This is a genomic window from Leptospira semungkisensis (assembly GCF_004770055.1).
Taxonomy (GTDB): domain Bacteria; phylum Spirochaetota; class Leptospiria; order Leptospirales; family Leptospiraceae; genus Leptospira_B; species Leptospira_B semungkisensis.
This window is the reverse complement of record NZ_RQEP01000018.1, coordinates 172,234-229,904: the sequence shown is the minus strand read 5'-3', so window position 1 is coordinate 229,904 and position 57,671 is coordinate 172,234. Positions and strand designations below refer to the sequence as shown.

The following is a 57,671-nucleotide window of genomic DNA, read 5'->3' as shown; positions in this document are numbered from 1 at the left end:
AGAGTTTCATTCAGAATTCAAACAGAAATATGTAATGGAACCAAAGCCTGTAAAGATTCGTCTTCAATCTTTCGAAAGCGAGTCGGGTAGAATGGTGCTCGGCAAGGTCTCCGAGATCTCGGAGGATATTCTGTCTCGCTTTCTGGTTTCAGAAAGTATGCATTTTACTGTGAACAATTATCTTAGGAATGCTGATATCTTGAGTAGGCAATTGACTTCTAATTTGAGTCAATTTACCGGCTCCGAAGTAATCACTGCGATTCGGACTTGTGTAAGAGAGGTCCTGATCAATGCGATTGAACATGGAAATCTAGGAATCAGCTTCGATGAGAAGACAGAGTCCATGAAGACCGGCAATTATATGGAGTTCATTCAGAAAAGACAGAGAGAAGCTTTTTACGGAGCTCGCAGTATGACTGTGGCGTATTCTTTGAACGCAAAGAGGATCGGTTTTGAGATAGAGGACCAGGGAGACGGTTTCGATTTTAAGAAGGTACTGAACCTGGACGGAGACAAGCTGAACGAGGAAAGTTATACTCACGGTCGTGGGATTATGATGACCCGCAAAGTCTTTGATGTTGTGAAATTCAATGATAAGGGAAATAAGGTACTTCTGATTAAATACTTACAGAAGCCTCTGAAATACAAGAGAGAGCCAAATTTCTTAGATATAGATTGAACGAACGTTTAAATAAGCCTTTCTTAGAATGATCTTTATTGATCAAATCCTTCTCCTTTCTTCTTCTTTTCTGGTTGATTTCAAATTTTTAGAAAATAAAAAATTGGCATGTTAAAGCTCGCGTATGTGAGTAAAAGATAGGATGGTACTTATGAAAAGAGGAGTGTGCGTATTGTTGGCGCTTCTTCTTCTCCCAGCTAAGATGTTTGCATGGGATCTGGAGAAGGACAAAAACGGCATCACGGTTCATACTAGATCGGTCGAGGGCTCGGAGCTAAAGGAGTTTCGAGGTAAGACGAAACTGAAAACGAATCTGAACACCATAGTCGCTTTGATGGAAGATAATCCAAATTACACTACTTGGTTGAAAGATTGCAAAAAATCGGAAGCGGTTCGGGTCTTAAATTCCAAAGAGAAATACATTTATATCTTAAACGGCGTTCCTTGGCCTTTGGATGATCGTGATTTTGTAATACATTCCACTCTAATACAAGACAAGAATACCGGTGCAGTTACTTATCAGATGAAGCCTGTGGCGAATATAGTACCGGATAAGAAAGGATTGGTTCGAGGAACGATCAAAGGATATTGGAAATTTGTTCCCGTAAGCGATGGAGTAGAAGTCACCTATCAGGTTCACAGTGAACCGGGTGGTAGCATTCCTACGTCGATAGCGAATATTGTAGTGGTGGATATTCCTTATGAAACATTAAAGAAAATGAAAGAGAAGGTCGAGGATCCAAAATATAAAAATGCACCCAAGCATCCTGACCTGATCGATGCGCCAGCCTCAAAGTAAATTATATTTATAATTTATAATTTACTCCGAAAAACAGTCCGCCATAGGCGGACTGCATATCTAATTTTCGAGAGTATTGGTTTGTAAGAAGAATATTGCTCTGGTTATTCGAATCGGTGAGTGGAGTGACTCTTCCGTCTTGTCTCACATAAAAACTAGAAGTGGATCCGTTAAATGACCCATCGAAGGAAGTAATATTGATCCAGGATAAAAATGCTCCGAAGCTTAAGGTCACATTCTCATTGACTTGAGTATTGAGGGCTCCTTCTAAACGGAATTCCAATCCGTTCCCTCTCATGTCTCCGTTTTGCTGGTAATAGCTTTTGCCGTCGGTAGCATACCCACTCGTCAACCAGGCCGCTCTTGCGTAACCTAGTCCGAGTCCTGTTTCCCACCGGAAGTATCGATTTAATCTTCCTTCCTGCCAAACCATTCCTAAAAAATAAACACTATCCATCTGGAAATTCAGTTTCGTATAGAATGGTTCCGAGGTGATATTCGTGATGCCAAAATTATCGAATGTCCTTGTGCCCGCGATGAATCCTACTTTGAATCCTTCTCCGAATCTGGTTCTAGCGATGAATTCGCCTTGGGTCATACCTCGAGTATTGTGGACCTTTGTTTGGCTCGGGATCCTCGGATCTAGATTGGAAGTAAATCCATCCAAGTTCTGATCGAATCGATTGGGGCCTCGAAAACCGAAACCGAATCTCGCTCCGAATTCCCATCTATCAGAATTCTCTTGGACTTTGCTTTGTGGGAGTTCCTTCAATTTAGGATGGGTCGTCTTTTCTTCTTCTGCTCTTAAAGAAGACGAACAAATTATAAGGCTGAGGAACGCTAAAAAACCTAGGTAAAAACGATGGCTTTTACGAGAGTAGCTGATTTTAAAAATGAGTGGTTTTGGGATTCGATGCATGAAAACTGTGTAGGAACCCGGCAAGCTTAGGTTTTTCGGGGCATTAAATTCTAAAAGCCTTATTTGTAAGGACATATTGACCAGAGATGCTAACTACTAAACTTTTTCCGTTCTTGGATCTGGATCTTCTTAAACCCTATTTCTATTTCCTACTCTTCATTGGGTTGTACCTCACATTTCGTTTAAAGTTCCCTCAAGTAAGGTTTTTATTTTTAGCAATAAAGATTTTTTCGGGAAACATGGACTACAAGGGTTCCCGAGGACGTTTAGTACATTCTCAAGCCTTCTATGCAGGGACAGCTTCCTCCTTATTGCCTGGTGCGGTGCTTGGTTCCGCATTGGCCTTGGTCCTTGCCGGACCCGGAGTGCTTCTTTGGATATGGCTTTCCAGTTTTCTAATCATGCCTCTTCGCTTCGTTTCTTCTACTCTTGCCATTCGTTTTAGGATCAAGTTGGAGAGCGGACGTTATCTTTCCGGACCTATGTATTTCATTGAGAAGGCGTTGAGAGCAAGATGGTTGGCTATCGCTTTCTCATTGGCATGTCTTCTTACTGTTCTTTCTATGGGCGGATCTATTCCAATCCTCGGGGCAACTTTCCTGGCTCATAACGGCTTGGACATCCAAGGCATGACTGTGCCTGTCCTAGTTTCTATCGTTGTTGTCTTTGTGGTCTTAGGCGGGATCAGAAGGATAGGAAAGGTCGCTTCTTATTTGGCTCCTATCGGGTTAATTCTGTTTTTCTTAAGTTACGTACTTCTCTTCAGAGATCATCTTACGAATTTCTATTCTTTCTTAGAGGTAGTTTTCAAGGAAGCAGGGCAGCCTCTTTCTCTTTTGTTCGGAGGAGGATTTTCTTTAGCTAGAATATTCAGCACAGGAACAGGGATGTTCTTTCTTTCTACAGAAACCGGGATCGGAAAAAGCGCGGGAGTAGCAGGAGTAGTCCGTACGGATTCGGCTGCAAAGCAAGGGATCGTGAGTATGCTTGCAACCTTCTTCGAAGGATTTGTGATCTCTACCTTAGTGATCTATGCGTTATTCTCCTTTGGTGTGAAGGACTTGGAGACTGTTCGTAATTTTTTAAGAATTCTGATCCAAGGTCCTACAGATCCGGCTAGACTTGGCTTTATCGCCTCGTTCTTAGTCTTCGCAATTGTGGGGATTGGCGGTTGGTTTTATACAGGCGAACAAAACGCGAGATACATTTTCGGAGAAAAGTTTGCGAACGCGTATAGAATTCTATTCATCGCTTCCTTACTAGGATCTGCATACGCTTATGTAAAATATGGAGAAGAAGTATTACTTCAGATCTTCGGAGTGGGCTATAGCCTGGCCTTGATCACTGCGGTTCCTGTGTTGATTAGCTTGGTCCTATTGGTAAAAGTGGCCCAAGCAGAATTGCGCAAGTTCTTAGAAGGTGGAGCGCATTACGAAATCTTTAAGGACTTCTATCTTCTTCTTCTTTCGATCCTGCCAAAGAACCTGGTTTCTTTGCTTTTCGGGATCCTGGCTTCTTTACGTCTTCCCCGCTTTATCATGATCCCGATCTTGAAGGCTTTCGCAAAGGCATACAAGATCAATGTGAATGAAGCAGCCTTAGAGATCCAGGAATACAATTCTTTGAATCAATTCTTCACAAGAGCATTGAAGGCGGGAGCTCGAATCATAGACTCCGGAGAGAATGCTGCCGTATCTCCTGTAGATGCGAAGATTACCGGTTATGGAGATATTAACGATCAAGTAATCTTGCAGGCAAAAGGCGTGGATTATAATCTGAAGGAACTTTTGGGTGGGGAAAAATATCTCTCCAAATTCCAAAACGGAAAGTACATCACTTTCTATCTTTCTCCTCAGGATTATCATAGGATTCATTCTCCTGCTTATGGAAGAATATTAGGATATTATTATGAACCTGGAAAATTGTTCCCCGTGAACGAACTTGCTGTGTTCGGGATCAGAGGACTATTTCCTAAGAACGAAAGGTTGATCACATTCCTTCAGACCGAATATGGCCTCGTAGCCGTAATTAAAGTCGGAGCTTCAAATGTGGGAAGGATCAGGGTCACTTACGACAAAAAGATCATCACCAACACTTTGATCCGAACGACTAAGGAAGAAGATTATAAGGATGTTTCCATCATGATCGAGAAGGGAGCCGAACTCGGAAGATTCGAAATGGGCTCCACTGTGATCTTGATCTTGGAAAGAGATACATTCGATTTTGCTGATCTGCACTTGAATGAAAAGATCACGTACGGAACTCCTATTGGAACCTTCCGCAAGCAGATCCTGAAGCTGCCTAGATAAGTATGACTCTGAGTTTAAAAGCAACTACTCCGGAAGTAATCAGTTTCGACGAAGAAACTTTGAAAATAGAGTGGAAGGACGGAGTGATTTCCGAATTTGCTCTTTCAGAATTGAGAAGAAGATGCCCTTGTGTCGTCTGCAGAGGAGGGCATGGTGGAAAGGTGGGAGCGACTACCGGGAATATCAAGGATGCCAAACTCCTCTCTTTTTCTAAGGTGGGAAGATACGCAGTCAATCTAGTCTGGGGTGACTATCATAATACTGGAATATACAGCTTTGATTCTCTTAGGCTATACGCTCAAGGAGAAGAAGGAGATCTGGGAATTCCTTAATTTAGTATTTTAGAATTCTTTAAATTTACTATGAAGAAACTCGGCCCGAAAGGATCTAAACTTTTAAAATCGATCCATATTATTTTTGTAAGTATTTGGGTAGGAGGGGTAGCTAGTTGGCTACCTCTTTTATTCGGTTCTCATGTTACCGAAATGGGATCAACCTACTTAACCTATCTCAGCATGAGGGCGATCGCTTGGAATGTGATCGGATGGGGAGGAATGGGCAGCCTTTTCACAGGGATCTTGAACGGGATATTTACTCCTTGGGAAATCTGGAAATATAAATGGGTTACCGTAAAGTTTCTGATTGTTTCCCTTCAAATCTTATTCGGGATATTCTTTATCGAAAAGAGACTCTTGGAAAATATTTCGATTATAGAAACCGAAGCTAGCTCGGCAGTTTCCAATCCAGTTTTCTTAGAAAACCATTTTTGGATGCAATGGGGGATAGCTGCACAATGCTGCGTATTCTCCCTTGTGATCTTTATTTCCGTTTGGAAGCCATGGGGAAAGAATTCTAAACTAGATCCAAAGTCGGCTTAGTTCTTTACAAAAAAAGAAATCCTGAATATGTATCGTCCGTGATGCGGAATACATCCGGTCTTTGAATAAGGTAAAGGCATTAGCTTCTTGTATAGGAAAATCTCATATCTTCTAATTGTATTCTTATCCGTTTCCATCTCTGCGGAAGAAAATAAAAAACATTACTCAGCACTTAATTTGATTATTCCATTCGATTGGTTTCAAATAGAACCTTTTGCGGGAGGAATATTCGCTGCGAAAGATTTTAACGATTCTGCAACCGTGCTTGTGATCCGAAAAGAATTGAATGAGACCATTGACCAGGGAGCGGCCAACAAAGAGTTTCAGGCTGGAATGATCGAAGCAGTTCGAGGCAGGAACGGAAGAGTCATAGAGGCCGAAAATTATGTTTTGGCAAATCATCCTGCATTTCGCCTTTATTACAAAGATAAAGGGAGTAATCTCCACACTCTTTATGTGACCGTTTTTAAGGAAAACGTAATGTATGGTCTGATGTTCGTCTGCTTAGGAGAAGATCCAGGCAAACGAGTCGATATTCAGAAAATGCTAAAAAGAGCCTATTTCCGTCTGGATATTTGAATTGGCTCGCTCTAAAAACCGTGTAGGAACATCCGATAGGCAGGATTATCGGTCTCCACTTCGTATGGATATCCTAAGGATGCAAGTCGCTGGTTGAATCGATTCGTATCTGAAGAAGGAACCTGCAACCCAACGAGTACTCTTCCATAATCGGCACCATGATTCCTATAATGGAATAATGTAATATTCCATTCGGAGCCAACTCCTTCTAAGAATTTCAAGAGGGCTCCCGGTCTCTCCGGGAATTCGAATCTTAGAATAATCTCATCTTGCAAGTCGGATGTTCTTCCCCCAACCATATAGCGAATATGAAGTTTGGCAGTCTCATCGGCGCTGATATCAATTACTTCGTAACCGATACCTTTTAGTTGAGTTATCACTTCTTCTTTTTCTCGATGAGCATCTGTCAGTTTTAAGCCCACAAATACATGCGCCTGTTTATCGGAAGAATATCTATAGTTGAATTCTGTAATGTTTCGATTTCCAAGTACCTGGATAAAGCGAAGATAGCTTCCTTGCTTTTCGGGAATGGTAACTCCAAGTAGAATCTCTCTGGATTCGCCTAGCTCGGCTCTTTCTGCCACATGGCGAAGTCGATCGAAATTCATATTGGCACCCGAATTGATTGCGATCAAAGCGCCTTTTCGATTTGGATTACGCATCGCATACGATTTCAGTCCGGCTAAAGAAAGAGCTCCTGCAGGTTCAGCGATCACTCTCATGTCTTCGAAAATGTCTTTTACCGCGGCGCAAATTTCGTCCGTATCGGAGACCAGGACATCGTCCAAAAGTTCTTTACAAATTTGGAATGTTTCTGCGCCTGCTTGCCTCACCGCAACCCCATCCGCAAATAATCCGACCCTGTCTAGGATGACTCTTTCGCCTGTTTCGATCGCTGCTTTCATGGAAGCGGCATCTACTGGTTCCACTCCGATCAGTTTTGTTTCGGGTCTGAGAAATTTGATATAAGACGCAACACCGGCAGCAAGACCACCACCGCCGATGGGCACAAAGATTGCTTCGATAGCTCCTGGATATTGCTGCAGGATCTCTATACCAATCGTTCCTTGCCCAGCGATCACATCAGGATCGTCATAAGGATGAATGAATACAAGACCTTCCTTCTTTTCCAAATTTCTCGCGTAGGAATAGGCTTCATCGAATGTGTCTCCGTGAAGTATGATCTCCGCTCCCCAATATTTTACTGCATCTACTTTGATGCTTGGAGTGGTGATCGGCATGACAATGACTGCGCGGATCCCGAGCTTATTAGAAGAAATCGAAACACCTTGCGCATGATTTCCTGCAGAAGCGCAGATAACGCCTTTTTTCTTTTCCGCATCTGTAAGGCGGGAGAGCCGATTGTAGGCGCCTCGGATCTTAAAGGAGAAGATGGGTTGAAGATCTTCTCTTTTAAGAAGAACAGAAGAGCCCAATCTTTGGGAAAGTCGAGTCATAGGATCGAGGGGAGTGTGGATCGCCACATCATACACCCTCGCATCTAAGATCTTACGGATATAATCGATCACTCTTTACCTACGGAAGATGATATAGGACCATCTTTCCTCAGGCTGGGAGTGGGCGATAATACAAAAGGACATTCCCTGATTTAAAAATTTTAGTCTCGAGCAATTGTAGTTTTCTAGTGCCTGCTCCGTTAAAAAGAATCAGGCCCTTGCCAAGAAGAACTGGAGCGATGATTGATCGGACTTCGTCTATAAGATTATCTTTCAATAAGCTTGCGACTAGGTCTGAACTCCCAAAGATGATCAGATCCTTTCCGGGAGAAGATTTCAATTTGCTGATCTCTTCCGGAATATTGTCCTTGATCAATCTAGTATTATTCCAGTCCGCTTTTTGCATAGACTTGGAAAATACTATTTTCGGCATGCTGTTCATCTTTTCGGCCACAGTCGGATCGTCTTGCAATGCCAATTCTGTAGGCCAATAGCTTGCCATCAGCTCGTAGGTCTTTCTGCCGAAAGCGATAGTATCTATTGAGTCGATCTGGTTGATTGCGAATTCGTTAAAATCCGCATCTACATTATGCCAATCCAACTCTCCGTTGGGACCAGCATGGTATCCATCCAGAGATTGCATCATAAAGACGATGAGTTTTCGAGCGCTCATTTAATTTCCCTCTTTCTTAATAAAAGGAAATATAATGATCCAGAAAGATCTTATATCCAATTTTCTATTGTTCATATCGTATTTCCTTACCTAAACAAATATTATCTTTTTGCTAATTGTTCTTCGAGTCGATCCAGTGTTCCTTTTAGGCCTTCGATCGCTCCGAATTTTTCTACTTTGATCTTGAATTCTTCTGCAGTGCGGAATATGGAGTGCATCGTGAGTTTCGTTTTGGAACCTTCTTCTTCGAAAGTTACAGAGACTTCGAATTGTCTTGGATCATCATTGGAACCATGAGAGTAGACTAACTTCTCGGGCCTTACTACTTCTTTGTATTCTATCAGGTTTTGATAATCTACACCGTCGGGCCCGTGCATGATAAACTTCCAAACTCCTCCGGGGCGCACGTCCATTTCATGTATCGTATTCGTAAATCCTCTCGGACCCCACCAATGGACGACTTGTTCTGGATTGGTCCACGCTTCGAATACTTTCTCACGAGGCGCGTCGAAAATCCTTGTGGTTACTAATTCTCTGTCCGCGGTGTTACTGCTTACGTTCATTTTGTCTCTACCTTGATTCTTTCTTTAAAAATTTATGATACTGCGTCTAATGCTTGATCTTCGGTTTTTTCCGAATTACTTTTTGTGTTCCTAAGCATGGCATAGACTATCACCGCCAAAAGGATGGCTATGCCTGCTGAAATTGCGGAGACCAATTGGAATGAGTCCGTGAATGCTTGTTTCGCAGGTTCCAAGATGGAGGCTCCAATATCGGCCGGCAGTTCTTTAGAGAGTGCAACTGCCGCTCCCAAGGTGCTCTTCGCTTCTTCTGCCTTTTGCGCGGAAATTCCAGTGGAGACGATATTACTCATTCTGCTGCGATAGATTGCAGTACCTAAGCTTCCTAATACTGCAATGCCTAAGACTCCTCCAAATTCAGCAGCGGTTTCCGAGATGGAAGCAGCGGCTCCCGCTTTTTCAGGAGGCGCTGAGCTCATGATGATGTCTGTTCCGAGTATTACTACCGCACAGATCCCCAAAGAGAATATTAAGGAACCTGCAACTATATATGCTAGTCCGGAATTTCCTTCTACTTGCGCATACAGTGCTAAGCCTATTCCCCCTAAGATAAATCCTCCGATCATTAAGCGGATTGGCTTTACCTTACGTACGAGAATTGGCACAGTAAGAGATCCTACAATATTTCCTGCCGCTGAAGGAAGAGTCCAGAGTCCTGCTTCCAAAGGAGAAAGACCTAATACTAACTGTAGATATTGAGCAACAAAAAGGAATGTGCCTAAAGCAACAAAGACTAACAGAGTATTTGCAATCACTGCGGCACTGAATGTAGGAAGCTTAAATAACTGCAAATCGATCAAAGGATCTGCTAAGGTCTTCTGTCTTCTGATAAAAATATATCCGACTGCAAGACCGATCAGAATCGAAAGATTTGCTACCAAGTTCCATCCACTTTCCGCTACTTGCTTCAGTCCATATATAATGGAAAGAACGGATGCAAGAGAAAGGAACGCACTGAAAAGATCTAATTTTCCTGCATTCGGGTCTTTGAATTCGGGTAATAGTTTTGGTCCTACTATGAGAAGAAGGATCATTACTGGAACGCTCATTAAGAAAACGGATCCCCACCAGAAATGCTGAAGAAGTAACCCTCCTGCCAACGGTCCGATTGCTCCTCCCAAGGAGAAACTGGTTCCCCAAACGCCGATCGCAAAGGTTCTCTCATCCGAATCTAGAAACATATTACGGATCAATGATAGAGTAGAAGGAGCCAAGGTGGCAGCTGTCACTCCTAACAATGCTCTTGTGGCGATCAGCATTTCTGCTGTCGTGGAAAATGCAGCAAATACGGATGCGATTCCGAAAGCGGTCGCTCCCATCAGAAGGAGCTTTCTGCGTCCTATCCGATCCCCTAAGGTTCCCATGGTTACCAAGAATCCGGCAACTAAGAACCCGTAGATATCCACGATCCAAAGCAATTGAGAACCACTGGGTTTTAATTCTTCCGTCAATTGAGGGACCGCCAAATATAGCACCGTCAAATCCATCGCGTAAAGAAGGCAGGGGAGCGCGATGACCGCGAGTCCGATCCATTCCTTCATCGTCGCCTTGGGCGCGGTTCCCTGAGTTACATTAGACATTTATAATGTTCCTTTATTTTTTTGTTCTGTTTCTTGTGCCTGAACTTGCTTCAGATACTCATCCAAACGATCGAAGCTTTGTTCCCAAAAATGGCGGTATCGATCCAACCATCCAGAAGCCTCTTTGAGAGGATCCGCCTTGATCTTGCAGGGTCTCCACTGGGCCTCTCTGCCTCTTTCGATCAACCCCGCCTTTTCCAAGACCTTAAGGTGTTTGGAAATTCCCGGCAGACTCATATTGAAAGGTTCAGCCAATTCTTTGACTGTGGCTTCTCCCGAAATGAGATATAGAAGGATCTCTCGTCTCGTTGGGTCGGCTAATGCGGCGAAAGTATTACTCAGGCGATCCGGTTCAATAGCATATTTAACCATTTAGTTAATTTACCTTTCGGTAAAATATGAGCTCTTGGATCGCTCGTCAAGCTGGATCTAGAAGGGTTTTGCCAAAATTAGGAAAAAATTGGAAGAAGGAGAACTCGGTAAAGCAGGTTCTGCGAAAGAGTTCCCACAGAAGAATGTGCGAAAACGGCCCCCACCCGAGTTTGGGTGGTGGAGGAGGGCCCGTGGGAAAGCGCCCCTCCCTAATATCACATTTCCCGCAAAAGGGCGAGATCTTCCTTGCTCGAACTGGGCGCCTTATCTCCTGAAATTTGGATTATTTCGCTTGTCTTTCTCTGGAGCGGGACATTATAATTTAGTAAATCCCCGGCCTCTTTTCGTCCTTTTTCGAAGCAAGAAAAAAAAGGGTCGACAAATTTCTTTTTATTATGTCTCCTAATCCAAAACTAAGAGAGAGTGCCCCAGATGGGTGAAGGATCCCTTTCCCAGGAAGAAATAGACGCCCTTTTAGCGGGTGCCAATGAAACATTCGATCCGAGCAGTGTTGCTGCCGGAGGCGGGTCCAAGGAAGCTGCCGGTTTATCGCCGATAGATAGGGACCTCTTGTCTGATTTTCTTTCCCACTGTTTTATGACTGCGGGAAATACCTTAGCAGCCATTCTCTCCAAGACTTCCAACTTCATGAATCCGACTACGGAGGCAAAATCCCGTAAGGACATCGAAGCAGAACTCAAATCAAATACTTTGATCTTATACTCTACCTATTCCGGCAATTTGAACGGAAGAGCCGTGCTTGCTATGGGCGCAGATAACGCAGCTCGTATCGCGAATATGATGATGGGTGGATTTGATTCGGGCGGCTTGGACGAAGGGCAGCTCCAAACTCTTCGAGATAGTTTAACTCCTATCATGGGAGCGTTGCAATCCCAGATCGCGGCAAAGACCGGTGGAGGAGTCAGTGGTTCTCCTGCGGAGACTAGACATGTTACTTCTCCCGCTGCGCTGGTTTTGCCCGAAGGCGATCCTCTAATTCGTACTTTTTTCAATTTAGCGATTGAAGGTCTTCCTTCTATCCGAGTGCAGTTCCTTCTTTCCTTGTCCATGGCAAACGATATCTTATCTCTTTCCAAGCGCTCCGGAGGCGGTGGTGGAGATTATGGCGGAGGCGGCTACCAAGGAGGAATGGGTGGCGGAGGCGGAATTTCTCAAGTAGGAATGAAAGGCGTTTCCTTTCCGAACCTTGCTACTGCCAGCGGTGCCCAAGGAACTCCTAACTTAAACCTTCTCATGGACGTGCAAATGTCCGTCACTGTGGAGCTCGGAAGAACTAAGATGTATATTAAAGATATCTTAGGCTTGGGAGAAGGTTCCATCATCGAGTTGGACAAATTGGCCGGTGAGCCGGTAGATCTTCTCGTTAACGGAAAATTAATTGCGAAGGGTGAGGTCGTGGTCATCGATGAAAACTTCGGTGTGCGCGTGACCGATATCGTAAGTCCTGCAGACCGGATCAAGCCGGAGTCGGGAGGCGGATGAACCGGAAGATTTTTTCGATTCCATCCTTCTCTTCTCGATTCGGCTCCCTCGCTTTGGCGATCGGAGTCTTTTGTATTTTATCGGGTTCTTTGGGGAGCTTATATTCCCAAACTGCTTCCGAAAGAGAGCAGATGGATGAGCTCTTAAAGAAAGAATTAGGAGACTCGGGAAAGAAGGCAGAGTCTCAGACTAACACGCCAGCCAAGCCTGCGGAGAAGTCTGACTCGAATTCTACGGCTCCTTCTTCTAACCCTGTAGAAGAAAGGTATAAGCCTATCTCTGAGGGCCCAAGTCTTGCCGGGATTCTTTTCCGGATCGTAATTATATTAGGAATTCTTTGTGGAGCCGCGTATTGGATCCTTAGGACTTTAGCAAAGTCGAGAGATTCTTCTCTTCCTGTGAGAGGGGAGATGAGTCTTCTCGGAAGCTTAAACCTTGGGACGAATAAGCAGCTTCAGATTGTGGAAGTCACTGGCCAAATTTTCGTCTTGGGTGTTGCAGATAATGGTATCAACTTGATCTCTGAGATCACTGATACGGAAACCAAGGCGAGACTGAAGCAAATGAAAGACGAGTTTCAACCTCCGGAAGGCGGTTTCCTCGTTACTGTTCTGGAGCAGATCAAGGATCTGAATACTCGGATCACCGGAAAGTCGGAAGATGAGGCAGAAACTCTTCGTCCTTCTCCGGGAGAAAGGAAAGAGAAACAGCGGAAGTTGAAGCAGAAGCTGGACGAGATCAAGAAGGAAAGGAATAATCTGGAGAACGGATTATTCGATATCAACTAGGGGGGAATGTGGGAGAGGATCTCGTTATACAGGCAGATAGAAAGATTTCCAAGGGAATGAGACATAAACCCGTTATGTGGAAGATACTTTCTGGGGCTCTGCTATTTGTTTTATTTATTTCTATTTTGCCTGCGGATGTTTTTGCCCAGGCAAAGGCACCTAGGATCCCTATCCCAAATTTGAATATCAATGTGAACGAGGCGAAGGGCCCGAGAGAGACGAGCCTTTCTCTCATGATCCTTTTCTTGGTCACTATTCTCTCCTTAGCTCCTGCCATTGTGATGTCTCTCACTTCCTTCACAAAGATAGTGATCGTTTTGGATTTTGTGAGAAGAGCTCTTTCTATCCAAAACCTTCCACCTAACCAGGTAATGGTGGGGCTCGCACTTTTTATGACCTTCTTCATCATGGCTCCAACCTTGAATGTTGTCTATGAGAAGGGGCTCAATCCCTATATGGAAGGGAAGATCGACACGAACGAATTCTTCGACAAGTCCATGGTGCCTATCCGAGAGTTCATGATCCGTCAGATCGGAACCACCGGAGCCAAAGACGTGGCATTGTTTTTGAAGATCGGAAAAGTCGAGAATGTGGAATCCTTTGACGATGTTCCAAGTTATGTGCTCATTCCCGCCTTTATGCTCTCTGAGATCAAGAAGGCCTTCTGGATCGGTATTATTATATTTATTCCTTTCATCGTAGTGGATTTGGTGGTTGCTTCGGCACTTCTTTCTATGGGCTTGAACATGCTGCCTCCAGTGATGGTGAGCCTTCCGTTTAAACTGATCTTATTTGTACTTGTGGATGGTTGGAACTTAATTGTCTACGAGCTCGTAAGGAGCTATAAATGACGGAAGTAGACGCAATCACTCTCATTCGGGACGCCTTGTTCGTGACCCTAAAACTTTCTGCTCCCATTCTTTTGACCGCGATGGTTGTGGGGCTTATTATAGGTATCTTGCAAACGACTACTTCTATCCAGGAACCTACGATCGCATTCGTTCCCAAGTTATTATCCATCTTCGCGGTGATCGTGATCTTTGCCGGATGGATGTTGCAGACCGCCACTGATTACACGAGGGATCTATTTCTCATGATAGAGAAATTTTAGAAAAATTGAATGGAATACTTCGTTTCTAATTTCCAAGTTTTTCTTCTGATTCTCGCAAGGATTATCGGGCTCTTGTCTGTTGCGCCCGTATTTTCCTTTGCGGCAATTTCTTTTGCGCAAAGGATCAGCTTGGGATTTTTGATCGCAGTTATTCTTTTTCCTGTTAGTGCAGGATTTGTTCCTCCCATTCCAGGGAATATGACGGATTACGGTCTCGTCGCTATAGGAGAAGTTCTCATCGGGATCTTAATGGGATTCTTAGTGAGTCTGGTCTTTGCCTCTTTTCAGATGGCAGGAGAATTTTTCAATGTGCAGTTAGGTTTCGGTTATGCGGAGATCCTAGACCCGATCTCTCAGACAAGCCTTCCTGTGATCAGTACTCTGAAGAATATGCTAGGCATGCTTCTATTCTTATCCTTAGGTGCGTATCGTTATCTTTTCGAAAGTCTTGCGTATTCTTTTGAGAAGGTCCAGATCTTAAAGTTAGTTCCTGAGATCCAAGATGGTTTATACAAGGCTATGGAAGGTGCAATCGGTGCGATGTTTCTTGTCGCGTTTAAGATCGCTCTTCCTATCTTAGGAGTGCTTCTTCTTGTCACCGTTTCCGAAGCTTTGATGGGAAAGGCTGCACCTCAGTTGAATATCTTGCAGCTCAGCTTTCCGATTAAGATTGCGATTGGTCTTGTGGTAATGATCCTAATCGTTCCATTCCTAATCACTCAGATGGATGGCGCCTTCCAACTTTCTTTCGAGAAGATGAATTTCATGCTGAAGGATTGGCCAAACTAATGGAAAGGCTAATTCTAATTTTGAAATTCTTTCTGCAAAGATTTGAATGGATCTCGGATCTTAAGACCGGGCTCTTCTTCGATCGGATTAGAGAGGCGGTATTCGAATCATCGGACCAGAATATGTCCGTTTCTTCTTCTGGCCGCCAGAGTTTCGATCCGGTTCTTGCCTCCGTTACGATCTCATCAGTTGATGGATCCGCTCCAATTCCTTTCAAGATTGATCTGCAATTATTCGCCGCAGAAGATGAGGGTAGAACTCAACCGGCGAGCGAAAGACGCAGAAGAGAAGAAAGAGAAAAAGGGAATGTCCCCAAGAGTCCTGAAGTGGCTTCTGCAATTGTGCTTCTCGCAGGTATCGTCCTTCTTTATCTCATGGGGGAATATTTCTTCATGAGATCGTATTATCTTTTGAGAAAGTATTTCTTCGGGATCCGGACCGCTACAGTAGCCACTCCAGAGACTGTAACTGAGCTTTTGAATAATGCTCTTTGGGACATCACTCTGCTACTTCTTCCTTTGATGGGAATTACTGTGGTTGCAGCAATCCTTGGGAATGTGGTGCAGATCGGATTCTTATTCGCACCGAGAGCTCTTGCTTTCAATTTCGGAAGGATACGCCCGAATTTCAAAAAGATCCTTCCGAACCGTCAGACTATGTTTAGTCTTGCTAAGTCTCTCGTAAAAGTAACCGCGATCGGTTGGGTCTCTTACTTTGTCATAGAGAAGGACTTCTTTAAGATCTTAATGCTCGGAAACATGGGCCTCGAAGAATCCATTGCTCTTGTATCTTACACTGCGTTTAAGATCTTTCTCGTAGTAGGCATTCTTCTTCTTGCGATCAGCGTGGGAGATTACTTCTTCCAAAGATACGAATACGAAGAAGCATTAAAAATGACTCCTTCCGAATCCAAACGAGAAATGAAAGAACAGGACGGGGATCCTTCTCTCCAGGCAAGAAGAAGGCAGATGGCGAGAGATACCATCAAGAAGAGTAAAATGCTCGCAGAAGTTCCTAAGGCGGACGTGGTCATTACAAACCCGACTCACTTCGCAGTGGCTCTAGAATATAAACCAACCAAGCATAGAGCTCCTGTAGTGATTGCCAAAGGCGTAGATGATTTCGCATTACGTATAATACGGGTCGCGAGAGCAAACAATGTCGCCACTATAGAAGACCGGCCAATGGCCCGCACTCTTTACGATGAAGTGGAGATAGGACAAGAAGTTCCTGCTAAGTTCTATACGGCGTTAAGCGTTATCTTTACCAAACTCGAATCATTCCGGAGAGCATTCCGAAACGCTTCTTAAGCCTAGGAGAATATTATGGATAAGAAATGGTACACACAATCCGACTTCATCCTGGGCGCGGGAGCAGTGGCAGTTGTCGCTATGCTCGTGGTTCCTCTTCCTGGATTTATTCTGGATCTTTTGATCTTATTCAGTTTAGCACTGAGCCTTCTTATCGTACTTACTTCCTTATCCATTAAGGAACCGTCCGAGTTCTCGATCTTTCCGAGCCTTCTATTGATCACTACGATCTATCGATTGGCATTGAACGTATCCACGACTAGGCAGATCCTTTCCAAAGGACCTGCAGTCAATAGTGCGATCATTGACGCCTTCGGTTCCTTTATTGTAGGAAGTGAGTCCGGTTTAAGCAAGTATGTGGTTGGATTCATCATCTTCCTCATCTTAGTGATCGTGCAAGTGCTCGTAATCACCAAAGGTGCCACCCGTATCTCGGAAGTGGCAGCAAGGTTCACCTTGGACGCTTTGCCTGGTAAGCAGATGGCCATCGATATGGAATTATCGACCGGGAATATCAACGAGGCAGAGGCAAGAAAGCGTCGCAAGAAGATTGAAGAAGAAGTGGACTTTTACGGTTCCATGGATGGAGCGAGTAAGTTCGTACAAGGGGACGTGAGAGCGGGGCTTATCATTACTGCGATCAACTTGATCGGTGGGGTGATTATAGGTGCGAGCATCAGAGGTGAGTCTTTTATATCGGCGATAGAGACGTACGGAAAATTCACCATAGGGGACGGACTGGTTTCTCAGATCCCGGCTCTTCTTACCACAGTTGCAACAGGTATTATCGTGACCCGTTCCGGATCGGAAAGTGATCTTGCGAAACAGTTCAAGACACAGCTATTCGCGAACTCCAAGGTTCTTTATGTAGTTTCTGCCTCTATGGGATTGGGTGCTTTTATTCCGGGACTTCCTTTTATTCCTATGGTCCTTCTTTCCGGCGGACTTGGTTATCTCGCTTACTCTATGGAGAAGACTGTCCAAGAACAACTAGAAGTATTGGAGAAGAAGGAGAAAGAAGCAGTCGGAGATCGCAAGCCCCGAGATTATTACGACGAGCTTAGGATCGAACCGATCGAGATCGAATTCGGTTATCATTTGGTTCCCTTGGTGGATGCTTCCCAAGGTGGGACTCTCATGGATCAGATCTCGAACTTGCGCGGCAAGTTTGCAAGAGAGAGTGGGATTGTCATTCCTCCGATCCGTATATTAGATAATTTAGAAATACCTCCGGATCAGTTCACGATCAAGATCAATGGAGTAGAAGTCGGCTCAAGCACCATTCGCCCTGAAAAACTTATGGCTATGCCTTCTGCAGAAAGCCAGGATCTTTCTTCTATCGAAGGAGAATCCTTCCAAGAGCCGGCGTATGGACGGACTGCAAAATGGATCTCTGCCGATTCCAAAGGAGACGCAGAGTCCAAGGGATTCATCGTGGTGGATGCTTCTACCGTTATTATTACTTACTTAAGAGAACTTCTCGCGACTCATGCGTCTAGTTTGCTCGGAAGAGAAGAAGTCAAAAAACTTTTGGATCATTACAGATCTCAATATCCTACACTTATTCAGGAATTGGAAGCGGACAAGCCAGGCAATTTGGGAATGCTCCAACAAGTTCTCCAGAATCTTCTGCGGGAAGGTTTGGGAATTCGCAACCTAGTTCCGATTCTCGAGACTGTGGCGAACAAGATGTCCAAGTATCCGAATCCTTATGTTCTTACGGAATTCGTAAGACAGTCGATCTCCAATACGATCGTAAAAGACTATATGGTAGATGGAAAACTCCAAGTCATCGTGGTAGAGGGCCGAGTCCTGGATCGTCTGAACAAGTCTCTTGCTCAGGATCGTTTGGAAGGAAGGGACATTTTGGTCCTTCCTCCTGATTTCCAGAGAAGGCTACTCGAGTCAGTGGCGGATATGAATCGCAAGGTCCAAGAAGGAAGAGGGTTCCCGATCTACGTGGTGAACAGAGAAGTGCGTATGCCTTTTGCATACTTCCTCGCAAAGGAATTCCCTCCGCGAAATTTCGCAGTGTTGGCATTGGAAGAAGTGCATTCTTCAGTTCCTACGGTGATCGCAGGAGAATTAAGGATCGCTCAGGCAGCAGCAGCGGCGGAACCGGTAGAAACGGTTTAGAAAAACGTTATATAATATCGAAGTGGAAAAATAGGAGGATCTCATGGATTTCGCAAAGATTAGAGGCAAGGACTTACAGGACTGTCTCATGCAGATGAAAATGAAATATGGGCCGGAAGCTCATGTTATCGAACATCGTATCCTGACCGAGGGCGGAGTCTTCGGGACCGGACTCATGGCCCGTAAAGTTGTGGAGATCCAAGTAGGAATCCCTGAGAAAGCGAGTTCTAGAGAAAAAGTGGAGAAGAAACTCCAGGATTTGAAGGAACTCCTGAAGCAGAAGTCCGCGCAAGTACCAGCGCAACGCAAGACTTTAGAAGAATTGCCAAGCTGGGAAGAAAGATCCTCTCGTCCAAGATCTTCTTCTTTGCCTAAAGAATTGATAGAATCCCAATTGGAAGAAGATGACGAAGTCGGTCTTTCTTTCGCGAGAGAATTCGAGACCAAGCCTTTGCTTCCAACTCGTAAGACTGAGCAAGATGCGAACCTTTTGAAGTTGAAAGATAAATTGATCAAAGAAGGGATGAGCGAGGGATACGTAGAAGAAGTCGTATCCGCAGTCGAGCTTAGGCTTTCTCCTTTGGATCGTTCCCGAATCGTCGCCGTTCAAGAAAAGGCGATCGAAGTCTTGGCAGAAAGAGTGCAGGCTGAGCCTGACCTGTTTAAGGGAACTAGAAGAGGACAGAGAAAAGTGATCTTCTTTGTGGGACCTACCGGAAGCGGAAAGACTACGAGCATCGCAAAACTAGCCGCTAAGTACCATCTTCACATGGGCAAGTCGGTCTCTTTGTACACTACGGACAATTATCGGATCGCTGCGATCGAGCAGTTGAAGAGATATGCGGACACAATGGAGATGCCTTTCTATGCCGTGAAGGACTTGAAACGTTTTCAAGAGACCCTAGCTCGGGACGGATCCGAATTAATCCTAATAGATACTGCGGGTTATAGCCATCGCAATGTGGATCAATTGAGTAAGATGTACGGCTACTTGTCAGCTTTTGGAGAAAAGGACAATGTTGAAAATATCCTTGTATTATCCGCCACATCTTCATATCATCACTCCCACTCGGTAATGAAAGCTTACGAACCCCTGGGTTTTCGTAGAATTTTATTAACTAAACTGGACGAGGCAGAATTTTTGGGTGGATTTCTAGAACTAGCCGATACACTTAATAAGGGTTTCACCCATTTAAGCGTCGGTCAGGAAGTTCCGTTCGATATGATCCCAGCGGAAAAGTTCAGCCTAGCGGAATGCGCGATTAATCCTGAAAAGATCATCGAGATCCATGGGGAAGTTTTCTCCGCTTAAGGATCAGGTGGCAAACCCAAGTCCCAGAAAGAGGTTAGGATGGACCAAGCGACTCAGTTGCGGAAACTTACCGAGGGTAATACGAGTTTAAAACTCGTGTCTTCAACCAAACCTATGACTAAGATTATCGCGATCGCTTCAGGAAAAGGCGGAGTGGGCAAGAGCACTATCTCCGTAAACTTAGCGATCTCTATGGCGAAGGCCGGACAAAAAGTTCTGGTCTTCGACGGAGACCTGGGCCTCGCAAACGTAAACGTGATCCTAGGGATCATCCCAAAATACAATTTATATCACGTAGTCAAGGGACATAAAAGTTTAAAGGACATTATCATCCAAGCTCCCGAGGGCGTGGACATTATCGCAGGAGCAAGCGGTTATTCCCAGCTTGCGAACCTGAACGATTCCCAAAGAAATAATTTGATCAAAGGATTCGCGGATCTGGATTCTTATGATTATATGATCATAGATACTGGAGCCGGGATCAGCTCAAACGTGATCGGACTCACTCTTCCTGCGGACGATGTGATCGTGGTTACTACTCCGGAACCGACGGCAATCACCGACTCCTACGGACTCATCAAGGCAATTGTTTCCCAAAGCAGAGACAAGAATCTGAAGATGGTTGTGAACAGAGTACGTTCTGCCATCGAAGGAAAGAAGGTCGCGGACAGAGTGATCGATATTTCAGGTCAATTCCTGGAAGTAAGAGTGGAGAATCTAGGCTTTATCTTCCAAGACGACGAAGTAGAGAAAAGTATCAGAGAGCAGAAGCCGTATATCATTCATTCTCCGAAAAGCAAGGCTTCCGCTTGTTTGAATCGCATTACATATTCCTTATTGAACCAGGAAATGGACGGAGGAGACGATTCCGGTATTACCGGCTTCTTCCGTAAGTTCTTTAATTTCGTAGACGTGCGTGAAAAACAACAGAGCGAGGAAGAGTGAACCTTCAGGTCGCTTTTCTAGGTTTATTTTCTTTTCTAGGTCTCGTTATTAGTCTAGTCTGCGGAATCATGGTCGGAAACTACTTCGGTCATGTCGCTTTAGTAACCTTTTTATCCACGGTCGGTATGGCCGGCTTCGGCTTCGGAGTTTATACTGTTTTAGAAATGAAGGTGCCTGAGTTTCTGGAATTACTCCGAAATTTTGGCGGGTCCTATTCCGCTGGTGAGGACGAGGATGGAGAGGCAGGTGGCCGCTCCTCGTACGGAGACCATTCCGATATGGAAACTTCTCCTTCTCACTTTGATTCTTCTTCCGGACCGGATGAAATGAGAGTAGCTGCTGCCGGAATCCCTCGGAAGAAGTCGGGTAATTTCGGAGACCATATCATTGTCGAAAATATCGCGATCAAAAACGAGCCTAAACTCATGGCGGAAGCGATTCGGACCATGCTCGCGAAGGATGATACGAACGTAGAGAAGTAAGAAAGATTTTTCCTCGAATTTCTCTCCTGTTTTTCTAGTTCCAACTCTGAATTTATCTCCAAACGCCGCATAAAGCCCAATGAGACAAAAAACTGCTTGATTTCCCTTTTTTGAGACAAAAAATGCTATTGCAAATCGGTTTGGTCCACGACACTCTCTAGCAGGGACCCTTCCCATTCCGGCGTTATGTCCAAACTCTTTGATAAATATAATAATACGGATGAAACGGAACTGTGGAAGTCCTATCGGGACACCAAAGACCAGAACATTCGCAGTTATCTGGTAGAAAAATACTCACCTCTAGTCAAACACGTAGCCGGGCGCATTGCAATAGGCATGCCTCAGAATGTGGAGTTTGACGATCTAGTTTCTTACGGTGTATTCGGCCTCTTGGATGCGATTGAAAAATTCGATCCAGAGAGACAGATCAAATTCAAGACTTATGCAATGACTCGTATACGAGGATCTATCTTCGACGAGTTACGCTCCATTGACTGGATCCCTCGTTCTATTCGCCAGAAAGCGAAACAGTTGGAGCAAATCATCGGCATGCTCGAGAACAAAGAAGGGGCACATGTCGAAGACGAAGCAATCGCCAAAGAAATGGGGATCTCCGTCGAGGAATTCAATAGTCTTCTTACTAAGATCAGCGGTACTTCACTCGTATCCTTGAACGATATCTGGTTCTTGGGAGATGAGAACGATGAGGTTTCTTTTATGGAAACCTTAGAATCTCCGATGAACATGAATCCGGATACGATCATAGAGAAGGAAGAGATCAAGAACGTCATTGTTGAGGCGATCAAGACACTTCCTGATAAAGAAAAGAAAGTGATCGTTCTTTATTATTACGAGGATCTAACTCTAAAAGAGATCGGCGAGGTATTGGAAGTCACCGAATCCAGGATCTCTCAACTTCACACTAGAGCTGTAGCGAGACTGCGCAGTAAACTGGGCAAAGTGAAGTCTGTTATTAGCAAAAAGTAATATTCTTTCTTCGGACAATTTAATATGAGCCTAAATTCTTTCTTAAAAGAACAGAATCAGGAACTGGACAAGCTACAGAATGAGCAGGTCGAAGTCATTGCGCCTACTCTCGAAAAATGTCTGCAGATGGCAGCGGCTCATTTAAAAAGAAAGTCTCACGAGCTGGATTATATCGTTCTCAAACGAGGAAAGAAAAAATTATTCGGCTCCGAGCCTTGGCATATTCGTGCTTCCGTTATTCCTGAAGATACGTTCTTAGATGAACTTTCCGAATTAGATAAGAAACTCACCGGAGGGACTGGCAAACTTGTTTCTAAGGATCTGAAGGAGTTCCTTCAACCTAAGGACAAGGATTCAAAAGCAGTCGTTCAGATACTCCGAAACGGTGTGTATCTTACTATCTATCCTCCTGCTGGAGAAGGAAAGACGATCGATATGGCCGAGGTCTCTCGCAGGCTTTCCGTTAGAGGTGTCTCTCCCGTAGATGAGAACCAGATTAAAAAGATCTTAAAGGATATGAAGGGGGAACCCATTTATATCTCGAATATGAAGCCTCGCCAGGGAGCGGAAGGCAAGATGATGCTCGATATCTCTCCGGATCGAATGAGGGCAAAGATTACTCTAGTACCTCCTAAGCCTGGCGGAAGAGATCTGGAAGTGAAGGACGTAGTCAATTATCTCCGAAACGCAGGCGTCAAATACGGCATCAAAGAAGAAGAGATCCAAAGAAAGCTAGAAGATGAATATTTTAATCAGCCTTTTACAGCGGCGGAAGGAGATCCTCCTCTCAACGGAAAAAATGCGCAGATCATCTATCATGTTCGTACTCAGAAGAAGGTAGTGTTCCGAGAGGACGAGTCCGGTCGCGTAGATTACAAAGATATGGACTTGATCGAGAACGTCGTAGTAGGTCAGCTCTTAGCGGAGAAGATTCCGGCAGAAAGAGGAAAATACGGACGTACTCTCTTCAATGAACTTCTTCCAGCCAAGGATGGATTAGACACAGAACTCAAGCAAGGAAAGGGAACCATTCTTTCCGAAGACAGGACTAAGCTTACCGCAGAAGTAAATGGCCAAGTGGTGTATGCGAGCGGAAGGCTTTCCGTGGAAACCACATACAGAGTTAACGGTGACGTCGGGATTAAAACTGGAAATGTTACTTTCTTAGGTTCTGTGATCATCACAGGGAACGTAGAGGACAATTACTCTGTTAAGGCTGCAGGGAATATTGAGATCTACGGCACAGTCCAAAAAGCAAATGTAGAAGCTGACGGAGATATCATCATTCGCCAGGGAGTTTCCGGAAGGGATGAGGCTCGCATTGAATCTACCGGCGGGAATGTGATCGCTAAGTTTATTCAGAATGCAACTGTAGTGACTGAAAAGGACGTTGTGGTTCAAGAAGGAATCCTCCATTGCTTCTTGAGTGCAGGCGGGAAGGTTATCTCCAATGGAAAAAGAGGTCAGATCGTAGGCGGAACCATTCGTGCAGCCGAGATGATCGCAGCCAAGGTCATAGGATCTTCTGCAAACCCTCCTACCGAATTGATTGTAGGAACAGATCCCAAAGTATTAAAGCAAATCTCGGAATACGAAGAGAAGCTGGCTGAAAACCAGGAAAAGTACGAGCAGATCTCTAAGAGCCTCAAGACACTTAAGGCGAGAAAGGAAAATGACCCGGCCTCCTTTACCCAGGATCATGAACAGCAATTGGGTAAGACTGCCAAGGCAGTCGAAAAATTGGAAACTCGTATCCGAGAATACGAGAACGAGATCCAAAACCTTAGAACTTATATGGAAGAAAGGGCCGCAAACGGCAAGATCAGTGTAGAAAAGACTCTCTTTGGAGGGGTAACACTGAAGATCCGAAATGCCGACTTCAAGACCCGCAATGAGATCAAGCATAAGACCTTTGTGGAAGAGAACGGAGCCATCCGCCAATTGCCTTACCAAGATCCTGATCCGGACAAAAAAGACTGGAGAAAAAACAGATCTAGAGGAAAATAACGGCTATGAGGCTGAATGAACCTCTTTCCGGCTACGGAGCTGCTGGCGACATACTGAGACGGACCATGGTGGAGAATCCTCACACTCTCACCAATGTGATCGCTCAGAACGAAAAGGCAGTCCGAGAGTATTCCATAGATAAGAAGTATGCGGTGCAGATGTACACCGAGACTTTTTCCTTATCTCCGGAATATAGGGAGAGACTTCGCAACTCGTATACCCAAAGGATCGGAGAAATAGAAAAGGAAATCCGTTCTTTCAAGGGCCCAAAGCCTGAGGGTGGAAAGGAGAGAATCATCTCCTACGATAAGATGGGAAGAAAAACCGAGATCAGAACTCCTTCCCGTTCAACAGTGGACTATATCGCTTAATAAAAAAAGACCTACGGACTCCGAGGGATGTTGTTGGAAATCCTCGATAAGGTAGGGAAGCGATGGAACTATTCACAGTCCTATTCTTAAATATCATCATAGCCGCAGGCTTGTACGTTGGAATTTCCGCGCAAGTCACGAAGAGGATACGCTCTCATATGATCCGAAAGATCAACGAGGAGATCCGGTCTCTTGTGGACGAGGTCCAGACGGAAACAGAGAGTCAGATCGAACTCTTGAATTCCAAGATCCAAGCGTACAAGATCCTAGTCCAACGTTCTGACCTGCTGGAAGATAAATATAAAAGTATATTACAAAAACTAGAAGAACTTCCTGAAAGGATCTACGGGGAAAGATCGGAAACGATCGAATCCAGATCTATTGGCTCCAAATCCGTTCCGTCCGGACTTGCTCCTTCTATGCCTTCTTCGGTTCAGGAAGAAATTTCTCTTCCTGAATTCGAAACGGAGGCGGAAGAAGAGAATGATTTTGTAAATAACGAGATCGAAAAAGTCCGTCTCTCTGAAGAAGAGGAATTTAAGAACGAATATCTTACTTTAATTCGTGAGAAGCAGAAAGAATTAAAATCCAATCCACCTAAAGGTCTCAATTCCGGAAGAGAAGAATTGGCCGCAAAAGCGGGTGAGGGCGTTGGAAGACTGTATAAGCAGAATGTAACGGAGTCTTCTTCCAAGAGCCAGGCTAAACCTTTCTTAGATCCGGAGAGAAAGAATACAGTATCAAGAAATACTAATGTAGAAGAAAAAGATTCTGGGACACTAGGTGTGTTGAAGAATTTCGGAAAGAAAATCAAGGATGTAATGGGATGGAAAGACGCCGAAGAATTACTCGGCCAGGTTTCTCCAACTCGAACTCCTCAACCGATGTACAATCCTAGTTCGACTTTTGATATTTCTCTAGATGGAGATCCTTTCCAAGAAAATCAGATTTCATTTCCGGAAGATATCAGTGGAGGTTCTCTAAAAGCAGAGACTTCTTATAAGCCGGAACCTTCTTCTAAAAAACCGGAACGTAAACCGAAAGTTCGAGATAATACGATTCCACCTGAGGAAAATTTCGGAAGAATTTTAGAGAAAAAAATCTCTGGCTACGCTCCTCAGAAACCGGATTCAGTAAAAATTTCTACCGAGCTTGCTCTAAAAGAGCTAGGCGAAGGTGCGAGTAAGATTGAAAAGGTAGTTTTCCTCTTGAAAAAAGGATATTCTCATGAAGAAATTTCAGAAGCCTTGGATCTCGCTACCGGAGAAGTGGATATCATAGAAAGATTCAGGTTGGAGAGGAATAGGAGGATCTGATGTCCCAATTCAGCGTCTTGAACGTAGGCTTCGGAAATATCGTCATGGTCTCTAAGATCGTGGGGATCATTCACTCAGATTCGGCTTCTGCGAAAAGGATCCGAAACGAGGCCAAGAGTAACAATAGTTTGGTAGACGCTACTCAAGGGAAAAAAACAAGATCCATCATTATTACGGATTCTAATCATCTGATCCTTTCTAATCTAAGGGTGGAAGCATTGACTCGGAGAATAGAGAGCCGAGATAATTCCATAGCCGAAGAAGAGGAAGAAAGGGACTGAAAGAGCCTAAGTTAATCGTACTCTCTTCCGTAGCCGGAGGGGGAAAATCCACCTTAATTCGAATTCTCCAAGCCAAACATCCGGATTTGGCTTTCTCTGTTTCTTGTACTACTCGTGCTCCTCGCCCGGGAGACAAAGAGGGCGTAACGTATTTTTTCTTAACGAAAGAGGAATTCGAATCCGGGATCGAAAAGGCTGAATTCCTGGAATGGGCGAGAGTCCATGATAACTACTACGGCACTCCAGCCAAATTTGTAGAGGCTTGTCTTACCTCCGGAAAGTCGGTGATTATGGATCTGGATGTGCAAGGTGCAGATCAGGTTAAGAAAAAGCTCGGCTCGAAAGTCATCACTATTTTTATCCTTCCTCCAAGTGAAGAAGAATGGGAGAAGCGTCTGCGAGGAAGAGGCACCGATTCGGAGGAGAGTATTCTGAAGAGGATCCGAAATGGTAAGGCGGAGTTGAAGAGGAAAGACGATTTCGATTTTGCTCTCGTAAACGATGAACTAGATAAGACAGTGGAGAGTCTGGAGAGGATTCTGTTTTAGCTTGGCCCCCACCCAATCGAACGACCCGGAGGGTGACTGAACAAGGTGCAGTCAATTGAGTTCGGAATGTAAGTATGGATGAGGGGAAGTGCGGGTAATTATGATGGCCCCCACCCTCATCGGGTGGTGGAGGTGGGTCCCCCGTGGGAGAGGCGAGGTTTTCCTATATCAGAAATTCAAGAATTCTGCAAAGGAAAATTTTATCTCAATTTTCTGTGGGAACTGTTGGTCTTTTGCTTGGTCGGAATTTTTTTCTGAGTCTATTTTCTCTTGCAATTCGTATTATGCGGAATAGAATTTCTGTTCTATTTTAGTGCCAGGCTTTGAGCATTCTTGCTCTTGCCTGTATATGAGAATAACTTTATATGAAAATTGCGCCTCGCTTTTCTTTTCGTTCTCGATTTAAGTTTCTTTTGCTTATTGGACTTATCTGCTTTGAGTTCAGTTGTATGTTCCTCCTTCGTCCTAAAAAGGAGTTTCAGGAGAGTGCGACTCTTATGCCTCCTGATTATACGAATTTGAACTTTTGGGCGGCTCACCCGGATAAGAAAGATTTTGCGGACGAGGTTCCTCCTTCTTCTTCCTTTAAGGATCGTCAAAAGGAAGCAAAAGCAGACACTTTCTTTATTCATCCTACTACGTTACTTGCTCGCCCAAAATATTGGAATGGAGATTTGAATGATAAATCTTTGAACGATAGAACGAATCACGGTACGATCAGAACACAAGCAAGTGCGTTCAATGATTGCTGTAGAGTCTATGCTCCGAGATATAGACAGGCTGCTCTTATAGTATTTATGGAAGATACTCCTGAAGGAAAAAAGGCACTGGATCTTGCATACGAAGATGTGAAGGCTGCCTTTCTTTATTATATGAAAACTTGGAATCAGGGGAGGCCTTTTATTATCGCGTCCCACAGCCAAGGAACTCGGCATTCTATTCGCTTGATTAAAGAGGTGATTGCATCTTCCGAGTATAAGAAAAATCTAATAGCGGCATATTCGATCGGTTTTCCATACAAGGCAGAGGAGGTTGGTCTTTCTGCTTGTAAGTCAGAGACAGAGCTTGGTTGTGTGATCAATTGGAATTCTTACGAATGGGGGAATCGACCAGAAAGACTTGTGGAGAGATACGATTCTTCTACTATTTGCGTGAATCCTCTGACTTGGAAGAACGACGAGGAATACGCTCCTAGGTCTATGAATTTGGGAAGTATTACTCATAGCTTTGATAAGATTATTATGGGCGTGGCCGATGCAAAATGTGAGAAAGGTGCATTGTGGGTGCACGAACCAGAAATGAGAGGATTTCCTTCTTTAGGAAAAGATGATAGTCTCCATTTGGTTGATTTTCACATGTTTTATGGGAATATTCGCAAGAATGCGCGGGACCGAGCCAATCAGTTTCTGGGCGGAAAGTAAGCGGAATGGAAATTTCGATGGCCCCCACCCTCATCGGGAGGGGAGGTGGGTCGCCTAGTGGGAGAAGCGAGGTTTCCCTATATCAGAATTCCTCGAGTTCTGCAAAGGAAAATTTTATCTCAATTTTTTGTGGGAACTGTTTCTCTTTTAGAAAAACTTAATTCGTGCAGTATGTTTGCTCGACTACGATAGACGGCATATCCGTTCTCTTTCCATCTAACTCCAGCTTTTTGTTTTTTAGATAGAAACCGCAGACTTCCACATAAGTTCCTACTGAGACTCGATTCATTAGGCCGTAGTCATCCGAATCTAAAACTACAGGCTTGCCTGAAAAATGCACTACGAAACGGATTGAATTTCCTTTATAAAGCACGTGAGTCACATTGCCGGCGACTCTCACTGTTTCACCGACTGCTTTGCTTGGATTATTCACTAATTCTTCGCCAGAAACATACTTCGGCTTCGGAGGCGCAGCCGGAGCGGCCTTCGATTTTTTGCTCTTCGATAACAATGCCGCATTTCCGATGAATAGGAAAGTAATAAGTAGAGTAGGAATAAGCTTTTTCTGTATCATAAAATCTTAAAGTTCTTCTGATTCGGAGCTGGATTCTGGAGCCTTAATCACATCAGAACGGGAAAGCCATTTGTTCGTGATATTTGCTCTTCTTTCTGCAGGGAATAAGGTAAGAAGATATGTTGTAATCGTTTGTCTTCCGTCCTGTTCTGCATCCTTGTCCATTTGGATGAATACATCGATGATATCTTTGTCCGGCCAGTTGGTAAGCATTTGCACAGCGTTATCGGGGGGCATATTTGCAACCTTCTCCGACATAACCTTAATCAACTTACCTCTACTGTTCCTTTCGGATTCCGCAGACTTTAATTCATTCTCTTTGGCAGTAAGGCCGCGTTTTAGCTCTTCTATCTTTTCGAGTTCAGCTTCTAAGCGTTCTTTTTCTCTTTTCAGCTCTTCTTCTTTTTGAGTAACATCATCTTTATCTTTGGCAAGTCTTTCCATTTCTTTACGAAACTCTAATTTTTCCAATTCAGAGGGAGATTCCGAGTCTGCGTTTACGAGTCCAGGTTCTTGCTTTAGGAATGGAAAGATCTCTACCGCATCGATGATCTGAAAGTAATGGAAGGCAAAGAATCCGATCAATACTAAGAATACGATGAGGAGAACTAAGTAAACTGCTCTCGCTTTGTCAGTCAAACTTGCCATTTTTTACTATACCCGAATATCCAGTCTGGAGCCTGAAATCTTCTTTTCGAGATCTCCAGCCTTATTCTCCAGATGGGAAATTTTGTCCTGAAGACTTGCCATGCTTCCTAGTAAAGGATCGGAAGAAGAAGTAGTTTTACGCACTTCTAAAAATGGAAGATCACTTTTTATAACGCTCGTAAAGCTTTCTGAGCTCAGAAAGTCCCGCATCTTCTGCGCCTGAGCGCTCGACGCTTCCCGTATCATAGGTAAATACTTTCGGATCCCGTTTAGATCTATCATCCCCATATGTTTCCTCCCTTTGTTTTCTAAAAAGATCGACTAAGAATTGCTCTTCGGCTCGAGTTCTCTCCGCCTTGTGGTATGCATGCATATAATCCTTGAGGCGATTTTCTTTTAGAAGTTCGAGCACCTTCTTCTCTTTACGCGCTTCTGAAACTTCGGATCTCTTCTTCTCGACTGGTTCATCAAAAGATCTGATCTCCGATTCCAGTTCCGTATTTCTGGTTAATAATTGGCGCATATAAGTTTGCAGATAAGAATATTCACGAAGATCTGTGGCCCCTGCTAATTCAGTAGATGAAAGAGTCCTAATTCTTTCTTCGTTACCATCGATCTCGGATTTACGGACGTTCACTTGGGCTACGAGTTCGGATAACTCTTTTAATTTCTGATCTTCTTGAATCTTCTTTAGTCTGAGCACAGGTTCGAGTCGAAAGCGGAATCGTTTCATGGATTAAAATTCCTCTTCTTCTCTTTCTTCTTTTAAGATATCTCTCAAGCCGCTTACTGTCTGTGGGAAAAGACTTCTTTCCATAAGTCTTTGTTTGAGATAAGAATCTATCTTATCTTTTTTGCGGATAGCAAGGTCCACTTTAGGATCGGATCCTCTTACATACGCGTTGAGAAGAATGAGTTCTTCTACTGAATTATAAGTGGATATGAGTTCTCGGATCATTCCTGCCCTCATGAACTGATCCTCTTCGACGATGGATTGCATGACCCGAGATAGAGAAGCAGGCACATCGATCGCAGGATAATGATTTCGTTCAGCGAGCTTTCTGGAGAGAATAATATGTCCGTCTATATAACCTCGTACAGCGTCAGCGATCGGATCTTCCATCTCATCAGTATCTGTGAGGATTGTATAAAAGCCTGTAATACTTCCCCCTGATTTGGAAGTTCCGGAACGTTCTACAAGTTTTGCTAATTTAGTAAAAACGGATGAACTAAATCCTCTGGTAATCGGTGGCTCATGATTGGATACGGAGATTTCTCTGTTTGCATGAGCGAATCGAGTCAAGGAATCCATCATCAAATTTACATGCAGGCCTTGTTCTCTAAAATATTCGGCGACTGAGGTGGCGAGTAGGGCGCAGTTCACTTGCTCCATCTTAGGGGCATCTGAAGTCGCGGCGAATACGACTGATCTAGCGAGCCCTTCTTTGCCTAAGTCTCTTTCTATGAATTCGTTTACTTCTCGTCCTCGTTCACCGACGAGTGCGATCACGTTTACATCTGCATTCGTAAATCTCGCGATCATACCGAGTAAGCTGGATTTACCCACGCCGGAACCGGAGAAGATCCCGAGTCTCTGTCCTCTTCCCACCGTTAGGATGCCATCGATTGCTCTTACTCCAGTGAGTAGGATATCCCTGATGATTGGGCGGTCGAGCGGGTTGATGCTTTCTCCTTCCGGAGATTTTTCTTCGGAAGTGATGATGAGTCCTTTCTTATCGATAGGACGTCCTACACCGTTTAATACTCTGCCAAGAAGTTCACGGCCAACAGGAACGTTTAAACTTCTTCCGGAAGAAAAGACGAATGCGTCGGGATATACACCTTCTACAGGGCCCAATGGCATTAAGGTATATACGTGATTTTCGAAGCCTACGATCTCGCATTGGAGATAGCCTTCTGTTCCGGCTTTTTGGACTTCCATGATCTCTCCGATCTTAGAATCGGGAGGTCCTTCTGAATAGATTACATTCCCGGAAACTCTTACGACTCGTCCGGACTTACGGATGGTTTCCGTTCTGTCCAAAATGAGGAAGTACTTGGAGATAACGTCTATCTTTTCGTGAAACTTCTTCTCGATCATTGCCGGACATTGAACCTATGAGCATACTCTCCCGAGGATTTTGCTCGGAGTCAAGTGATAATGAGAATATAACTGAATTATGTCTCTTTTAAGGGTAGAAGAGATGTCGAAGTTACTACAAAACTTCTGACCTTCCACTTCACATTCCCCCAAAAGAAATTTCCCCTGACCGGATCCTGCTCGTTTGCAGAGAGGATCCGGTAAGAGGGTAAGATGGGACGTAAATGGTGAATTATATCGGTTCCGCATTTCGAATCGCTTCTTCGATCTCTTTGAGCTGAGTGGAAATTCTCGCGTCGATTGCTCCCACATCTGTTTCGATAATAACCCCGCCTCGGTCGACTCGGGAGTCTTCGTAGATATTGACCTTGCGAAGAGATTCCATGAGTTTGATAAGCTCGTCTTTGTGAGCGGTAGTGATTTCCAAATCAGCAAAGTTGACACGGATATCTACACGGTCGCGATCCTTAATGCGTTTCAGGGCTTCTCTAATATTATTGAGTACGATTTCTTTTCTTTCAATGATCTCGTCTTTGATGATCTTACGAGCGATGATCAGGATCATCTCTACCATCTGTTTCTCGGAGGCTTGGATGAGTTCGGCGCGAATATCGATTGCCTTACCTACAATAGTTCCGAGTCGGTCGATGAGTCGTCTGACCTCACCTTGGCCTTTACGAAAGCCCACTTCTCGTCCTGCTTCGAATCCTTTTAGATAGGCCTCGTGTTCGATCTCCGCCGTTTTCATCTCGGCTTCTTTGATCATTCTTTCGGCTTCCATCTTGGCTCTTTCCAAGATTTGTTCCGCTTTGGCTTTGCCCGAATCTTCTTCGAGTTTGATCTTCTCTTTCGAGTCTTGGATCATTTGGAAGGCTTTCTTGCGGCCTTCCTCCTCGATCTCTTCCGACTTGCGGCGAGAGTCCTCGAGCATTGTTTTGATATTCTCTTCCGTTTCTTCTTTATAACGGTTGAGCTCGGCCTCTATTTCTTCGATAGAAGGGCCTTGGTATTGCTCGATGATATTTCCTTCTTGGTCTACCTCGAACTCTTCTGCGTCTTCGTCCCTATGGAATTTCTTATACTTGTCCGGAATCTGAAGCTCGACCTGATCTTGCATGTCGGCGATTTGGATGGGTTTAAAGACGAGTTTAGCCATAGTCTTAATTCGTTCTCCGGAACTTGATTCTTCCTGATTCTACAGATTCCTTGAAAATTTCAAGAAGTCCGTTCTGAGCGGTCTCAATTTCAGCAAGAGAGACTGGGCCCATGGAATCTTCTTCTAACCGTATGGAAGAGGCCAGATTTGGATCCAGCCTAGTAAGTAAGACCTGTTTCGTATCCGGTTCGGTACCCTTAAATGCCGTAGCGGTAACGATCGGATGGATCTCTCCCAGGAACTTGTTCAAAGCTTCCCGGCTGAGGTCCATCAGGTCTTCCATTCGGAAGAAATGCTTATTTATATTTTCGGCAAACGACTGGCTCTTTTCGCGTATTCGGGAGAATAATTTCTGAGAATCTTGGGGATCCATTCTGCCCAAAAGCTCGGCAGCTCGCTTTCCGCCCTTGTCCCTTGTAGGAACTCCAGCATCCGGGGTCTTTAGAACTTCCCGTTTGAAGCGCAGAAAACGCTCCAGGGAGTCCCTAAGTCCCAGGGAAGAAAGGTCCAGATTCTTAATAGAGAGCAAAATCTCTTCCTGGGTATCTTCCTGAAATTCTTCTAATACTCTTGCGGAAACTTCAGGGTCCGCATAGCAGAAGATGAGGGAGATCCTACTCGCATTCTCTCCTGCAACGATGCGGGAAAGTTCTTCTTTATTATAGGATTTTAATTCTTCCAGCCAATCCGGTTCGGAAACCAGGTCTTCTTTTAGGATGGTCTCCAGTTCCTGGATAAGGGCGAAAGTGTCTCTGTCGATCCCTTCTTTTGGAACCGAAGAGAGTCCGTTTAGGAAGGCTCCTAAAAGTTCTCTCTCTTGGCTTGCCTCCGGCTTTCCCGATTTGTGAAAGCTCTCTAAGAGTTTTGTAGTGTCTGTTGGACCTAAGTGGCGAAATACTTCGGGGGGAAGATGCTCCCCCAGAATTCGGAGGAGCTGTCCCGCCCGGTTTCTTTTTCCGGACAGGGTACTCATTAGGTCGCTTCCTCTTCAGAGAGCCAGGTGCGGAGAAGTTGTGCGACTTCTTCCGGTTTTTCCCTGGCGAGGTTGATTGCGTTTTCGAGAAGTTCTCTTCTGAGTTTTTCGTCCAGGGAGAGTTCGACCTCTGCGCTTCCGTCGTCCATGACTCGGAGAGCTGCTTCTCTCATCATCTGCTGCATTGCGGCGAGTTCTTCTTCGCGGAGTCTGCGGCGTCTTGCGATTTCCTTTTTGATCGCTCTGTAGATGAGGATGGTTAGGATCAAGAATAGAACGATAACCAAGGAGGCTATGACCATTTGGCGGATCGCTTTCTGTTTTCTTAATTCTTCGTCTTCTGCTGCAAACTGAGCTGAGCGATCTTTAGCAATGCTTATAACGGAAATTTGGTCTCCTCTTGCTTTATCGATCCCTACTGCTGCTTCTAAATTTTTACGAACTGTTCTGATATCATCGTCCGAAACAGGGATATAAGTTCTATCGTAACCGGTTCCGTCTTCTCTTTCTTTCTTAGTCCATTGTCCGTCTACAACCACAGAGAGGTTGATCTTCTCGATCTTCCAAGGTTGCTTTTGGACTTCGCTAACTCTTCTGTTGAATTCGAAGTTATTGATGTTCTCGGTCTTCTTATATTCTGCTTTTTGATAGTCTGTGTCTTTGTATCCAGGAGGAAGGTTAGGCTCTGTTCCTGCAGGTCCGTCTGGGGTGAAGCCTCTTCCGTTGAATTGCTCGCTCGTTTCTTTGGAAGAAACTTTTAAGCTGTATCCGTCTACAATCTTCAATTCAGAATAAGGAGTATTTGGATCGTCCGGTCTTTCGATTACTGGAGAAACTTGATTGTCTTTATAAGATTCCTTGTCCCAATTCAACATGTATTCGAAGCGGGTGATGTCCACTCTGTCTTCTCCGCCTAGATACCAGCGTAAAGTGTTGCGGACGTCGATTAATCTTTGGACCCTTTGCTCTTCTTGGATCCTCAATTTCTCTTGTACGACTCTGAGTTCTAATCTTTCTTTCTCTAAATCTTCTTCGAAGTCGGAGATGATCTTTCCGTCTGCGTCAGCAACGGATACGTTCTCAGGCTTTAATTTAGGAACGGCTCTCGAAACTAAGTTTACGATACCTTTTACTTCCTTCTTAGAAATCCCTTCGACTCCGGGAATAAAATGCAGGATAACGGAAGCCTTAACTGGAGAAGCATTCGAGTTGAATAACTCTTCTTCCGGCATAGCTAAGTTTACGTAAGCCTTGTCTACAGATCTGAGGGTCATCAAGGACTGCTCGATGGCTCCCTTTAAGGCTCTGTACTTTTTGATGTCCTTGTCGAACTGGGTCTCTGTGAATTTTTCCACATTGAAGAGTTCCCAGCCTTGGACACCTGCAGGAATTAAATTTTCCTGAGCGAGCTTGGTGATGATTTCCTGTCTTTGCTCCGGATCCACGCTGACAATGCTCGTGTCTCCCGTGTTATATGAATAACCCATGGAGTCCAACTTCTTGGTAACCTCGGCAAAATCCTTAGCCGTTAGGTTTTGGAAGAGGACGACTCGGTTCTTCTGAGAAGAAACCGTGGTTAGAAGGCCGAGAGCGATGACGACTGTGATCGCAACTCCACCTAATATGAGTTTCTTCGTAGTATCTAAGGAGCCAAAGAATTCCTTGATATTGTTCAGAATCTTTTGTAACTGCTCGGGCATTTTACTTCACCACCGGACAAGATAGGGGACATAATAGATTTTCGGAATCAAAGTACAATCCCTTTTTAAAAAAACTTTAGAATTTTTTTATTTTGGTCTAAATTTTTCTCTTATGTCTGATCGAAGCGTTGGTATCTGAAGAATATTTCTAGATGTACTTAATTGCAAAACGTATGTTTAGTGTAATTTTAGTGATCAACTAGTTGTTACTGAGAGTTGCATCCTCTTGAAAGAAGAATCTATCGTGAAACCAATCTCCGAACATGCAAATTTTATAAATCTCCAAGAAGCGGAGAAGATAGGAGAATATCTTAGAACCATGATATCTCCTTCTAAGGTGGAAAAGATAGAGGAGGTAGTCTCATATCGCACAAAGTACTTAACAATTGTGTTGGAGGATATATTCCAACCTTATAATGCAAGTGCGCCGGTTCGTACTTCCGAGTGCTTGGGCCTTTCTGAAATTCATGTAGTGGAGAATAAGAGTTTATACAAACCTAATGAAGGTATAACTAAGGGCGCTCAAAAATGGATCCAGATCCGAAAATACCAGGCACTAAATGCGGATAATACTAGTCATTGTATAAGTGGTTTGAAAGAAAAAGGTTTTAGGATCGTTGCGACTTCTCCCCATGTTAAAGAAAATTCTTATGAACTAGATACTCTTCCTTTGGATCGTCCGGCAGCGATTCTATTCGGGTCTGAAGAGCTTGGTCTTTCTAAGAAGGCTATGGAGCAAGCGGATCTCTTCTTGAAATTGCCGATGTACGGTTTTACGGAGAGTTATAATATCTCTGTGACCGTAGCGATCGTTCTTTCTCACCTTGCGTATCGCTTAAGAAAGGAAATACCAAATTGGGCTCTCAGTGAAGAGGAGAAAGTGTTCCTACGGAATACATATTATAAACGAAGTTTGCATAATGGGAATCTGGTGGAATCAGACTTGCTCCAAAGAATTCGTGGAGAGATATAAAAGTCTGCGCGTGGGAACTCTTTGGCGGGTTCGAAAGGGCCCCCACCCAAGTTCGGGTGGGGGGAGTGGCCCGTGGGTTTGCGAGATTCGCATATCATAAAATCGCTTATTGCGCGAGCGAAAAATTTAGGAGTTCCCGCAGTGTAGGAACTCTTTTCTGAATTTGTGGGAAGAATTGCTCAGCGCAAATTCGATTTGGAGAAGAAGAACTGCAATAATTTCCGCATTTGGTTCGGACCAATCCCTGCTCCTAGATATTCCCCATCTACCCAAAGCTCGAAATGAAGATGAATATTTTCGTCGTTGCCTTTGGCTTCTCCACTAAGACCTGAGTTGCCGGCTTTTCCGATCTCATCTCCCGATTTAACCTTTGTTCCTACTTTGATCCCACTTTTGATCGAAGACAAGTGATTGAAGGATGACATGATTCCGTTCCCGTGATCGATCCAGACCTGTCTTCCTCCGAAATCCTTTTCTACGAAAGTTACTCCATTCTTTTGGGCCAACGCAGAATATTTTTGAAATTCGGAAAGTGTCATGGGGGAATAATCCAGATCTGCTCGAATGATCGTGCCATCCGCAGGGGACACAAGAGAGTCCTCGAAAGTCAAACGTCTTGGAGGCCCGACCTTCTCTCGTTTATTATAAATATCTAATCCTTTATGGATGCCGTTCCTGTATTCTCTGGGCGCTCCAGGAAGCTGTACATCTTTATCGGGAATGAGTCCATCTGGAACTGGATATTGGTATCCAGTAAATCGAGCGGGAATAGAATTCAATGCGGCTCCGTTTAAAAGAACTTTGAATTCACCGATAACTATACTTCTATCTTCTTTTTTAGGAAAATATAATCTAATAATGGATGCATCGATCGGAGGAAGGGTATGAAAATTGATTAATTCTACTTTATTGTTTTTGAAAATTGTCTTCCAGTTATCTTGGTACAATACCTGGATTTCATACTCCTCGGCGGCTCTTTTTCCTCTAAAGATCGGAACTACTACTTCGACCGCATTGATTAGTCTTTTCGAGCCGAAATCTACTATGATCCATTCCGGTTTTGAATCGGCGGAAGAATACCAGTATGTTTTCTGATCCGAATCGAAAAGATTGAATGCTCCATATTCTTCATGAAAAGAAGAAGAAACCGAATACGAAAAAGGTGCAGGAGTTATCTTTCCAAAATCCAGAAAATCTATTTCGGACCCTAAGGCTCCGAAATTTTTAGGACTGGCTGATAAAGACCAAGAAAGTAAAAAGATGAAGAAGATTGATTTCTTTGCCATATTTAGGATCGGAACGCTTCTCCCGGCTTCGGTCCTTTATCATTCTTTAAAATAGCCTCGGCTTCTTCTAATTTCCAGGAATCCAAATAGCTAGCATCCTCTTGGCTTAAGTCAGGACGCAGCGCGATCGGTTTTCGGTTTTTATCCGCATATAAACCTCGTCGGCCAAAGAATCTACCGGAAGCTTCTTGAGGTTGTACGACTTTTCTTTCTTCTCCACGCATTTGGAATGCAAGTCTTGCATTTTCGGAATAGGCTTTGAATTCTTCGGGATCAACGGATATAGTATGGTCCGGACCAGGTAATTTCTTATCTAGAGTAAAATGTTTTTCTAATGCACATGCACCTAAGCTCACTGCAAGAGCTCCTGCCAAGCTTCCTCCAGTATGATCCGAGAAGCCGACAGGACCTGGAAAAATATTCTGGTAATAGTTGATTGTGCGTAGATTCGCTTTTTCTGGCGGAGTCGGGTATAGGGAAACGCAATGGAATAATAGTAAATCCTTAACTTTCTTTGATTCTAAAAATTCCAAAGCACGAACGGCTTCGAATCCTTCTGCAGCTCCGCTAGAAAGTAAGAGAGGAAGTTTTGTATCGGCACATTTATTAAGTAGCTGTTTATTTACGATATCTCCACTCGCGATTTTTAGTGCCTTCACTCCAAGGGAAACGAGAAGATCTACGCTGATTTCGTCTAACGGAGTAGAGAAGAAGAAGAGTCCTTCCGACTCGGCAGTCGTCTTGAACTCTCTGTGTAGTTTCTCGGAAAGCTCATACTGTTTGAAAATATCCACGAGCACTTTCGCTTTTGGATTGGCTGTATCTAAAAAATTGTCCGTAGAATAGCTTTGGAATTTTACCGCGTTTGCCCCGGCGTTTTTTGCCGCTTGGATGGTTCTTTTGCCCAATTCCAAATCAGCATTATGGTTTAATCCGATTTCTGCGATTAAAAAGGGGGAAGAATCAGGACCTAAATCCCATCGGTCGCCTAATCGAAAACTCTTTGAAAAAGTCATTCTTTCTCCGGAAGGAAGCTTCCTTGTGTCGTTAAAACAAAGATCGGAAGATAGGGGCAAAGACGCAATACGAGAATGTTTTTTGATTGGTATTTCAGAGATCTGAAAAAGTCAGAATAGGCTAAAAGCTCGAGCCATTTTTCAATTCGAGGATGAAACTGGACCGGAAGTTGCTATTATGAAATCAAAGACAGGTTTTCAAAATTGATTTTGATCGTACTTTACAATAAACGAATTGTAAGGTCCTGCAAGTGCTTCGTCCGTAGAATGACCCACAACATATATATTTCCAATTAAATCGATAGCTAAACCTGTAGGTCTCGTAGTTCCGCTGTCATGCAATTCTGAGCGATACAGTGACATCTCAGCGTCCAATAACTTTGTCCAAAGCTTTCTGCCTGTGGCATCATATTTGATTACGAAGGCGTCACCATAAGTAACGGTTTGACCGTCGAATGTCGAATTTTTATATGTATATAAGTTTCCGGTCATATACACATTCCCTTGAGAATCCGAAGCAATTGTGTAAGGATCATCACTGCCATCTATTAACCTTGTCCACAATACGTTACCATTCCCATCGTATTTTATAATAAAGGCCGATGGATCATTTTTTATCTGAGCGAGATTATCTAATCCATTTCCGTTAGTCTCACCGACGATATATATATATCCTTGTGAATCGCAGGTAATGCCATGGCCTGAGGTATCTGGTAGATTGTAAAATCCGTCTATATAAACGCCAGGACCTACGTTGCCTAAAAACTTTGTATATAAGGTGTTTCCATTTTTGTCATATTTCGTCAGGAATAAATTAGAAACTTTCTTCCCTTCCGACGAAATTACTTCCGTTTCTCCGGTAATATATAAATTTCCTTGGGAATCGGAGGTAATCTCCTTCCCGAATATTACAGAAGTTTTTTGGATCTGAGGATCGATTGCATGCTTTGTCCATTGGATATTTCCGTCGCCATCATACTTCGCTATAAAAGTATATACATGTTCGTAGGTATTTGCATAGGGTCCGATAGCGTATACATTTCCTTGCGGATCCGAAGTAATGCTCTCTACCCAAGTGGGTCGAGCGTTATCATTTAAATATCTTTCCCATAGCCGGTTCCCTAGACTGTCATACTTAGCTATAAAAGCGTATTTGTTTTCACCGTTAAGGGAATCTTTTATCTCGCCAGCTATATATATGTTGCCATGGATATCGGCGGTAATTTTTTTACTGATAACATGATTGGGAGTGTCTGCAACGTATATACCTATGTCATCTTCTATCATAAGTCTGCCGATCACACTATCTGAAACGTAATTCCCGAATAGTTTCGACCAAAGCTTATTTCCTGCTCCGTCATATCTTGCTATAAAAGAGACTCCTACATAAGCATCCCATGCAGATGCTTCGATCACTCCGGTTGCATATATATTTCCCTGAGAATCGGAAGTAACGTCATTTGCCACTTCACTCAGAAATCTATTTTTCTTACTATAAATTTTTCCGGAAGAATCTGTCGTTCCGGACATCTCTATCAGTCGAGACCATTGTGTTTGAGGATGACTTGGAGAAGAGGTTGCATTCGCCGGAAGAATTGTTAAACCCAATAAACTTTCTTGCATATCATTTGGGGCGGAGCATTGAAGGAGAAATACTAGAATAAAAAGTATGAAACTAACATAACTCCGTGCAGGTGAATAAAAGAATTTCATAAATCAATTAGCAAGACATAAGTTGTTAATATAACAACGTATGCCTGTCGACAAATTGCTTAAATTTTTATTAATACGGATTTATTTCGGAAAAATACGAACTAGAAAGTTTGAATTCATAACTTACTGTTTTTCATTTTCAGGAAAAATTCGATTTGAGTTCAAAAGTTCATAGCTAAGATTTAAGAAAGCCTTCGCCTTTCTTTCGTAATCATCGCAGGTGCTAGGGATCGCAGCACATTTGGTCTTGTTTGTTGTCCAAGGCATCGGAAAAACTTCTTTCAGATCTCCTTCCGTCGATCTGTATAAAGCATGCTCCTTCTCAATCCAACCGATCACACTCGAAAAAGCAAAATACGAGGCTGCTGGTTCAGGTTTGGAGGAAAAGAGATCTTTTCCGAAGGCGGAAAACTTAGCTTTCTTACCAACCAATCCCAGAATAGTCGGCAGTATATCTAGCTGAGAAGAGATCCGAGTATCCACACCCGGTTTGATATATTTGGGCGAGTAGATGAGTAGGGGAATATTTCTATCCTCAAACGGATTCAAATCTCTGTGATGAGTGTGATCCGCAACGAAAATGAAGATCGTGTTTTCGAAATAAGGAGAGGATTTTGCCTTTCGAATAAATTTACCTAACGCCTCATCCGCATAATGATAGGTATTAAAGTAATCGGCATCTTTTAGGGACTCTGGATATAGATCCTTTTGAGTCTCAGGAACCTGGTAGGGATAATGAGTCGTAAGTGTTAAGCTTACTGCGGCAAAAGGTGCTTTAGAATTTTTTAATGTGCTATTTAGTTCTTCAAGCACATCTCCATCATAAAATCCCCAGGCGCCGGCTTGGTATCGATTCGTTTTTGCGATTTCTTCTCTGCCAACAATCGTATCGAAACCCCAATGAGGAAATAGAAAACTCATATTATCGAATCCTACATCTCCTCCATGCACGAAGTAGGTAGAATATCCGAGTCCCTTTAGGATCGATCCTAATCCGCCGAAATTTCCCAATGCCTGGTGGGTTCTCACCACTGTGATTCCGGGTCGATCCGGAACCCCTGTTAATACTGACATGAGTCCGTTTACCGTCCTTCCTCCGGTTGCAAAGAAGTGAGAGAAATATCTACCTTGCTTTGCAAGTTCATTGAAGTTCGGAGCCAGTTCTTTTCCTCCTACGATCCCGTCTCCATTCGGTTTTAGGAATTTTCCAGTCCAACTTTCTAGTAAGATCAGGACTATATTAGGAGGGGCGCCTTTTCTGGTTTCATTCGTTTCTCTTAATATAGGAAAATTCGGATCGATAAATTTTGCCTCTGGGTAATCGATTTGCTTTTGCACGATCTGAATGGCTTCTTCTCTACCCATTTGCAGTTCTGGAATGATGGACTTGGACTTCAGATCCATTAGAGTTGTAAATACGCCGTTTAAAGGCAGATTGTTCAAGAATCCGTTTTCAGAATGAATTGCGTCGGTAGAACGAAGAGGCCTCGCCTGCAAACCTCCTCTGAATAATAGTAAGACTAACAGAATGGAAATCGGGATCTGTAAGAGTTCCTTCTTCTTATTCTCTTGTATGAATTCATACCCGTTATATTTTAAGAAAAGATAAATTAGTCCAGGAAGCCCGATTGCGATTCCAATCAGGCCTAAGACAACCTTTAACGTATCGTTCTTAATTCCTGCTTCGATTAAGATGAGAAGGTCCTTTCCTAAGAACACAAATCCTTCGTAGCCAAGGTGTTTGTCTGCCTCTCCGAAATAGATCGTGTCTCCGATTAAATGTCCGGTCATCCAAAGAAAGAGGGGAATAGGTAGAATTCCCCAAATATATCTGTAGGATTTCCAACGATTCGGGAAATAGAAAGAGGATAAGATCCAAGAAGGTCCGATCACAATTGCCGTTACGCATAGATCAAACCGGATTCCTATGATAAAGGAAATGATGATCTCAGATAGAGAAGAATTTCCGATCTTAGAGTAGTAGATGAATAAGAGTGCAAAACGGAAGATTGTGAGTAAGCTTAGAAAACAAAAAGAGTAGAACGCGATAATACGCAGGTTCCCTGGGATTTTTTTCATATTTTCCTCGGAATTAATTCCAGCCTAGAAATTTCGAAACGTGAAATACTAGGAAGGCGGAACAATATGCAAGAATTGTCATGTATGTAAATAAGAAAAACGGCCAGAATAGGGAATTTGTTTCTTTCTTAACTACCGCAAGTGTAGACATGCATTGGCAAGCGAATGCGAAGAAAATCAGAAGACTAAGTGCGCTTGCTATGGTCCAGATCGGTTTTCCTGTGCTCGGATCCTTATCATTTCGGAGTGCACTTCTTAAGTTTTCATCCTCGGAATCTTCTCCCTGTACTCCGTAAACAATGGAGAGAGTGGATACCATTACTTCTCTTGCTGCAAATGAAGTGATGATCCCTAATCCCATTTTCCATCCGAATCCGATCGGGGCTAACACAGGCTCCATTGCCTTTCCCATTCTTCCTGCGTATGATTCTGAGATCTGAATAGATTTGGTTTGGGCAGCAGTGAGTCCTTCAGTTTTAGATCCTTCTACTCTCGGATAGTTGGCTAAAAACCATAAGATAATGGAGATGAAGAGTATTACCTTTCCTGCATTCAAAACGAATGCTCTGATCTTCTTATATACTGTGAAGAAGAGGCTTCTCAGAGAAGGCAATTGGTATCTGGGAAGCTCCATTAGAAAGTACGAAGGCTCAGAAAGAAAAAATGTTTTTTTGAAAATGAACGCTGCGCCCATGGAGGCAAACATTCCTAAAAGAAAGAGAGAGAATAACGCTAGTACTTTAGGAGAGAAAATACCGAATACAGGATTCGAAGAAAAGACTGTGCCTATTACTAAAATGTAAACCGGATATCTTGCGGAGCATGTGATGAGAGGAGAGACTAGGATAGTCGTGAGTCGATCCGATTTATTTTCTATGGTTCTTGTTCCCATGATCGCAGGAACGGCGCAGGCGGCACTCGACAACAAAGGGATAAAGGATTTACCGGAAAGTCCGAATTTTCCCATGAAGCGGTCCATTAGAAAGGAAGCCCTTGCAATATAACCGCTTTCTTCCATGATCCCGATAAAAAGGAAAAGTAAGCTAATCTGTGGGATGAATACTAAGACTGCTCCGACTCCTCCGATCATTCCCTCTTGGACAAGAGATCGGATTGGACCTTCTGGAAGGAAGGCTCCCGCCCATTCGGCAAGATTGGAGATTTGGCCTTCTATCCAATCCATGGGGACTTCCGACCAAGTAAATAGAAATTGGAATACTAAGGCCATAAGGGCAAGAAAGATCCCTAGTCCCCAGACAGGATGCAATAGAAGTTTATCTGCAAATCCTAATATTCCTTTTTCTAAAGTCTCCTTTCCTGAGATCGCTTTAGATAGAAGCTTTTTGATCCATATAGATCTTTGGACGAGTTCATCTCCATAAGAAAATTGCAATCCGGACTTTTCCCATTCGGAGAAGGCGAGTTGTCTTACTTTTTCCGGAAGAAAGCTTTGTCCTGGCAGCCCTGTCTGCAAGGTTTCTCCACTGAATTCCTTTAAAGAATTCTCCACAATGAATTGCAATGAGTCTTGGTCGGAAGAAGAAAGTTTAGAAAGGATGGATCCAATCAATGCGGACCTTTTTTTGTCTAGGGAAAAGTCAGGGTCAGGGATTTTATATGTAGTCTCTTGCACGAGAACTTCTTTCAGAGAGTCTACGCCTTCGCCTGTTTTAGGATTCACGAAGAAGAATGGAACGCCGAACGCTTTGGATAGAACGTTTAGATCCAGTTTTACTCCCTTCTTCTCCAATGCATCTCTCATTGTGACCGCTACAAACATAGGGATTTTTAAGTTAGAAATTTGTAATAGGAATTGTAATCCTCTCTCTACCGCGACTGCATCTAATACGAATAGTAGACGATCTTCCTTGCTTCTGGATAGAAGGAGTCGAGTGGTAACCTGCTTATCTTCTGATTCTCCCCCTAAGCTATATGCCCCGGGAAGATCTATGAGAGAAACACTTCCTTGTTCTGTATGAATATTTCCCTCTGCTTTTTCGACGGTTACTCCGTGAAAATTGCCTGTCTTCTGTCTGAGTCCCGTGAGCCCGTTGAATAATGTGGATTTTCCGCAGTTTGGATTTCCGGTGAGAAGGACTCGGATCGATTCGGTTGAATCATCAGATTTTTCTAATACATTGGAAGGAAATAGTTTCATAGATCAGTTAAGTTCCAAAAGATCAGCCTCTAATTTACGGATCGCTAATTGTACTAATCCGAGTTTTACGACCATCTTTTCTTGTTCCGGAAATTTTTGTAGCACTGTGACCTGTGTTCCCGGGAGAAATCCCATATCAAAAAGATTTCGAACGAGCCCAGTCTTTCCGGATTCGTTTTTTACCCTAGCGATAATCCCTGATTCTCCCGCTTCTAATTGAAATAATAATGTTTTCATCGAATGAATTTTTCTCTGTCTCGGATCAGATCCAATTCCGGAGCAAAGGATTTTATATAACGATCGAAGTATAGGATCTGCTTGATCAAGAGACCGAATTCTTTAGGGATCTTAAGTCCGTTTCGATTGGAAATATCTCTGAATTCGAATAGGATCGCGTTCATCTTTTGTTCGTCGAATGCTTCCAATTCTCCCATTTGGATGTCCATGACCATCTTGCTCATTTGACCAAAGACCTTTTCGAGATCTGCAGCTAATTTCTTCTCATCGACTCCTTGGGCAGTTCCATCCATTCGGACAAGGCCGCTTGCGATCCTGTCCGTACGATTCAATGCCAGACCTTCTAAAAAGATCATGAGACCTTCCCAAACCTTGGAGGAGATTCTGCCTACGATACCGAAATCGATAAAGCCTACGCTACCGTCCCTAAGGATCATTAGATTTCCTGCATGTACATCCGCATGAAAGAAGCCGGACTTGGAAAGAGTCGAGAACCAGATCTCTAAAGCGTCTGAAAGCGTCTTGGACGGATCAGACGTGAATTTGCGAAGAGATAGCTCGTCCGTGATTGGGGCGCCATAAAAGCGCTCCATGGTCAGTACTTTCATTGTACTCAATTCTTTATAGACCTTAGGGACCCTTGCTCTGGTCTCTCCCGCATTCAATAGATATTTTTCAAACTCTTCTATATTGGCGGCTTCTTTCTCGAAATCGATCTCTTCTAAAATGGAGCTTTGGAACATGCCTACCATCTCGGAAAGTCCGGAGCGATTCAAGCCTGGAACGAAGATCTCAAATAGTTTCGAAGCCAAATAAAGCAGGTTCAAGTCGGCGCCGAGAGCGGTCTCTATATCCTGTCTCTGGACTTTGAGTACCACATCCAAGCCATCTTTTGTGACTGCAGAATGCACTTGGGCGATGGAAGCGGAGGCAATTGGCACAGGATCTATGCTTTGGAATAAGGACATATAATCCCTTCCTAGTTCCTTCTTTAAAGTTTTTTGAACTTCGGAGAAGGGAATGGGTCGGACGGAATCCAAACATTTTTGCATTTCGGTGACAATCTCTTGCGGGAATAAAGAAGGCGCAGAGGCAATAAATTGACCGAGTTTGATATAGGTTGCACCTAACTCTTCGAAAGCTTCCCTAAGTCGTACGGGAATATTTTCGGATGTAGTACCTCCTACAGCCAGATCCTTTAAGAGAAGAAGGGTCTTGGAAGAGAATACGTAGCTGCTCGCGACCATTCTGGCGGCACTATTTACCCCTTGTTTGATCTGATTAAAAAATCCCGACATTTCAGTTCCAAATTAGTAGATAGATAGAAGAGGACAATCCAAATCGAAAGCTTTTTCCCTCGATTCGGGGAAGGAACCGACCAAGAGTCACTTGGGTCTATCCAACAAGCTTCTGCCGAAAAACCGTATTTTGGTTTACGGGAGCGGCGAGAATTAGAGGATGGCTTTCGAACGATATATTCGGTCAGTGGTATGAGCGGCGAATCGGTTTTATTGCAAGAATTAGAAAAACTCGAACTGAACGACCTAAAGAAGACCGCCTCTCTCTGGAACATTCCCAAGCTCCCGTTCAAAGAAAAAAATAAGAACGTTAAGTTCCTTTATGATAGTTTTCTAGATGAATTCTTTCTAAAAGGAGTTCTAGAAAAGCTGACTATTCTCCAGGTGAATATCTATACTTCTATATTGAAGAATAAGAATGTTCTCACTCTCGGAGAGATCTCCCGTAAAGTAAATATTCCCCCAATCAACGTGGAGATGGAGTTAAACCTTCTCCGCAAATATCATTTAGTCTACCAAAGAAAGAATAGAGAAAGATTAACCAATAACCTGGATAAGTATCATGCTTATGAGGAATTGGCTTCTCTGGTCTCTTTGGAGCAAAATCTCAAAGGAGACAAATACAAAGTCTCCGTAGAGAAGCTTTTAGAACGCAAAAAGCTAACAGATATCTCTGCAGAATGGAAGAAGGCAGTCAAGGCTCCGGCCAAAATAGACAGCATTCGTAAGTTCATCACTCATGCTACCTCTCCTGAGGCGTATGAGGCATCACTCCTATCGTTAAGCGAATTGGAGAGGGATACACTTATCCGGATCTATCTGAGCGGTGGAGCTGCTGACGCAGACGATATTCGCAGTTTTATCGTCATGGGCAGAGGCAAATACGAGGCAATCATTCCGGCACTAGTCGAAAAAGGTCTTGTTGCAGATGTTTGCTTTGTAGAAGAGAAGTTTGTTCGAATCTTTGCTCTTCCAGATGAACTTTTAAAATACATCCAAAATAATCCGATCCTTCCTTCCGTTAAGAAGGGAACTCGCCAGAGACAGGAAAAGATCGCAACGAACGAGTTGGATTTCTTCCTGAATACGAAGAAACTTCTCTCTTATATCAGCAGAAAGGGACTCGTGCTTGCTAAGTCTGGCAAGGTAAAGCAAGCGGATCATAAACGCACAGAACAAGAACTATTAAATCCAGATATCAGTATCTTCCCGGAGAAGAGTCAGATCTATCAAATGGAGCTGATCCTTCCTATATTAAAACTTTTGAATCTAGCAGATATCAAAGGGGAAAATATCATTCTGAGAGGAGATCTGGAAGGTTTCTTAAGCAAAGACATCTTTGAGATCATGAAACTCGTCATCCATGAGGTGAACGAGGCGAGAATGAAGAGGGTCAATCCTCCCGAGGTTTTCCAACCTACGGAGATGCCTTTCTATGATAAGATGATCCTGGACAAATGTGTGAACCTAATCATCAAGTCCAAGAGGATTCATCTTTCCGTTATCTTCTCTAATATTATCAGAGAACATCTGATTTTTAGCCCAGGATTTAGGACCAAGAATTTCCAAACTGATCTGGCGGATCTGCGTAAAGAGATCATGAGTGCGATCTTCTACTTGCATTTGTTCGGTCTCTTGGAAGTGGAATACCCGAACCGATTCCTGAATCTTTCCAAGTTGGGAGAATATTTCTTCCAAACCGGAGAATTGTCCAATTCTACGGAGAAGGGTGGTATCACTATCAACCCGGATTTCTCCGTGATCGCATTCCCGGAGAAAGTATCTATCTACGGAATTCATCTATTAAAGGCATTCACCGAACTCAAAGACTACGATCGTGTTTATACTTTCGTTCTTACCAAGGAAGCATACCAACTCGGTATCTTGCTCGGATATAAGACAAACGAGTTTGTGGATTTCTTAAAGGCATCTAGCAAGGCAGAACTTGCGCAAAACCTTCTCTTCTTGTTGGAAGATTGGGGTGGCAATTTGCCTGTGGTAGAAGTTGCTGAAGATTGTGTTCTTGTTCGCACCAAGGATCAGAACGTGATGGAACTTTTGCTTGGTCAGATCAAGGGCAAGAAGATCGTGTTGGATGAGATCGGTCCTACTGCGGTTCTTGTAGATAAAACAAGAGTCCAGGACGTGATCACAGTCGCTGAAAAACTCAACCTGATCATTAACCTAACTCGCTAATCGTCCCTTAGAGAAAACCGGGAATTATTGTGAATGCTGTTCAGCTCTCTACGGCTCGCAGAACAGGGCTAATGAGCGAAGTGAATCAAAATTTTCAACTGAGCAAATTGAATTAAGCGGCCCCCACCCATCTCGGGATCGGGGGGAGTGGCTTGTGGGAGAAGCGATTTCCCTATATCAGAAAAACGCAAATCTTGCAAGTGCAAAAGATGGATGTGGGAACTAGTTTCTGAGTGAAAAGCTCGGTTGTAAGCTCACTCAGGAGAGACTTTGATCTTAGTCTTGAATTCCCATTTGCGGAAAGGTGCCAGAGCCTGCAGTCTTTCTTCGCTTACAAAGAAGAGTCCTTCGCCGAATTTGACTAGTCCGCCTTTGTAATGGGCATATTTGGTCTTATGGTCGATTAGGCCGATTTCTTTTACCTTATTCCAGTCGTCGCAGGTTTTCAGGGTCGGAACTCTTCGGAGATACAATTCCTTAATTGAACCATCCCGGACCGAGTCCCGCAAAATCTTTTCCCATTCCATATAAGCGCAAGTTACAGGCGTTTCCTTAAAAATCAAGGAGATTCTGAGAATTTATGTTTCTTCCCTGCGAGTGTGGATATGGAGGTTCACCGACCTAGGCTTTTCCAAATTTCGCTTTATCCCACTTGAAAATTTTCTTCTTTTTCATTCGGAACCTTACTACAAAGGGTTAGGGGATGTGAATTTGGCCGAGAAAAATGATCTGAAGATCGCGTTAGTTGGGGACGTACATGGTTTCTGGAATTCTTCGGACACCCGATTTTTTTCGGAAAGTGATTATGATGCCTTGGTCTTTACCGGTGATCTGGGAACCATCTCGGCTCGAAGCTGCCTTTCGATTGCAAAAAGAATTTCTAAGGTTTCAAAGCCTGGCTTTCTCATTCCGGGGAATAATGATGGACCTTCCATCCTAGCAAGACTCGCAGAAATTTTCGGTTGGAGTTCCTACAAGCCCCGCTTAGATACTTTCCTTTTGGAAAGAAGACTACAGGTTTTAGAAAAGAATCTGGCTCCTATTCGAATCTTAGGTTATTCCATCCAAGACGAAATTCCAGGTGTAAGTCTTTTAGGTGCGAGACCTCTTGCAATGGGTTCTCGTATAAGTTTTCTTCCTTATATTCAAAGGAAGTACGGGATTTCTTCCATGCAAGAATCAAAAGAGAAGTTAGTCTCACTTGCGGAGAAGGTAGATCTAAATAGTCGAGATCTCATCGTTCTTGCTCATAACGGACCAACCGGACTCGGCTCTAAGGCCAAAGACATCTGGGGTTGTGATTTCAAAAAAGAAGAAGGGGACTTCGGAGATGAGGACCTGGGAGATTTTCTTTCGGTGTCTTCTTCTTTAAATAGAAAGCCTAAAGTTGTGATCGCGGGTCACATGCATCATTCTTCTCGAAATGGCAAAAGAGGTTCTCGGATCTGGAAGGTAAGGAAAGACGGGATCTTGTTCATTAATGCTGCGAGGGTCCCGAGGATCTTTAAGGATAAGAATGGCAATATCTGGCATCATCATATCGAACTCACTCGAAAGAATGCGTATTGGGAGGCGGAAGCTATATTTTTAAAGAATGGAAGGGACGAAATTTTCCCTCTCCCTGATTTCTTGGAGAGGGAAAAGAATAGGTGTTTAGAGATCTAGATTATTCCGAGAAAGAATCCAATTTCTGTTTTACTTCTTCGTTTAGAGGCTGCTTTCTATGGAAGTCGTTTAACAATTTGATTGCATCGTCTCGTTTGCCCATATCGGAATACAATTCGGAAAGCTCTACAACTGGACGAGGATCCATAGGGAATTTCTTGTGAAGATCCAGATAGATCTCTTCTGCCTTATCTCTCGCTCCCTTCATCTTTAAGGAAGAAGCTTTTCCGAGTAACGCGAAATAATCTTCTCCTTCTGAAAGGATACGGTTGAAGCATTCCAGAGCCTTGTCGAACTCTCCCATTCCTCGCAAGCTGTCTGCATATCTGTTGATGATAAGTTTGTTGTCCGGATCGAATTCCAAAATCCTTTCCCAGAATTCGTTGGCTTTGCGGAAATCTTTCTTACCTCGATACGATTCTGCCAAACCGTACAGTGCGAAGAAGTTTCTAGGATCTAAGTCTGCTGCTCTTCTATAATAACGGATCGCTTCATCAAAGTCCTTGATCTTACGATAGCTGTTACCTATCTCCGTGAGGATCTTAATATTATCTGGTTGAATGACTAATAGTTTTTCCCACCAGCTGATCGCGTCCTTGTATCTCTGGCACGCGAAGAATAGGTGTCCGAGGCCTACAATCACGTATTGGTCTTTCGGATTGATCTGAAGAGCCTGCATATAGTACACTTCAGACTCTTTGAAGTTTTTAAGTTTTCTATGTGCGTCTGCGACCCTGCTTAAGATAGAAGCGTCGGTTATCGTGATATGTCTGTACTCTTCAGCGACTTCGATGACACGATTGAGCAGGTTCATCTCACGATAACAGTTCATGAGACCCATGAGGGAGAATTTGTTGGAAGAATCTTCCTTGATACAACGATTATAAAATTCGAGGGCTTGTCGGAACTCTTTGCGCTTGAAATGGAGATCACCCATTCCAACTAATCCGTATGTGTTGGTGGGCTCTTTTGCAAGCAGTTCCTTTAATTTGGATTCGGCTTTATCCCACTGTCTGCTATCTAAAAAACGGTACGCTTCTTTTGCCAAGCTCTTGATCTGAGCAAAATGCGAATCATCTTCTTCCTTTCCGGTTTGGGTTTTTTCAATGGGTTCGTTCATAGGACCGAAGGTTCCTTTTTAATTTATAGCAAAGTCCAGCACAGCACTCTACTCAATTTTTTATTTAATATAATACTTGGACGGATGAGTAAAGGTTTTCCTTGGTACTAAATCCGTAAAGAAAATTTGAAATCGCAAAAAAATCGTGAATTTGGGTGCTTTGCTTCATAAAATAATGTGAAAGTTATAGGGACAATCTCGACCAAAGTGTAGGACCTCCCACATGCGATACGGATCCGAACATTTTGCACTGCAATGTGAGCCTGAGTCTGACCCGCTTGTTGGAAAGGGGAACCTCCTTGACAAGGCCCTTCCTTCGCTTGGAATGGATTCTGACGAGGAAAAGATGTCGAAAAGTGAAGCAAAGATCACGGGCGCTCGATTGATGGTCGAACTCCTGGAAGAATACGGAGTAGATATCGTTTTCGGATATCCAGGCGGCGCCATCCTACCTTTTTACGACGAACTTTATAAAAGTACTAAGATTAAACATATCCTTGTTCGCCATGAACAAGGAGCCATCCACATGGCAGAAGGTTATGCGAGATCCACAGGCAAACTTGGAGTTTGCATTGCGACTTCCGGTCCAGGCGCAACCAACTTAGTCACCGGCCTAACCGATGCAAGACTAGATTCCGTACCGATCCTCGCCATTACAGGTCAGGTGGCTACGAATGCGATTGGCACCGATGCTTTTCAAGAAGCTGATATTTACGGCATCACGATCCCGATCACAAAATACAATGCTCTTATCAAATCCGCAGACGATATCGCAAGACATTTCGAAGAGGCAACTCTAATCGCATTAGGTGGAAGACCCGGACCAGTGCTCTTGGATTTTCCAAAAGACGTTCAGACGGAACTCACGAATGTGCGCAAGTCTTCCAAATTAAAGATCAATCCTCGCCATTACCAAAAGCCTCCGATCGGTGGAGACTTGGATGCGTTTGCAGCCGCTTTGAATAAGGCGAAGCGTCCTCTTCTCTATGTAGGAGGAGGGGCGATCAACGCAAATGCTTCCAAAGAGATCAGAGAACTTGCGGAGAAGGGAAATATTCCTGTCACCACAACTCTGATGGGAATCGGAGCCTTCCCCGGAACTCATAAGCTTGCAGTCGGAATGTTGGGAATGCACGGAACAGCTTATGCTAATAAAGCTGTATTAGAATGTGATTATATTCTAAATTTGGGAGCCAGATTCGACGACCGAGTAGCTAAACCGGGAGAGTTTGCGGAGAATGCGGTACGAGCACATATCGATATCGATACCGCCGAATTCAATAAAAGGGTTTCCGTGGATCATATCGTACACGGGGACTTGAAAGAAGTCTTAAAAGTGTTGATCCCTAAGGTGGAGAAGGTGGACAGATCTTCCTGGTTGGAATATCTGGATACGATCCGAAAAAACCATCCACTAGAGTTCGACGATTCTTCGGATTCGATCAAGCCACAAGCATTCTTGCAAAAACTATTCGAGAAGAGTAAGGGAAAGGCGATCGTTTCCACGGATGTGGGACAACACCAAATGTGGGCCGCTCAGTATTATCTTTTTGACGAAGCCAATAAATGGCTTACCTCGGGAGGACTGGGCACCATGGGTTACGGTCTTCCCGCAGCCATAGGAGCTAAGTTCGGAAATCCGAATAGCACAGTGATCTGTGTTTCGGGTGACGGTTCTATCCAGATGAACATACAAGAGCTTGCGACCATAGCCATGTATAAGAAGGGAGTGAAGATACTGATCTTCAATAATAACTTCTTAGGAATGGTCCGGCAATGGCAGGAATTATTCTACGAGGAGAGATTCTCGGAGTCCGAGTGGAATTATAATCCTGACTTCGTGAAATTAGGAGAGGCTTATTCCATCAAAGGAATGAGGGTCGCTACGAAATCCGAAATAGACAAGGCAATCGAATTCTTCTTAGAAGGAGACGAGGCAAGAATCTTAGAAGTAATGATCCCTGCAGAGGAGAAGGTGTTCCCTATGATCCCGGCAGGAAAATCCCAAAAGGACATGATAGAATTTTCGGACGCAATCCGAACTGGTAAGAAATGAAACATATACTTAAGATCCTGGTGAACAACCATCCCGGTGTCATGAGCCATGTCTCCGGCCTTTTTACTCGGAGAAGTTATAATATAGATTCCATCGCTGTGGGAGTAACGGACAATCCTGAGATTTCCAGCATGGTGATCGTCGTGAAAGGGGATGATTCCGTAGTAGAGCAGGTCAAACGCCAGCTACTGAAGCTGCCTGACGTGATCGATGTAGAAGATCTAGCCTATCATGATTGCATCAGCCGGGAACTTGTCCTTGTAGTGGTGCAATGTTCGGATGCGAATCGGACCGAGATCATTTCCATTTGTGAAGTATTTCAGGCGAGAATTGCGGATCTCACTAAAACTACCTTTACGATTGAATTCTCCGGAAACACCAGACAAGTGAATCATTTCCTCGAAATGATGCAAAAATACGGAATCGAGGAAATCGCTCGCACCGGACAGATCGCTCTACGCTACAGATCGTAAAGAGTTGTTACAAAAGTGTAGTAAATTGCTACTCAGCGGATCTATCTGACGCGTTTTTAGAGACAGAAGATCCGAAAATCGATTTCGATCCCTTGTTACAAATCGCGATTCTTTCTTTTTTACAATTTCGTATCCAGAAAGAATTTTTTTGTTCCTAAATTAAGATTCTCCTATTCTAATTCCCTCTTATGAGTATTCGAACTCGCATCTCTTTATACCTTTCTCTCGTACTATTTTTAGGTTTTGCGATTTTGACGGCGATCAACTCCGTTATCTCCTATCGAAGCCTTCACGCTGAAATCGAATCTGGTTCCGCTTTGAGCGCGGAAAGATATACTTACGAAGTAAAAGATTATCTGGACTCCGCCATGGGAATGGCTCGAGGCTTCCGCATGCTCCTGATCTTCTCCAATCCGAAGCGACAGGAAGTCGTGGATACGATGCAAGAGATCCTGAGAAGGAACTCCAAATGGTTCGGGATGTGGGCTGTTTACGAACCGAATGCCTTCGACGGGTTAGACAATCAATTCAAGAATACAAAGGGTCATGACGCTAGCGGAAGATTTGTGACCTACGTCCACTCCGTCAAGGAGAGTGGAGAAGCAGTCATAGAACCTTCCACGAATTATGAAGGAACTGATTCAGCTGCCGATTTTTATCAGGTCCCTAAAAAGACCTTAGAGCCTCTAGTGACGGATCCGTATCTGTATCTTGCAGGTGGTAAGCAAGTTCTCATGGTATCACTCTGTGTACCGGTCAGTAATAAAGGCAAATTCTGGGGAGTACTCGGAATGGATATCACCACTGCTCAACTGCAAGAGACTATGGGGAATATCAAGCCTTTCCGAGGAGAAGGATATCTAGCTTTGATCTCTCCCAAAGGAATCTATGCAGCGAATGGAGGAGATCCTTCTCTTGTTGGAAAGCCGATCCCGAATCCGGACGAATTCAAATTAGTTCAGGAAAATTCCGAAGGTCATAATCGTTTTGTATTCGAATCGGATGGATACACTCATCATTTCTTTCCGTTCAAGATCGGTAAAGGCCAGAAGCAATGGATCATGCAGATCAGCATTCCTGATTCGATCTTTGTCAAAGAGTTAGTTAGCGTATTGCTCCAGAATGCGATTTCTTCCTTAGCGATCGTGAGTTTGATCGTAATCGTTTTACATTTTATTTTCCAGAGATTGATCTCTGCTGGTCTTCTCCAGGCGATTGGTTTCTCAGAAGAGATAGCAAAAGGAAATCTTTTAGCTGCTTCTTCTTATGAAAGAAAGGATGAAATAGGCGCTCTATTATCTGCAATGAATACGATGCGAGAGCATCTCTTTCATGTGGTTCGAGAAATAACGAACTCAACTACTAAGTTAGCCGGAACAGCGGAGAAGATGGCGACTTCTTCCCGAAATTTCTCAGATGTGGCTCAAACTCAGGCATCTGCTGCGGAGGAATGCTCTGCTGCAGTTGAGGAGCTCGCATCTTCTGCCCAAAACGTAGGTAAGTCTATGCAGAAGGCAGTTTCTAGTATGAGAGAGATCGACGGAAACGTGGTTCTTTTGAAACAGCAAATCGCAAGTATCAATTCAGAGATGCAAGGCCTTGTGAGTCTGGCTGCTTCTTCCATACAGGAAGCGGTAACAGGTGAATCGGCGATGACTACTTCTAACAAAGCCATGGGAGCGATCGGAGACAGTGCTTCTCGGATCAATGAGATCTTGTCCTTGATCACTGAGATTTCCGAAAAGACAAACTTACTTGCGTTGAACGCAGCTATCGAAGCTGCAAGAGCGGGAGAGGCAGGAAAAGGATTCGCAGTGGTGGCAGAAGAGATCGGCAAACTAGCGTCTCAAACTTCTACCAGTGTGCAAGAGATCAGCGGCTTGGTTAATTCCACAAACAATGCAGTGATGGACGGAAACGCTAAAATGGGCGAGGCCGCAAACATACTGCAGAGGATCAAAGAGAGAGTGGACGAATTCGATAAGTCCGCAAAGGCAGTTCTCGTTTCAGTCAAGACCCAAGAAGACAATACGAAGGATATTGCGGAAAGTGCGAATAGTCTTATGACCTTCAGCTTGCAGATCGAAGAGGCAGTGTCCGAGCAGAGAAGGGCAACAGAGGAGATCACTAAAACGATCGTAAGTATTTCCGAGGGAACTCAGGAGATCGCGAGCGGAGCGGATGATCTAACTACATTCTCCGGTGACATGCATGGTCAATCGGAGCAGTTATCTAATTTAATTGGAAGATTCAAGGTAAGTTAAGCATACATGAGTATTCGAATTCGGATTTCTCTTTATATATCGATCATCTTATTCGTAGCATTCTCGATACTCGCTGCCTATAATTCTTATTCTGCTTATCAGAATTTGAGAGAAGAGGTAGAGCAGAGTTCCGACGTTACTGCTGAAAGATGGAGTTTCGAGGTCATGGAGCAATTGAACACTCTTATGGGTTTGCTCCGAGGCTTTCGCATGCCTTTAATATACGCTGCTCCTCCTAGGGAGCAGATCATTCAGGCTCTAACAGAGGTATTAAAGAGAAACGAAGACTATTTCGGAATGTGGCTTTGCTATGAACCGAACGCGTATGACGGTAAGGACCTTCAATATAGGAATGCTCCAGGTCATGATGCGACAGGACGGTTTATTCCATACTTAAATCGAGCTAAGGCCGTGACCCAAATTGATCTGGAACCGGTGATCGGTTATGACAATACGGATGGGTCCGGAGATTTCTATCAGATTCCGAAGAAGACGGATAAACCTACTGTAGTCGGACCTTATACGTATCCAGTGAATGGGATGCAAGTGCAAATGATCTCTCTTGTAGTCCCTGTCAGCATGCCGGGACATTTTTATGGTGCGGCAGGCTTGGATCTGGATCTTCATTTCTTGCAAGAAAGACTTGGGAAGAAGAAACCTTTTCGAGGAAAGGGTTATATCGCTCTTATTTCTCCAACAGGCTTGTATGCGGTGAATGGAGACAATTCGGAATTACTTGGTAAGAAAATCCCGAATGAAGGGGAACTGAAATATTATCTTGAAAATGTAGATAAGGGCAAACGATTCACTTTCGAAGGCAGTGGAAATACCGGTTATTATTTTCCATTTCATATAGGAAAAGATCCTAAGTATTGGGTTCTCCTAGTCAATATTCCAAATTCGGTATATTATGAAAACATTGGAGAGATTATCTTAGAGAGCGCACTTTCTGCGTTGATCATATTGGTAGTTGTTCTGATTGCATTGAATCTCATCTTCAAGCGTTTGGTAAGTTCGGGGCTATTGAAGGCGATCGGTTTCTCAGACGAGATTGCAAAGGGAAATCTTGTAGTGGTGAACGATTATCCGGAGCAGGATGAGATAGGAACATTATTATCTTCCATGAATTCGATGAGGGAGAATCTTCTGAACGTAGTAAAGGAGATGAGAAGTTCCTCTCAAAAGTTAAGTTCTAAGTCCGAGGAGATGTCCACTTCTTCCCGTAATTTTGCAGATATTGCTCAAACGCAAGCCTCGGCTGCGGAGGAGTCTTCTGCAGCTGTGGAAGAGCTCGCTGCTTCTGCTCAAAACGTAGGTAAATCCATGGAAAAAGCCGTGGAGAATACGAAGGAGATCGATGGAAACTCTCTGCGTTTGAAAGAGCAGATTGCAAGCATCGACGGTGAAATGCAAGGGCTTGTTCATCTTGCTTCCGAATCTAAGAAACAGGCAGTGACTGGAGAAAATGCTATGATCGCATCCACCACCGCCATGGGTGAGATTGGAGAGAGCGCCTCTAGAATTACGGAAATCTTATCTATCATTACTGAAATCTCCGAGAAGACAAACCTTCTCGCTTTGAATGCTGCTATCGAGGCGGCTCGGGCCGGAGAAGCTGGAAAAGGATTCGCGGTGGTTGCAGAGGAGATCGGAAAGCTTGCCTCTCAGACTTCTGCCAGTGTGCAGGAGATCGGAGAATTGGTAGAGTCCACGAACGATGCGGTCACGAATGGAAACTCAAAGGTAGAAGAAGCTTCTCAAATCTTGAAGAAACTAAAGGGAAGTGTGAATGAATTCGAGACTTCCGCAAACAAGGTTTTAGCTTCCGTTAAGACCCAGGAATCGAATACGA

The 57,671-nt window shown here is 43.8% G+C and carries 52 protein-coding genes (2 of these 52 only partly in view); 30 read left to right on the top strand and 22 right to left on the bottom strand.

Annotation, left to right across the window (positions count from 1 at the left end):
• Together EHO59_RS12545 and EHO59_RS12540 are read left to right on the top strand one after the other, a co-directional pair.
• Positions 1–679: the final stretch of a 7TM diverse intracellular signaling domain-containing protein gene (locus tag EHO59_RS12545; protein ID WP_246052890.1), read on the top strand. It extends 1,493 nt beyond the left edge of the window; 679 of the gene's 2,172 nt are visible here — the last part of the coding sequence; its start codon lies beyond the left edge, outside the window; its stop codon occupies positions 677–679.
• 151 nt (positions 680–830) lie between these two features.
• Positions 831–1,478, top strand: a complete 648-nt coding sequence (locus EHO59_RS12540) for an START domain-containing protein (protein ID WP_135588567.1) — start codon at positions 831–833, stop codon at positions 1,476–1,478.
• Positions 1,479–1,485: 7 nt separating this feature from the next.
• On the opposite strand, the gene EHO59_RS12535 is transcribed toward EHO59_RS12540, so the two are convergent.
• Positions 1,486–2,250 (bottom strand): LIC_11366 family protein, encoded by a 765-nt coding sequence (locus EHO59_RS12535; protein ID WP_246052888.1) that lies wholly within the window; start codon positions 2,248–2,250, stop codon positions 1,486–1,488.
• Between the two features lie 233 nt (positions 2,251–2,483).
• Here EHO59_RS12535 and asd point away from each other — a divergent pair, with 233 nt between their 5' ends.
• The 4 genes from asd to EHO59_RS12515 all read left to right on the top strand — a co-directional run bounded on the left by asd (position 2,484) and on the right by EHO59_RS12515 (position 6,163).
• Positions 2,484–4,706, top strand: a complete 2,223-nt coding sequence (asd, locus tag EHO59_RS12530; RefSeq protein ID WP_135588565.1) for an archaetidylserine decarboxylase — start codon at positions 2,484–2,486, stop codon at positions 4,704–4,706.
• Positions 4,707–4,708: 2 nt separating this feature from the next.
• The gene (locus EHO59_RS12525) at positions 4,709–5,038 is read left to right on the top strand and encodes a DUF971 domain-containing protein (RefSeq protein WP_135588564.1); all 330 of its coding nucleotides are present in this window, start codon (positions 4,709–4,711) and stop codon (positions 5,036–5,038) included.
• 30 nt (positions 5,039–5,068) lie between these two features.
• Positions 5,069–5,584 carry a hypothetical protein gene (locus EHO59_RS12520; protein ID WP_135588563.1) on the top strand — a complete coding sequence of 172 codons (516 nt, stop codon included), beginning with the start codon at positions 5,069–5,071 and terminating at the stop codon, positions 5,582–5,584.
• Between the two features lie 87 nt (positions 5,585–5,671).
• A complete protein-coding gene (locus tag EHO59_RS12515; protein ID WP_135588561.1) occupies positions 5,672–6,163 on the top strand; it encodes a hypothetical protein in 492 nt (163 codons plus the stop codon).
• An 11-nt stretch (positions 6,164–6,174) separates the two neighbouring features.
• On the opposite strand, the gene ilvA is transcribed toward EHO59_RS12515, so the two are convergent.
• The 5 genes from ilvA to EHO59_RS12490 all read right to left on the bottom strand — a co-directional run bounded on the left by ilvA (position 6,175) and on the right by EHO59_RS12490 (position 10,826).
• Positions 6,175–7,692 (bottom strand): threonine ammonia-lyase, biosynthetic, encoded by a 1,518-nt coding sequence (gene ilvA / locus EHO59_RS12510; protein WP_135588559.1) that lies wholly within the window; start codon positions 7,690–7,692, stop codon positions 6,175–6,177.
• Positions 7,693–7,729: 37 nt separating this feature from the next.
• Positions 7,730–8,293: a dihydrofolate reductase family protein gene (locus EHO59_RS12505; protein WP_135588557.1), complete on the bottom strand. Its 564-nt coding sequence runs from the start codon at positions 8,291–8,293 to the stop codon at positions 7,730–7,732.
• 101 nt (positions 8,294–8,394) lie between these two features.
• A complete protein-coding gene (locus EHO59_RS12500) occupies positions 8,395–8,856 on the bottom strand; it encodes an SRPBCC family protein (RefSeq protein ID WP_135588555.1) in 462 nt (153 codons plus the stop codon).
• A gap of 32 nt (positions 8,857–8,888) precedes the next feature.
• Entirely contained in the window at positions 8,889–10,454 is a 1,566-nt protein-coding gene (locus EHO59_RS12495; RefSeq protein WP_135588553.1) for an MFS transporter, read from the bottom strand.
• Entirely contained in the window at positions 10,455–10,826 is a 372-nt protein-coding gene (locus EHO59_RS12490; RefSeq protein ID WP_135588551.1) for an ArsR/SmtB family transcription factor, read from the bottom strand.
• Positions 10,827–11,258: 432 nt separating this feature from the next.
• Here EHO59_RS12490 and fliN point away from each other — a divergent pair, with 432 nt between their 5' ends.
• The 17 genes from fliN to EHO59_RS12405 all read left to right on the top strand — a co-directional run bounded on the left by fliN (position 11,259) and on the right by EHO59_RS12405 (position 28,133).
• A complete protein-coding gene (fliN, locus tag EHO59_RS12485) occupies positions 11,259–12,329 on the top strand; it encodes a flagellar motor switch protein FliN (protein WP_135588549.1) in 1,071 nt (356 codons plus the stop codon).
• Entirely contained in the window at positions 12,326–13,117 is a 792-nt protein-coding gene (fliO, locus tag EHO59_RS12480) for a flagellar biosynthetic protein FliO (RefSeq protein WP_135588547.1), read from the top strand. Before fliN ends, fliO begins: the two co-directional genes overlap by 4 nt.
• 56 nt (positions 13,118–13,173) lie before the next feature.
• A complete protein-coding gene (gene fliP / locus EHO59_RS12475) occupies positions 13,174–13,968 on the top strand; it encodes a flagellar type III secretion system pore protein FliP (protein WP_210413074.1) in 795 nt (264 codons plus the stop codon).
• Positions 13,965–14,228, top strand: a complete 264-nt coding sequence (gene fliQ / locus EHO59_RS12470) for a flagellar biosynthesis protein FliQ (protein WP_135588545.1) — start codon at positions 13,965–13,967, stop codon at positions 14,226–14,228. The genes fliP and fliQ overlap by 4 nt, the downstream gene beginning before the upstream one ends.
• 9 nt (positions 14,229–14,237) lie before the next feature.
• A complete protein-coding gene (gene fliR, locus EHO59_RS12465; protein WP_135588544.1) occupies positions 14,238–15,017 on the top strand; it encodes a flagellar biosynthetic protein FliR in 780 nt (259 codons plus the stop codon).
• Positions 15,017–16,327, top strand: coding sequence for an EscU/YscU/HrcU family type III secretion system export apparatus switch protein (locus EHO59_RS12460; RefSeq protein WP_246052887.1), 1,311 nt, complete (start codon positions 15,017–15,019; stop codon positions 16,325–16,327). Before fliR ends, EHO59_RS12460 begins: the two co-directional genes overlap by 1 nt.
• A 15-nt stretch (positions 16,328–16,342) precedes the next feature.
• The gene (locus EHO59_RS12455; protein WP_135588543.1) at positions 16,343–18,463 is read left to right on the top strand and encodes a flagellar biosynthesis protein FlhA; all 2,121 of its coding nucleotides are present in this window, start codon (positions 16,343–16,345) and stop codon (positions 18,461–18,463) included.
• 43 nt (positions 18,464–18,506) lie between these two features.
• Positions 18,507–19,775 (top strand): flagellar biosynthesis GTPase FlhF, encoded by a 1,269-nt coding sequence (gene flhF / locus EHO59_RS12450; protein ID WP_135588542.1) that lies wholly within the window; start codon positions 18,507–18,509, stop codon positions 19,773–19,775.
• A gap of 39 nt (positions 19,776–19,814) precedes the next feature.
• On the top strand, positions 19,815–20,720 hold the full coding sequence (locus EHO59_RS12445) for a MinD/ParA family protein (RefSeq protein WP_135588541.1): 906 nt from the start codon (positions 19,815–19,817) through the stop codon (positions 20,718–20,720).
• Positions 20,717–21,202 carry a hypothetical protein gene (locus EHO59_RS12440; RefSeq protein WP_135588539.1) on the top strand — a complete coding sequence of 162 codons (486 nt, stop codon included), beginning with the start codon at positions 20,717–20,719 and terminating at the stop codon, positions 21,200–21,202. The genes EHO59_RS12445 and EHO59_RS12440 overlap by 4 nt, the downstream gene beginning before the upstream one ends.
• A gap of 186 nt (positions 21,203–21,388) precedes the next feature.
• Entirely contained in the window at positions 21,389–22,189 is an 801-nt protein-coding gene (whiG, locus tag EHO59_RS12435) for an RNA polymerase sigma factor WhiG (protein WP_135588537.1), read from the top strand.
• Between the two features lie 24 nt (positions 22,190–22,213).
• Positions 22,214–24,196 (top strand): FapA family protein, encoded by a 1,983-nt coding sequence (locus EHO59_RS12430; protein WP_135588535.1) that lies wholly within the window; start codon positions 22,214–22,216, stop codon positions 24,194–24,196.
• A 5-nt stretch (positions 24,197–24,201) separates the two neighbouring features.
• Entirely contained in the window at positions 24,202–24,567 is a 366-nt protein-coding gene (locus EHO59_RS12425; RefSeq protein WP_135588533.1) for a hypothetical protein, read from the top strand.
• Positions 24,568–24,629: 62 nt separating this feature from the next.
• The gene (locus tag EHO59_RS12420) at positions 24,630–25,883 is read left to right on the top strand and encodes a hypothetical protein (RefSeq protein ID WP_135588531.1); all 1,254 of its coding nucleotides are present in this window, start codon (positions 24,630–24,632) and stop codon (positions 25,881–25,883) included.
• The gene (locus EHO59_RS12415; protein ID WP_135588529.1) at positions 25,883–26,164 is read left to right on the top strand and encodes an extracellular matrix/biofilm biosynthesis regulator RemA family protein; all 282 of its coding nucleotides are present in this window, start codon (positions 25,883–25,885) and stop codon (positions 26,162–26,164) included. Before EHO59_RS12420 ends, EHO59_RS12415 begins: the two co-directional genes overlap by 1 nt.
• Positions 26,165–26,178: 14 nt before the next feature.
• Positions 26,179–26,712, top strand: coding sequence for a guanylate kinase (gene gmk, locus EHO59_RS12410; protein WP_342776334.1), 534 nt, complete (start codon positions 26,179–26,181; stop codon positions 26,710–26,712).
• A gap of 449 nt (positions 26,713–27,161) precedes the next feature.
• Entirely contained in the window at positions 27,162–28,133 is a 972-nt protein-coding gene (locus EHO59_RS12405) for a DUF3089 domain-containing protein (protein WP_246052885.1), read from the top strand.
• Positions 28,134–28,290: 157 nt separating this feature from the next.
• Here EHO59_RS12405 and EHO59_RS12400 read toward each other — a convergent pair whose 3' ends face one another.
• The 7 genes from EHO59_RS12400 to fliF form a co-directional block, all read right to left on the bottom strand.
• Complete coding sequence (locus EHO59_RS12400; RefSeq protein ID WP_425460232.1) at positions 28,291–28,707, bottom strand: transporter; 417 nt, start codon at positions 28,705–28,707, stop codon at positions 28,291–28,293.
• A 6-nt stretch (positions 28,708–28,713) separates the two neighbouring features.
• On the bottom strand, positions 28,714–29,355 hold the full coding sequence (locus tag EHO59_RS12395; RefSeq protein WP_135588523.1) for a periplasmic-type flagellar collar protein FlbB: 642 nt from the start codon (positions 29,353–29,355) through the stop codon (positions 28,714–28,716).
• Positions 29,356–29,515: 160 nt separating this feature from the next.
• Positions 29,516–30,088 (bottom strand): flagellar export protein FliJ, encoded by a 573-nt coding sequence (gene fliJ, locus EHO59_RS12390; protein ID WP_135588521.1) that lies wholly within the window; start codon positions 30,086–30,088, stop codon positions 29,516–29,518.
• Between the two features lie 3 nt (positions 30,089–30,091).
• On the bottom strand, positions 30,092–31,456 hold the full coding sequence (locus EHO59_RS12385; RefSeq protein WP_135588519.1) for a FliI/YscN family ATPase: 1,365 nt from the start codon (positions 31,454–31,456) through the stop codon (positions 30,092–30,094).
• A gap of 232 nt (positions 31,457–31,688) precedes the next feature.
• Positions 31,689–32,612, bottom strand: coding sequence for a flagellar assembly protein FliH (gene fliH, locus EHO59_RS12380; RefSeq protein WP_008592071.1), 924 nt, complete (start codon positions 32,610–32,612; stop codon positions 31,689–31,691).
• A gap of 4 nt (positions 32,613–32,616) precedes the next feature.
• Positions 32,617–33,585 carry a FliG C-terminal domain-containing protein gene (locus tag EHO59_RS12375; RefSeq protein WP_135588517.1) on the bottom strand — a complete coding sequence of 323 codons (969 nt, stop codon included), beginning with the start codon at positions 33,583–33,585 and terminating at the stop codon, positions 32,617–32,619.
• A complete protein-coding gene (gene fliF / locus EHO59_RS12370; protein ID WP_135588515.1) occupies positions 33,585–35,285 on the bottom strand; it encodes a flagellar basal-body MS-ring/collar protein FliF in 1,701 nt (566 codons plus the stop codon). The genes EHO59_RS12375 and fliF overlap by 1 nt, the downstream gene beginning before the upstream one ends.
• A 244-nt stretch (positions 35,286–35,529) precedes the next feature.
• Between fliF and EHO59_RS12365 the strand changes: the two genes are divergently transcribed.
• Positions 35,530–36,258 carry a TrmH family RNA methyltransferase gene (locus EHO59_RS12365; RefSeq protein ID WP_135588513.1) on the top strand — a complete coding sequence of 243 codons (729 nt, stop codon included), beginning with the start codon at positions 35,530–35,532 and terminating at the stop codon, positions 36,256–36,258.
• A 179-nt stretch (positions 36,259–36,437) separates the two neighbouring features.
• Here EHO59_RS12365 and EHO59_RS12360 read toward each other — a convergent pair whose 3' ends face one another.
• From EHO59_RS12360 to EHO59_RS12330, 7 genes are all read right to left on the bottom strand, one after another.
• On the bottom strand, positions 36,438–37,544 hold the full coding sequence (locus EHO59_RS12360) for a M23 family metallopeptidase (protein ID WP_135588511.1): 1,107 nt from the start codon (positions 37,542–37,544) through the stop codon (positions 36,438–36,440).
• A gap of 2 nt (positions 37,545–37,546) precedes the next feature.
• Positions 37,547–38,560 (bottom strand): N-acetylneuraminate synthase family protein, encoded by a 1,014-nt coding sequence (locus EHO59_RS12355; protein ID WP_135588509.1) that lies wholly within the window; start codon positions 38,558–38,560, stop codon positions 37,547–37,549.
• 198 nt (positions 38,561–38,758) lie between these two features.
• Complete coding sequence (locus EHO59_RS12350; protein WP_167882111.1) at positions 38,759–40,168, bottom strand: SBBP repeat-containing protein; 1,410 nt, start codon at positions 40,166–40,168, stop codon at positions 38,759–38,761.
• A gap of 228 nt (positions 40,169–40,396) precedes the next feature.
• The gene (locus EHO59_RS12345) at positions 40,397–42,352 is read right to left on the bottom strand and encodes an LTA synthase family protein (RefSeq protein ID WP_135588505.1); all 1,956 of its coding nucleotides are present in this window, start codon (positions 42,350–42,352) and stop codon (positions 40,397–40,399) included.
• A 13-nt stretch (positions 42,353–42,365) separates the two neighbouring features.
• A complete protein-coding gene (feoB, locus tag EHO59_RS12340) occupies positions 42,366–44,510 on the bottom strand; it encodes a ferrous iron transport protein B (RefSeq protein WP_135588503.1) in 2,145 nt (714 codons plus the stop codon).
• 3 nt (positions 44,511–44,513) lie between these two features.
• Positions 44,514–44,747 carry a FeoA family protein gene (locus EHO59_RS12335; RefSeq protein WP_135588501.1) on the bottom strand — a complete coding sequence of 78 codons (234 nt, stop codon included), beginning with the start codon at positions 44,745–44,747 and terminating at the stop codon, positions 44,514–44,516.
• Positions 44,744–46,045, bottom strand: a complete 1,302-nt coding sequence (locus tag EHO59_RS12330) for an ABC1 kinase family protein (protein ID WP_135588499.1) — start codon at positions 46,043–46,045, stop codon at positions 44,744–44,746. Before EHO59_RS12330 ends, EHO59_RS12335 begins: the two co-directional genes overlap by 4 nt.
• A 192-nt stretch (positions 46,046–46,237) precedes the next feature.
• On the opposite strand from EHO59_RS12330, the gene EHO59_RS12325 reads away from it, so the two are divergent.
• Entirely contained in the window at positions 46,238–48,241 is a 2,004-nt protein-coding gene (locus EHO59_RS12325) for a helicase (RefSeq protein ID WP_135588497.1), read from the top strand.
• A 254-nt stretch (positions 48,242–48,495) separates the two neighbouring features.
• On the opposite strand, the gene EHO59_RS12320 is transcribed toward EHO59_RS12325, so the two are convergent.
• A complete protein-coding gene (locus EHO59_RS12320) occupies positions 48,496–48,768 on the bottom strand; it encodes a hypothetical protein (RefSeq protein ID WP_135589129.1) in 273 nt (90 codons plus the stop codon).
• A 184-nt stretch (positions 48,769–48,952) separates the two neighbouring features.
• On the opposite strand from EHO59_RS12320, the gene EHO59_RS12315 reads away from it, so the two are divergent.
• Positions 48,953–49,906: a metallophosphoesterase gene (locus EHO59_RS12315; RefSeq protein WP_135588414.1), complete on the top strand. Its 954-nt coding sequence runs from the start codon at positions 48,953–48,955 to the stop codon at positions 49,904–49,906.
• A 1-nt stretch (position 49,907) separates the two neighbouring features.
• On the opposite strand, the gene EHO59_RS12310 is transcribed toward EHO59_RS12315, so the two are convergent.
• Positions 49,908–51,026, bottom strand: coding sequence for a tetratricopeptide repeat protein (locus EHO59_RS12310; RefSeq protein ID WP_135588412.1), 1,119 nt, complete (start codon positions 51,024–51,026; stop codon positions 49,908–49,910).
• A 346-nt stretch (positions 51,027–51,372) separates the two neighbouring features.
• Between EHO59_RS12310 and ilvB the strand changes: the two genes are divergently transcribed.
• From ilvB to EHO59_RS12290, 4 genes are all read left to right on the top strand, one after another.
• On the top strand, positions 51,373–53,082 hold the full coding sequence (gene ilvB / locus EHO59_RS12305; RefSeq protein WP_210413073.1) for a biosynthetic-type acetolactate synthase large subunit: 1,710 nt from the start codon (positions 51,373–51,375) through the stop codon (positions 53,080–53,082).
• Complete coding sequence (gene ilvN, locus EHO59_RS12300; RefSeq protein ID WP_135588409.1) at positions 53,079–53,555, top strand: acetolactate synthase small subunit; 477 nt, start codon at positions 53,079–53,081, stop codon at positions 53,553–53,555. The genes ilvB and ilvN overlap by 4 nt, the downstream gene beginning before the upstream one ends.
• Before the next feature lie 188 nt (positions 53,556–53,743).
• Positions 53,744–55,819 (top strand): methyl-accepting chemotaxis protein, encoded by a 2,076-nt coding sequence (locus tag EHO59_RS12295; RefSeq protein WP_135588407.1) that lies wholly within the window; start codon positions 53,744–53,746, stop codon positions 55,817–55,819.
• A 6-nt stretch (positions 55,820–55,825) separates the two neighbouring features.
• Positions 55,826–57,671, top strand: partial view of a methyl-accepting chemotaxis protein gene (locus EHO59_RS12290; RefSeq protein ID WP_135588405.1) — the 5' portion only. 233 nt of this gene lie beyond the right edge of the window; 1,846 of the gene's 2,079 nt are visible here — the first part of the coding sequence; its start codon is at positions 55,826–55,828; its stop codon lies off the right edge, out of view.

Excerpts from the sequence above, each read along its gene's own strand:
- EHO59_RS12540 (WP_135588567.1), top strand. The coding sequence starts at position 831 with ATGAAAAGAGGAGTGTGCGTATTGTTGGCGCTTCTTCTTCTCCCAGCT.
- asd (WP_135588565.1), top strand. The coding sequence starts at position 2,484 with ATGCTAACTACTAAACTTTTTCCGTTCTTGGATCTGGATCTTCTTAAA.
- EHO59_RS12525 (WP_135588564.1), top strand. The coding sequence starts at position 4,709 with ATGACTCTGAGTTTAAAAGCAACTACTCCGGAAGTAATCAGTTTCGAC.
- EHO59_RS12520 (WP_135588563.1), top strand. The coding sequence starts at position 5,069 with ATGAAGAAACTCGGCCCGAAAGGATCTAAACTTTTAAAATCGATCCAT.
- EHO59_RS12505 (WP_135588557.1), bottom strand. The coding sequence starts at position 8,293 with ATGAGCGCTCGAAAACTCATCGTCTTTATGATGCAATCTCTGGATGGA.
- EHO59_RS12500 (WP_135588555.1), bottom strand. The coding sequence starts at position 8,856 with ATGAACGTAAGCAGTAACACCGCGGACAGAGAATTAGTAACCACAAGG.
- EHO59_RS12495 (WP_135588553.1), bottom strand. The coding sequence starts at position 10,454 with ATGTCTAATGTAACTCAGGGAACCGCGCCCAAGGCGACGATGAAGGAA.
- EHO59_RS12490 (WP_135588551.1), bottom strand. The coding sequence starts at position 10,826 with ATGGTTAAATATGCTATTGAACCGGATCGCCTGAGTAATACTTTCGCC.
- fliN (WP_135588549.1), top strand. The coding sequence starts at position 11,259 with ATGGGTGAAGGATCCCTTTCCCAGGAAGAAATAGACGCCCTTTTAGCG.
- fliO (WP_135588547.1), top strand. The coding sequence starts at position 12,326 with ATGAACCGGAAGATTTTTTCGATTCCATCCTTCTCTTCTCGATTCGGC.
- fliP (WP_210413074.1), top strand. The coding sequence starts at position 13,174 with ATGAGACATAAACCCGTTATGTGGAAGATACTTTCTGGGGCTCTGCTA.
- fliQ (WP_135588545.1), top strand. The coding sequence starts at position 13,965 with ATGACGGAAGTAGACGCAATCACTCTCATTCGGGACGCCTTGTTCGTG.
- fliR (WP_135588544.1), top strand. The coding sequence starts at position 14,238 with ATGGAATACTTCGTTTCTAATTTCCAAGTTTTTCTTCTGATTCTCGCA.
- EHO59_RS12460 (WP_246052887.1), top strand. The coding sequence starts at position 15,017 with ATGGAAAGGCTAATTCTAATTTTGAAATTCTTTCTGCAAAGATTTGAA.
- EHO59_RS12455 (WP_135588543.1), top strand. The coding sequence starts at position 16,343 with ATGGATAAGAAATGGTACACACAATCCGACTTCATCCTGGGCGCGGGA.
- flhF (WP_135588542.1), top strand. The coding sequence starts at position 18,507 with ATGGATTTCGCAAAGATTAGAGGCAAGGACTTACAGGACTGTCTCATG.
- EHO59_RS12445 (WP_135588541.1), top strand. The coding sequence starts at position 19,815 with ATGGACCAAGCGACTCAGTTGCGGAAACTTACCGAGGGTAATACGAGT.
- whiG (WP_135588537.1), top strand. The coding sequence starts at position 21,389 with ATGTCCAAACTCTTTGATAAATATAATAATACGGATGAAACGGAACTG.
- EHO59_RS12430 (WP_135588535.1), top strand. The coding sequence starts at position 22,214 with ATGAGCCTAAATTCTTTCTTAAAAGAACAGAATCAGGAACTGGACAAG.
- EHO59_RS12425 (WP_135588533.1), top strand. The coding sequence starts at position 24,202 with ATGAGGCTGAATGAACCTCTTTCCGGCTACGGAGCTGCTGGCGACATA.
- EHO59_RS12420 (WP_135588531.1), top strand. The coding sequence starts at position 24,630 with ATGGAACTATTCACAGTCCTATTCTTAAATATCATCATAGCCGCAGGC.
- EHO59_RS12415 (WP_135588529.1), top strand. The coding sequence starts at position 25,883 with ATGTCCCAATTCAGCGTCTTGAACGTAGGCTTCGGAAATATCGTCATG.
- EHO59_RS12405 (WP_246052885.1), top strand. The coding sequence starts at position 27,162 with ATGTTCCTCCTTCGTCCTAAAAAGGAGTTTCAGGAGAGTGCGACTCTT.
- EHO59_RS12400 (WP_425460232.1), bottom strand. The coding sequence starts at position 28,707 with ATGATACAGAAAAAGCTTATTCCTACTCTACTTATTACTTTCCTATTC.
- EHO59_RS12395 (WP_135588523.1), bottom strand. The coding sequence starts at position 29,355 with ATGGCAAGTTTGACTGACAAAGCGAGAGCAGTTTACTTAGTTCTCCTC.
- fliJ (WP_135588521.1), bottom strand. The coding sequence starts at position 30,088 with ATGAAACGATTCCGCTTTCGACTCGAACCTGTGCTCAGACTAAAGAAG.
- EHO59_RS12385 (WP_135588519.1), bottom strand. The coding sequence starts at position 31,456 with ATGATCGAGAAGAAGTTTCACGAAAAGATAGACGTTATCTCCAAGTAC.
- fliH (WP_008592071.1), bottom strand. The coding sequence starts at position 32,612 with ATGGCTAAACTCGTCTTTAAACCCATCCAAATCGCCGACATGCAAGAT.
- EHO59_RS12375 (WP_135588517.1), bottom strand. The coding sequence starts at position 33,585 with ATGAGTACCCTGTCCGGAAAAAGAAACCGGGCGGGACAGCTCCTCCGA.
- fliF (WP_135588515.1), bottom strand. The coding sequence starts at position 35,285 with ATGCCCGAGCAGTTACAAAAGATTCTGAACAATATCAAGGAATTCTTT.
- EHO59_RS12360 (WP_135588511.1), bottom strand. The coding sequence starts at position 37,544 with ATGGCAAAGAAATCAATCTTCTTCATCTTTTTACTTTCTTGGTCTTTA.
- EHO59_RS12355 (WP_135588509.1), bottom strand. The coding sequence starts at position 38,560 with ATGACTTTTTCAAAGAGTTTTCGATTAGGCGACCGATGGGATTTAGGT.
- EHO59_RS12345 (WP_135588505.1), bottom strand. The coding sequence starts at position 42,352 with ATGAAAAAAATCCCAGGGAACCTGCGTATTATCGCGTTCTACTCTTTT.
- feoB (WP_135588503.1), bottom strand. The coding sequence starts at position 44,510 with ATGAAACTATTTCCTTCCAATGTATTAGAAAAATCTGATGATTCAACC.
- EHO59_RS12335 (WP_135588501.1), bottom strand. The coding sequence starts at position 44,747 with ATGAAAACATTATTATTTCAATTAGAAGCGGGAGAATCAGGGATTATC.
- EHO59_RS12330 (WP_135588499.1), bottom strand. The coding sequence starts at position 46,045 with ATGTCGGGATTTTTTAATCAGATCAAACAAGGGGTAAATAGTGCCGCC.
- EHO59_RS12325 (WP_135588497.1), top strand. The coding sequence starts at position 46,238 with ATGAGCGGCGAATCGGTTTTATTGCAAGAATTAGAAAAACTCGAACTG.
- EHO59_RS12320 (WP_135589129.1), bottom strand. The coding sequence starts at position 48,768 with ATGGAATGGGAAAAGATTTTGCGGGACTCGGTCCGGGATGGTTCAATT.
- EHO59_RS12310 (WP_135588412.1), bottom strand. The coding sequence starts at position 51,026 with ATGAACGAACCCATTGAAAAAACCCAAACCGGAAAGGAAGAAGATGAT.
- ilvB (WP_210413073.1), top strand. The coding sequence starts at position 51,373 with ATGTCGAAAAGTGAAGCAAAGATCACGGGCGCTCGATTGATGGTCGAA.
- ilvN (WP_135588409.1), top strand. The coding sequence starts at position 53,079 with ATGAAACATATACTTAAGATCCTGGTGAACAACCATCCCGGTGTCATG.
- EHO59_RS12295 (WP_135588407.1), top strand. The coding sequence starts at position 53,744 with ATGAGTATTCGAACTCGCATCTCTTTATACCTTTCTCTCGTACTATTT.